At 70.6% G+C, this 57069-nt stretch carries 51 protein-coding genes (2 of these 51 only partly in view); 27 read left to right on the forward strand and 24 right to left on the reverse strand.

What is annotated here, in order from left to right; all coding sequences use genetic code 11:
- Together ACFY5A_RS01740 and ACFY5A_RS01745 are read left to right on the forward strand one after the other, a co-directional pair.
- Window positions 1-126, forward strand: partial view of a DUF6421 family protein gene (locus tag ACFY5A_RS01740; RefSeq protein WP_387231421.1) — the 3' end only. Its footprint begins 1314 nt before the window's first position; only the last 126 of its 1440 coding nucleotides appear in the window; its start codon lies off the left edge, out of view; it ends in the stop codon at window positions 124-126.
- 167 nt (window positions 127-293) lie between these two features.
- The gene (locus ACFY5A_RS01745; protein ID WP_387231423.1) at window positions 294-935 is read left to right on the forward strand and encodes an SDR family NAD(P)-dependent oxidoreductase; all 642 of its coding nucleotides are present in this window, start codon (window positions 294-296) and stop codon (window positions 933-935) included.
- A gap of 44 nt (window positions 936-979) precedes the next feature.
- Here ACFY5A_RS01745 and ACFY5A_RS01750 read toward each other — a convergent pair whose 3' ends face one another.
- Window positions 980-1591: a GNAT family N-acetyltransferase gene (locus ACFY5A_RS01750; protein ID WP_387231425.1), complete on the reverse strand. Its 612-nt coding sequence runs from the start codon at window positions 1589-1591 to the stop codon at window positions 980-982.
- Entirely contained in the window at window positions 1588-3105 is a 1518-nt protein-coding gene (locus tag ACFY5A_RS01755; RefSeq protein WP_387231427.1) for an MFS transporter, read from the reverse strand. Before ACFY5A_RS01755 ends, ACFY5A_RS01750 begins: the two co-directional genes overlap by 4 nt.
- Window positions 3106-3177: 72 nt before the next feature.
- On the opposite strand from ACFY5A_RS01755, the gene ACFY5A_RS01760 reads away from it, so the two are divergent.
- Entirely contained in the window at window positions 3178-4245 is a 1068-nt protein-coding gene (locus tag ACFY5A_RS01760; RefSeq protein ID WP_387231429.1) for a threonine aldolase family protein, read from the forward strand.
- A gap of 177 nt (window positions 4246-4422) precedes the next feature.
- Here ACFY5A_RS01760 and ACFY5A_RS01765 read toward each other — a convergent pair whose 3' ends face one another.
- Window positions 4423-5025: an NUDIX hydrolase family protein gene (locus tag ACFY5A_RS01765; protein WP_105672819.1), complete on the reverse strand. Its 603-nt coding sequence runs from the start codon at window positions 5023-5025 to the stop codon at window positions 4423-4425.
- 29 nt (window positions 5026-5054) lie between these two features.
- Between ACFY5A_RS01765 and ACFY5A_RS01770 the strand changes: the two genes are divergently transcribed.
- Window positions 5055-5699 (forward strand): alpha/beta hydrolase, encoded by a 645-nt coding sequence (locus ACFY5A_RS01770; RefSeq protein ID WP_387231431.1) that lies wholly within the window; start codon window positions 5055-5057, stop codon window positions 5697-5699.
- A 7-nt stretch (window positions 5700-5706) separates the two neighbouring features.
- On the opposite strand, the gene ACFY5A_RS01775 is transcribed toward ACFY5A_RS01770, so the two are convergent.
- Entirely contained in the window at window positions 5707-6072 is a 366-nt protein-coding gene (locus ACFY5A_RS01775; RefSeq protein WP_387231433.1) for a hypothetical protein, read from the reverse strand.
- 287 nt (window positions 6073-6359) lie between these two features.
- Here ACFY5A_RS01775 and ACFY5A_RS01780 point away from each other — a divergent pair, with 287 nt between their 5' ends.
- The gene (locus ACFY5A_RS01780; protein WP_387231435.1) at window positions 6360-8045 is read left to right on the forward strand and encodes an ABC-F family ATP-binding cassette domain-containing protein; all 1686 of its coding nucleotides are present in this window, start codon (window positions 6360-6362) and stop codon (window positions 8043-8045) included.
- 182 nt (window positions 8046-8227) lie between these two features.
- Here ACFY5A_RS01780 and ACFY5A_RS01785 read toward each other — a convergent pair whose 3' ends face one another.
- From ACFY5A_RS01785 to ACFY5A_RS01800, 4 genes are all read right to left on the reverse strand, one after another.
- Window positions 8228-8887, reverse strand: a complete 660-nt coding sequence (locus ACFY5A_RS01785; RefSeq protein WP_223585922.1) for a response regulator transcription factor — start codon at window positions 8885-8887, stop codon at window positions 8228-8230.
- Window positions 8884-10155, reverse strand: a complete 1272-nt coding sequence (locus ACFY5A_RS01790; protein WP_341941354.1) for a sensor histidine kinase — start codon at window positions 10153-10155, stop codon at window positions 8884-8886. The genes ACFY5A_RS01785 and ACFY5A_RS01790 overlap by 4 nt, the downstream gene beginning before the upstream one ends.
- A 25-nt stretch (window positions 10156-10180) precedes the next feature.
- The gene (locus ACFY5A_RS01795) at window positions 10181-10930 is read right to left on the reverse strand and encodes a DUF998 domain-containing protein (RefSeq protein WP_387231438.1); all 750 of its coding nucleotides are present in this window, start codon (window positions 10928-10930) and stop codon (window positions 10181-10183) included.
- 100 nt (window positions 10931-11030) lie between these two features.
- A complete protein-coding gene (locus tag ACFY5A_RS01800) occupies window positions 11031-12326 on the reverse strand; it encodes a PA2928 family protein (RefSeq protein ID WP_387231440.1) in 1296 nt (431 codons plus the stop codon).
- Window positions 12327-12407: 81 nt separating this feature from the next.
- Between ACFY5A_RS01800 and ACFY5A_RS01805 the strand changes: the two genes are divergently transcribed.
- Genes ACFY5A_RS01805 through ACFY5A_RS01820 form a run of 4 tightly spaced genes read left to right on the forward strand, consistent with a single transcriptional unit; the run spans window position 12408 to window position 17783 of the window.
- On the forward strand, window positions 12408-13739 hold the full coding sequence (locus ACFY5A_RS01805) for a hypothetical protein (protein ID WP_387231441.1): 1332 nt from the start codon (window positions 12408-12410) through the stop codon (window positions 13737-13739).
- Window positions 13736-14824, forward strand: coding sequence for a hypothetical protein (locus ACFY5A_RS01810; RefSeq protein ID WP_387231443.1), 1089 nt, complete (start codon window positions 13736-13738; stop codon window positions 14822-14824). Before ACFY5A_RS01805 ends, ACFY5A_RS01810 begins: the two co-directional genes overlap by 4 nt.
- Window positions 14821-16452 carry a hypothetical protein gene (locus ACFY5A_RS01815; protein WP_387231445.1) on the forward strand — a complete coding sequence of 544 codons (1632 nt, stop codon included), beginning with the start codon at window positions 14821-14823 and terminating at the stop codon, window positions 16450-16452. Before ACFY5A_RS01810 ends, ACFY5A_RS01815 begins: the two co-directional genes overlap by 4 nt.
- Window positions 16449-17783, forward strand: a complete 1335-nt coding sequence (locus ACFY5A_RS01820) for a CHAT domain-containing protein (RefSeq protein ID WP_387231447.1) — start codon at window positions 16449-16451, stop codon at window positions 17781-17783. Before ACFY5A_RS01815 ends, ACFY5A_RS01820 begins: the two co-directional genes overlap by 4 nt.
- 27 nt (window positions 17784-17810) lie before the next feature.
- On the opposite strand, the gene ACFY5A_RS01825 is transcribed toward ACFY5A_RS01820, so the two are convergent.
- Complete coding sequence (locus ACFY5A_RS01825) at window positions 17811-18221, reverse strand: DUF6157 family protein (RefSeq protein WP_341941347.1); 411 nt, start codon at window positions 18219-18221, stop codon at window positions 17811-17813.
- Window positions 18222-18299: 78 nt separating this feature from the next.
- Here ACFY5A_RS01825 and ACFY5A_RS01830 point away from each other — a divergent pair, with 78 nt between their 5' ends.
- The 5 genes from ACFY5A_RS01830 (at window position 18300) to ACFY5A_RS01850 (ending at window position 25396) form a co-directional block, all read left to right on the forward strand.
- Window positions 18300-18479, forward strand: coding sequence for a PspC domain-containing protein (locus ACFY5A_RS01830; RefSeq protein WP_223585913.1), 180 nt, complete (start codon window positions 18300-18302; stop codon window positions 18477-18479).
- A gap of 38 nt (window positions 18480-18517) precedes the next feature.
- A complete protein-coding gene (locus ACFY5A_RS01835; RefSeq protein WP_387231450.1) occupies window positions 18518-23116 on the forward strand; it encodes an ATP-dependent helicase in 4599 nt (1532 codons plus the stop codon).
- A 248-nt stretch (window positions 23117-23364) separates the two neighbouring features.
- Window positions 23365-24135, forward strand: a complete 771-nt coding sequence (locus ACFY5A_RS01840; RefSeq protein WP_387231452.1) for an EI24 domain-containing protein — start codon at window positions 23365-23367, stop codon at window positions 24133-24135.
- Window positions 24135-24908, forward strand: coding sequence for a DNA-formamidopyrimidine glycosylase family protein (locus ACFY5A_RS01845; protein ID WP_341941344.1), 774 nt, complete (start codon window positions 24135-24137; stop codon window positions 24906-24908). Before ACFY5A_RS01840 ends, ACFY5A_RS01845 begins: the two co-directional genes overlap by 1 nt.
- 80 nt (window positions 24909-24988) lie before the next feature.
- Complete coding sequence (locus ACFY5A_RS01850) at window positions 24989-25396, forward strand: DapH/DapD/GlmU-related protein (protein ID WP_105672833.1); 408 nt, start codon at window positions 24989-24991, stop codon at window positions 25394-25396.
- A gap of 83 nt (window positions 25397-25479) precedes the next feature.
- Here the strand turns inward: ACFY5A_RS01850 and ACFY5A_RS01855 are convergent, their stop codons facing one another.
- Window positions 25480-26139, reverse strand: a complete 660-nt coding sequence (locus tag ACFY5A_RS01855; protein ID WP_341941343.1) for a response regulator transcription factor — start codon at window positions 26137-26139, stop codon at window positions 25480-25482.
- Window positions 26132-27331 carry a PspC domain-containing protein gene (locus ACFY5A_RS01860; RefSeq protein WP_341941342.1) on the reverse strand — a complete coding sequence of 400 codons (1200 nt, stop codon included), beginning with the start codon at window positions 27329-27331 and terminating at the stop codon, window positions 26132-26134. Before ACFY5A_RS01860 ends, ACFY5A_RS01855 begins: the two co-directional genes overlap by 8 nt.
- 113 nt (window positions 27332-27444) lie before the next feature.
- On the opposite strand from ACFY5A_RS01860, the gene ACFY5A_RS01865 reads away from it, so the two are divergent.
- From ACFY5A_RS01865 to ACFY5A_RS01880, 4 genes are read left to right on the forward strand one after another with little or no spacing between them, the layout of a single operon-like run.
- Window positions 27445-29067, forward strand: coding sequence for a PspC domain-containing protein (locus ACFY5A_RS01865; RefSeq protein WP_387231455.1), 1623 nt, complete (start codon window positions 27445-27447; stop codon window positions 29065-29067).
- Window positions 29064-29429, forward strand: a complete 366-nt coding sequence (locus ACFY5A_RS01870; protein ID WP_387231457.1) for a hypothetical protein — start codon at window positions 29064-29066, stop codon at window positions 29427-29429. Before ACFY5A_RS01865 ends, ACFY5A_RS01870 begins: the two co-directional genes overlap by 4 nt.
- A 20-nt stretch (window positions 29430-29449) precedes the next feature.
- A complete protein-coding gene (locus ACFY5A_RS01875) occupies window positions 29450-30190 on the forward strand; it encodes a LysR substrate-binding domain-containing protein (protein WP_387231459.1) in 741 nt (246 codons plus the stop codon).
- A 24-nt stretch (window positions 30191-30214) separates the two neighbouring features.
- Window positions 30215-30931, forward strand: a complete 717-nt coding sequence (locus ACFY5A_RS01880) for a GMP synthase (protein WP_341941338.1) — start codon at window positions 30215-30217, stop codon at window positions 30929-30931.
- A 62-nt stretch (window positions 30932-30993) separates the two neighbouring features.
- On the opposite strand, the gene ACFY5A_RS01885 is transcribed toward ACFY5A_RS01880, so the two are convergent.
- Entirely contained in the window at window positions 30994-31461 is a 468-nt protein-coding gene (locus tag ACFY5A_RS01885; protein ID WP_105672839.1) for a glutaminase, read from the reverse strand.
- 75 nt (window positions 31462-31536) lie between these two features.
- Here ACFY5A_RS01885 and purU point away from each other — a divergent pair, with 75 nt between their 5' ends.
- Window positions 31537-32388 (forward strand): formyltetrahydrofolate deformylase, encoded by an 852-nt coding sequence (purU, locus tag ACFY5A_RS01890; protein ID WP_105672840.1) that lies wholly within the window; start codon window positions 31537-31539, stop codon window positions 32386-32388.
- A 188-nt stretch (window positions 32389-32576) separates the two neighbouring features.
- On the opposite strand, the gene ACFY5A_RS01895 is transcribed toward purU, so the two are convergent.
- Entirely contained in the window at window positions 32577-33608 is a 1032-nt protein-coding gene (locus ACFY5A_RS01895; protein ID WP_387231462.1) for an NAD(P)H-dependent flavin oxidoreductase, read from the reverse strand.
- Window positions 33609-33698: 90 nt separating this feature from the next.
- On the opposite strand from ACFY5A_RS01895, the gene ACFY5A_RS01900 reads away from it, so the two are divergent.
- Together ACFY5A_RS01900 and ACFY5A_RS01905 are read left to right on the forward strand one after the other, a co-directional pair.
- Complete coding sequence (locus ACFY5A_RS01900) at window positions 33699-33971, forward strand: DUF6412 domain-containing protein (RefSeq protein WP_341941335.1); 273 nt, start codon at window positions 33699-33701, stop codon at window positions 33969-33971.
- Between the two features lie 63 nt (window positions 33972-34034).
- Window positions 34035-34793 carry a membrane protein insertase YidC gene (locus tag ACFY5A_RS01905; RefSeq protein ID WP_341941334.1) on the forward strand — a complete coding sequence of 253 codons (759 nt, stop codon included), beginning with the start codon at window positions 34035-34037 and terminating at the stop codon, window positions 34791-34793.
- Window position 34794: 1 nt separating this feature from the next.
- Here ACFY5A_RS01905 and ACFY5A_RS01910 read toward each other — a convergent pair whose 3' ends face one another.
- The 7 genes from ACFY5A_RS01910 to ACFY5A_RS01940 all read right to left on the reverse strand — a co-directional run bounded on the left by ACFY5A_RS01910 (window position 34795) and on the right by ACFY5A_RS01940 (window position 42346).
- The gene (locus ACFY5A_RS01910; protein WP_387231464.1) at window positions 34795-35703 is read right to left on the reverse strand and encodes a DMT family transporter; all 909 of its coding nucleotides are present in this window, start codon (window positions 35701-35703) and stop codon (window positions 34795-34797) included.
- Between the two features lie 156 nt (window positions 35704-35859).
- Entirely contained in the window at window positions 35860-36939 is a 1080-nt protein-coding gene (locus ACFY5A_RS01915; protein ID WP_387231466.1) for an alcohol dehydrogenase catalytic domain-containing protein, read from the reverse strand.
- Window positions 36940-36946: 7 nt separating this feature from the next.
- Complete coding sequence (locus ACFY5A_RS01920; RefSeq protein WP_105672846.1) at window positions 36947-37654, reverse strand: HAD family hydrolase; 708 nt, start codon at window positions 37652-37654, stop codon at window positions 36947-36949.
- Entirely contained in the window at window positions 37651-38775 is a 1125-nt protein-coding gene (locus ACFY5A_RS01925) for a TIGR03364 family FAD-dependent oxidoreductase (protein WP_341941330.1), read from the reverse strand. The genes ACFY5A_RS01920 and ACFY5A_RS01925 overlap by 4 nt, the downstream gene beginning before the upstream one ends.
- A complete protein-coding gene (locus ACFY5A_RS01930; protein WP_387231468.1) occupies window positions 38772-40511 on the reverse strand; it encodes a PhnE/PtxC family ABC transporter permease in 1740 nt (579 codons plus the stop codon). The genes ACFY5A_RS01925 and ACFY5A_RS01930 overlap by 4 nt, the downstream gene beginning before the upstream one ends.
- Entirely contained in the window at window positions 40508-41335 is an 828-nt protein-coding gene (gene phnC / locus ACFY5A_RS01935) for a phosphonate ABC transporter ATP-binding protein (protein ID WP_105672848.1), read from the reverse strand. Before phnC ends, ACFY5A_RS01930 begins: the two co-directional genes overlap by 4 nt.
- Window positions 41336-41416: 81 nt before the next feature.
- Complete coding sequence (locus ACFY5A_RS01940) at window positions 41417-42346, reverse strand: phosphate/phosphite/phosphonate ABC transporter substrate-binding protein (protein ID WP_105672849.1); 930 nt, start codon at window positions 42344-42346, stop codon at window positions 41417-41419.
- Window positions 42347-42516: 170 nt separating this feature from the next.
- Between ACFY5A_RS01940 and ACFY5A_RS01945 the strand changes: the two genes are divergently transcribed.
- Window positions 42517-43260 carry a GntR family transcriptional regulator gene (locus ACFY5A_RS01945; protein WP_341941327.1) on the forward strand — a complete coding sequence of 248 codons (744 nt, stop codon included), beginning with the start codon at window positions 42517-42519 and terminating at the stop codon, window positions 43258-43260.
- 205 nt (window positions 43261-43465) lie between these two features.
- On the opposite strand, the gene ACFY5A_RS01950 is transcribed toward ACFY5A_RS01945, so the two are convergent.
- Window positions 43466-44608, reverse strand: coding sequence for a sensor histidine kinase (locus tag ACFY5A_RS01950; protein WP_387231471.1), 1143 nt, complete (start codon window positions 44606-44608; stop codon window positions 43466-43468).
- 231 nt (window positions 44609-44839) lie between these two features.
- Here ACFY5A_RS01950 and ACFY5A_RS01955 point away from each other — a divergent pair, with 231 nt between their 5' ends.
- Window positions 44840-45493: a response regulator transcription factor gene (locus tag ACFY5A_RS01955; protein WP_105672852.1), complete on the forward strand. Its 654-nt coding sequence runs from the start codon at window positions 44840-44842 to the stop codon at window positions 45491-45493.
- 21 nt (window positions 45494-45514) lie between these two features.
- Here the strand turns inward: ACFY5A_RS01955 and ACFY5A_RS01960 are convergent, their stop codons facing one another.
- Both ACFY5A_RS01960 and ACFY5A_RS01965 read right to left on the reverse strand, forming a co-directional pair.
- A complete protein-coding gene (locus tag ACFY5A_RS01960) occupies window positions 45515-46369 on the reverse strand; it encodes an EamA family transporter (RefSeq protein ID WP_387231473.1) in 855 nt (284 codons plus the stop codon).
- Between the two features lie 226 nt (window positions 46370-46595).
- Window positions 46596-52130 (reverse strand): hypothetical protein, encoded by a 5535-nt coding sequence (locus ACFY5A_RS01965; protein WP_387231475.1) that lies wholly within the window; start codon window positions 52128-52130, stop codon window positions 46596-46598.
- 171 nt (window positions 52131-52301) lie between these two features.
- Between ACFY5A_RS01965 and ACFY5A_RS01970 the strand changes: the two genes are divergently transcribed.
- Window positions 52302-53582 (forward strand): M18 family aminopeptidase, encoded by a 1281-nt coding sequence (locus ACFY5A_RS01970; RefSeq protein WP_387231477.1) that lies wholly within the window; start codon window positions 52302-52304, stop codon window positions 53580-53582.
- A 39-nt stretch (window positions 53583-53621) separates the two neighbouring features.
- Here ACFY5A_RS01970 and ACFY5A_RS01975 read toward each other — a convergent pair whose 3' ends face one another.
- Window positions 53622-54701, reverse strand: a complete 1080-nt coding sequence (locus ACFY5A_RS01975; RefSeq protein ID WP_387231479.1) for a hypothetical protein — start codon at window positions 54699-54701, stop codon at window positions 53622-53624.
- 249 nt (window positions 54702-54950) lie between these two features.
- Here ACFY5A_RS01975 and ACFY5A_RS01980 point away from each other — a divergent pair, with 249 nt between their 5' ends.
- The 3 genes in view from ACFY5A_RS01980 to ACFY5A_RS01990 are tightly spaced (at most 57 nt apart) and all read left to right on the forward strand, a layout consistent with a single transcriptional unit that may run on beyond the window.
- Entirely contained in the window at window positions 54951-56399 is a 1449-nt protein-coding gene (locus ACFY5A_RS01980) for a purine-cytosine permease family protein (RefSeq protein ID WP_387231481.1), read from the forward strand.
- On the forward strand, window positions 56396-56962 hold the full coding sequence (locus ACFY5A_RS01985) for a cysteine hydrolase family protein (protein WP_387231483.1): 567 nt from the start codon (window positions 56396-56398) through the stop codon (window positions 56960-56962). Before ACFY5A_RS01980 ends, ACFY5A_RS01985 begins: the two co-directional genes overlap by 4 nt.
- A 57-nt stretch (window positions 56963-57019) precedes the next feature.
- On the forward strand, window positions 57020-57069 hold the beginning of the coding sequence (locus ACFY5A_RS01990) for an alpha/beta hydrolase (protein ID WP_387231485.1). The gene runs 1006 nt beyond the window's last position; 50 of the gene's 1056 nt are visible here — the first part of the coding sequence; its start codon is at window positions 57020-57022; the stop codon falls past the right edge of the window.

Raw genomic sequence — 57069 nt, forward strand, 5'->3', positions numbered from 1 at the left:
CCCAAGGGCTACACGGACGCCGTGATGGACGACGAGTTCCCGCTGTCGATGTTCTTCGAGACTCTCGACAAGAAGATGAAGCCGGTCATCGAGTCGACCGTCGGCATCCGCGGCACCGACGACTGATCACACGCGCCCTTCTCGGACGCCCTCCCGTTTCTCGGAGACCCTCCCGTTTCTCGGAGACCCTCCCGCTTTCGGAGGATCTCCCGTTTATCGGATGATTCGGGGAGGATCGTCCGAGAAGGGCGCGTTCGTCCGAGAATCGGATGCCACAGGAAGGGGAACCCGTCATGAGCGTCAGCGGTCGCACCATCGTCCTCGCCGGAGCCACCAGCGATGCGGGGCTCGTCGTCGCGCGCGCACTCCTGACGGCGGGAGCTCGGGTCGTCGCCACCGGGCGCTCGGCGTCGCGGTTGGCGCCGCTCGCCGATGCCGGCGCCGAGGTCGAGGTCGCCGATGCGACCTCCGTGGAGGAGATGACCTCGCTGGTCGCACGCCTCGACGTCGTCGACGGGGTGCTCCCGCTGGTCGGCGGATGGCGCGGCGGCGGCGGGCTCGCAGGACAGTCCGACGAGGACTTCGACGCCCTTCTCCCCGCCCTGCTCGCGGTACGGGCCACGAGCCGCGCCTTCGATGCCGCGCTGCGCACCTCGGATGCCGGACGCTTCGCCGTCGTCTCGTCGACGGCCGTCGCCAGGCCGCTCGCCGGAGGGGCGAACTACGCGGCCGTGAAGGCGGCGAGTGAAGCGTGGGCGCGGGCGGTCGGGCAGGGCTTCGCGAAGGCGGCTCGCGACGCCGAAGAGCCGCTGCGTGCGGCATCCGTCGTGTTCCGCGCCAAGGCGCTCGACCCTGCCGCTCTCGCAACCGCCGTCCTCGCACTGTGGGATGCGGATGCCGCAGAGCTCAACGACCGCGTGATCGACATCGCCTGACGGCGGCTGCGGACGCGGGCGCTCGGCGGGTGGAATCCGGCCGCTCAGAGATCGAGCCGCATCACGACGCGTCGGGTCGTCGGGTGGCTGACCTCGGTGAATCCGGCCGCGGCGAATGGGCCGACCGCGCCGACGTTCATCTCGCCCCACGAGACCGTGGAGCCTCCTGTGAGCAGGGGGTATCCCTCGATCGCCGTGGCGCCCTGCGCGCGGGCGTGGTCGACCGCCGCGACCACCATGGGGTACGTGAGACCCCGGCGGCGGAAGCCCGGTCGCACGATGAGGCACGCGATCGCCCAGACGCCGTCGTCGTTCTTGTCCTCGTCGCGGCCCTTCCACGGCACCGACGATCCACGGAGTCGCCCGTAGACGCTGCGCCGATCGACCGCGCACCAGCCGACCGCCTCGTCGCCGAGGTAGGCGACGAGGCCGATCGTCTCCGTCGCACGCGGATCCCCGCAGTGCGTCTCGCTCCTCAGCAGATCGCGCCGCTCCTCCACGGGCATGTTCCACCAGTCGCCGTCACCGAGGCGTTGCCGTTCGCACTGGCACCGCGCCGCCGACCCCGTGAGGATCGACTGCAGGTCATCCCACCCGGCCTGATTCGCCGGGACGATCCTGATCTCCCCCGGCTCCGCGGCGTGCTGCGGGCTCACCGATCGCGCCCCTCGTCGGCCGCCTCCCTGCCGTCCGCCCCTGCTCGTCCACCGCGAGCTGATACCGGATCGATCAGTACAGGCCCGGACGAACGGGGAACCCCGCCCGATTCGGCACGCTCCGTCACGTCCGCAGCTGCCGACGAAGCGCCGTCGTCGGCATCCGCCGCACTGTCACCCTCTCCGCCGGGGATCTCCTGCGCCGGCGCGTTGGCGTACAGCTCGGTCAGCTGCCGGTAGGACTTCGTGAGGAAGGCCAGACCGCCCACGACGACCATGATGAGCCCAGCGAAGAGGCAGATCAGGGCGATGCCGCGGGCCTCGCCCTGCCCGAGCAGCCAGCCCCACTGCGCGTCGCCGGCCGGGGTCTTCATGTACGGGATGATCAGGAACTCGGCGATCGGCGCGATGAGGAAGGCCGTGATCGGGGCGGCGGCCGCCTCCATCGCCGCCGCGACGCCGAACACCCGCCCCTGCCGCTCGAACGGCACGACCTTCTGGATCACGGTCTGCTCCGCGGCCTCGGCCGGCGGCACCATAGCCATGTAGACCCACATGCCCACGACGTACAGCGGCCACCACTCCCGCAGCATGAACACGGCCCCGAGCAGACCCATCGCGATGACGATGAGCAGGAGGGTGCGCATCGGTTTCGGGCCGAGTCCGAACTTCGCGACGAGACCTCCGCCGACCAGGAAGCCCGTCGAGGCGAACGCCAGCGCGAAGCCCCACGTCTGCGCGTCGAACAGGGTGAGTCCGTAGGGGTCCATGAGCGCCATGTAGACGCCGCCGATGAGGTTGTTGAACGTCGAGAAGATGATCAGCGCGAACAGGCCGGGTGCGAGCCTGATCGCCTGCACGCTGCCGCGGAAGTCGAGCGCGCTCGATGCGTTCGGGTCGGGCTCCGGTGTGCCCTCGGGGATGCGGATGAACATCAGGTGCACGAAGGTCAGCGCCATCGCGGCGATCGCGATCACCAGGGTCCAGCCCATGCCGAGGAAGCCGATAGAGAGCCCGGAGAAGACGCTGGTGACGAGGAAGGCCAGGCCCTGCACGGTGCCGACGAGGCCGTTCGCGTTGGCGCGCTTGTCTTCGTCGACCAGCAGGGTGACGGTCGTCGACAGGGCGATGTTGCGGAGCTGCTCGATGACCCCGCCGAAGAGGATCACCAGCGAGAACGCCCAGAACCACGGACCGCCGAGGTCGAGCAGCGCCGCTTCTCCCTGCCAGACGTAGAGGATGCCGGCGACCAGGAAGGCCGCGGCCGAGACGACGCTCGACAGCAGCATCACGGTGTGCTTGCGGTGACGATCGACGATCGTGCCGAAGATCATCGCGAAGAAGGCGATGAAGAGCATGTAGGCGCCGCCGATGATGCCGGTGGCGAGCACGGACTGCGTCTCGATGTACACCCAGAACGTCAGCGCGAACCAGAGGAAGCTCGTCGTCACGTTGGCGATCAGCGTGTTGACGAGGACGTTCGCGAAGGCCGTCTTCGCCGCGGTTCTCTGCATGCTAAGAGGGTAGGCGGGGGTACGGACATCCGGTAGGCCTGTCGCGCTCCGCCGCGCAAATAGACTGGGTCGGTGAGCATTCAGCATGACCCCGCGATCCGGGGATTCGCCAGCGACAACTACTCCGGCATCCACCCCGATGTCCTCGCCGCCATCGCCGCGGCCAACGGCGGCCACCAGGTGGCCTACGGCGAAGACGCCTACACGGCGCGCCTGCAGGAGGTCTTCCGGTCGCACTTCGGCGAAGGCGTGCAGGCGTTCCCGGTGTTCAACGGCACCGGCGCCAACGTCACCGGCCTGCAGTCGATGCTGCCGCGCTGGGGCGCCGTGATCGCGGCATCCACCGCCCACATCAACGTCGACGAGGGCGGGGCCCCCGAGAAGATCGGCGGCTTCAAGCTGCTCACCGTCCCGACCGACGACGGCAAGCTCACCCCCGAGCTCGTGGACCGCGAGGCCTGGGGCTGGGGCGACGAGCATCGCGCGCAGCCGCTCGTGGTCTCGATCACGCAGTCGACCGAGCTCGGCACGCTCTACACGGCCGAGGAGATCAAGGCCCTCGCCGATCACGCGCATGAGCGCGGCATGAAGCTGCACGTCGACGGCGCGCGCATCTCGAACGCGGCCGCGGCGCTCGACCTGCCGCTGCGGGCCTTCACGCGCGACGTCGGCGTCGACGTGCTCAGCTTCGGCGGCACGAAGAACGGCGCGATGCTGGGCGAGGCGATCGTGGTGCTGAGCCCCGAGGCGTCCGACGGTCTGAGCTACTCCCGCAAGTTCAACATGCAGCTCTCCTCGAAGATGCGCTTCGTCTCGGCTCAGCTGATCGCATTGCTCGAGGGCGACCTGTGGCTACGCAACGCGCAGCACGCGAACGCCATGGCCCAGCGCCTCCGCGGAGCGATCGACGCCGGCATCGCCGACGGCTCGATCACGGGTGTCTCGTTCACGCAGCCGACCCAGTCGAACGGCGTCTTCGCGACGCTGCCCGACGGCGTCGCCGACGCACTGCGCGAGTCGTTCCGCTTCTACGACTGGGACGCCGCACGCAACGAGGTCCGCTGGATGTGCGGCTTCGACACGCACGAAGACGACGTCGACGCCTTCGTCGCGGAGCTCGCGCGCCTGACGCAGGCCTGACGCACCGCCACCCGCTCACTCGCCGCGGCGCATCCTGCCGCCGAGCGCACACGAATTCGCCGACTGCACGGCTTGTTCACGCCTACTTCCCGTGCACTCGGCGACTTCCCGTGCACTCGACGCTCGACGCCCTCAACGGACTCGACGCACTCGACGGAGCCGGAGCGCGGGCGCGCGCTACCGGAGCAGGCCGAGGTTCGCGAGGGCCTGCCGGATGAGCGTGCCACGGCCGCCCTCCATCTCGGCGGCGACGGCGTCTGAGCCCGCCTCCTCGGGAGTGAACCAGGTCACCTCCAGCGCGTCCTGACGGGGCTCGCAGGTGCCGGTCACCGGCACCACGAACGCGAGCGACACCGCGTGCTGACGGTCGTCGTGATAGGCGCTCACGCCCGGGATCGGGAAGTACTCGGCCACCGTGAACGGCAGCGGCTGCGGCGGCAGCAGCGGGAAGGCCATCGGCCCGAGGTCGTTCTCGACGTGCCGGAACAGCGCGTCGCGGATCGTCTCACCGAAGCGCACCCGGCCCGACACGATCGTGCGGGTCATCTCACCCAGAGGCGTGGATCGCAGCAGGATGCCGATCTCGGTCACCACCCCCGAGCCGTCGGTTCGCACGGGGATCGCCTCCACGTAGAGCATCGGCATGCGACGACGAGCCTCTTCGAGCTCGACGTCGGTCAGCCAGCCGGGATTCGCCCCCGACGCCGGCGCGGCGCCGTCGAAGGAGCCGAGCCCCGAGTCTTCGGGTTCCGGATCGGGATCAGGTGTGCGAACCGCCATGTGTCCTTTCTACCAGGCAGGATAGGAGCGTGACCGAGAACCTGACGATCGACGACGCCGCGACCCGGTGGTCCGCCGCCGACCGGGAGGGGATGCCGCTGCTGGTGCTGCTCCACGGCTACGGCGCCGACGAGCACGACCTGTTCGGTCTGGTGCCGTATCTGCCCGAGGGCATCGCCGTGGCATCCGTCGCCGCTCCCCTGACCCCGCCGTGGCCGATGCCCGGCCGGTCCTGGTACCCGATCGACGGCCTCGACGGACGCGATGCCTCCCACGTCACAGCTGCGGCGGAGGCGTTCCTCCGCTGGCTCGACGCCGCGGCATCCGATGCTCCGAAGGTCGCGCTGCTCGGGTTCTCGCAGGGCGCGGCGGTCTCTCTGCAGGCCATGCGGCTCGCGCCGGAGCGCTTCGGCGCCGTCGTGGCGTTGAGCGGATACGCGACCCCCGGGGACGTCGCAGGCGACGAGGAGCTCGCCGAGCTGCGCCCGCCGGTGTTCTGGGGGCGCGGGACGCACGACGACGTCATCCCGGCGCATCTCGTCGCGCACACCGCCGAGTGGCTGCCCGGCCACTCCGACCTCTCCGGCCGCGTCTACACGGGACTCACCCACAGCATCTCCGAGGAGGAGCTCGGCGACGTGCGTCACTTCATCGCGAAGTGGCTCGACGGCTGACCGCCGACTAGGAGCGCGGGCCCGGTCGATCCGCGTCAGGCTCGCCGTCGGCCACGGCACCAGCGCCGGCTCCACTCTCGGCGCCGGCCCCACTCCCCGCTCCGGCCCCGCTCTCGGGGTCATCCTCGGCATCCGTGTCGGAGGACTCACGCGCCGCCTGCGCCGCCTCCCACTCCTGCTTCCGGAGTTTCGATCCGGCGCTGATGAAGCACATCATGACGAGGGTTCCGATCCCGACGCCGATCCCCATGCCGAGCGCCAGGTTCTGGAAACCCGTGCCGAGAGAGACGCCGACGCCGATGCCGATCGCGAGTCCGGCCCCCATGCCGACGCGCTGCATCATCTCGCCGGGACTCATGCTCTCGTCTGCCATGCCTCCACGCTACGAGTCCGGAGGCTCCGCGGCATCCCCCGCGCGGCGGACATCCCGGCGCGACACGCCCGGGTTGCGCGCACCGCGGAGGCGGGGGTATCGTCGTGGAGTCCTGTCCGCCGTGTCTGGAAGTCCTTTGATCTGATCCGTCGCCTCCGCGCTCTTCTTTCCGCGCGCTGACCCGACGACGGCTGATCCACGGCCCATCTCCCTCCTTGCGAGGTCGTCTTCCGACGACTCCCCGAGGGCTCGGTGTCAGTGCACCCTCGCACTCGACAGGAGACACCATGTCAACCCCCACCCTTCATGCATCGGTCACCCTCGACCGCCTCACCTTCACCTGGCCCGACGGGCAGACGGCGCTCGACGCCGTGTCCGGCGCCTTCGGATCGGCCCGCACCGGACTGGTCGGACGCAACGGCGCCGGCAAGTCCACGCTGCTGCGCCTGATGGCCGGAGAGCTGGCGCCCACCTCGGGTGTCGTCTCAGCCTCCGGCGAGGTCGCCTACCTCCCTCAGCAGCTGACCCTCGACGTCGACCGGCGCGTCGCCGAACTGCTCGGCGTGGCCGAGGCGCTCGACGCCGTCCGCGCGATCGGCGCCGGCGACGTCGACCCGGCGCACTTCGACGCGGTCGGCGACGACTGGGACATCGAGGCCAGGGCGGAGGCGTCCCTCGCCGAGGCCGGCCTCTCGCCCGACTTCCTCGACCGCCGCGTCGGAGAGCTGTCGGGCGGCGAGGCCGTGCTGGTCGCGATCGCCGGCATCCGCCTGCGGCGAGCGCCGATCACGCTCCTCGACGAGCCCACGAACAACCTCGACCGCGACGCCCGCGCGAAGCTGGCGGCGATGGTGAGGTCGTGGAAGGGCACGCTCATCGTGGTCAGCCACGACATCTCGCTGCTGGAGCTGATGGACGACACCGCCGAGCTGTACGCGCAGACGCTGAGCGTGTTCGGCGGACCGTACTCCGCGTGGCGCGCCTGGCTGGACGCCGAGCAGGATGCCGCGAAGCAGGCCGAGGTCACCGCCAAGCAGGTGCTCCGCAAGGAGAAGCGTCAGCGGATCGAGGCCGAGTCCAAGCTCGCGACGCGCGCGAAGATGGCGAACAAGGCCGAGGTCGAGAAGCGCGTGCCGAAGATCGTCGCGCACGGCCGGAAGATGGCCGCGGAGGTCTCGGCGGGAAAGCTGCGCACCGAGGTCGGAGCGAAGGAGGATGCCGCGCGCGCCTCCCTCGACGAGGCGGGGCGCCGCGTGCGTTCGGACTCGTCGATGAAGATCGAGCTGCCCGACCCCGAGGTCTCGCGGGCGCGCCGGATCGCCGAGATCGGCGACGGCGAGCGCTCGTGGATCCTGCAGGGTCCGGAGCGCGTCGCGCTGATCGGGCGCAACGGAGCGGGCAAGACCACGCTGCTGGAGCGGCTGGTGGCGAGCGCCGCCGATGTTCATAACTCCTCAAAAACTGATCAGTCGGAGACAGAATCGGCGAACTCGGACGATTCCGGCGAAATCTTGAGGAGTTGTGAACGCCCGGAGCTCGAGGCCACGGCCCGCACCGACCGGATCGGCTACCTGCCGCAGCGCGTGGACGGACTCGACGAGACCCGATCGGTCTTCGAGAACATCGCGGATGCCGCACCCCAGGTGCCCGAGAAGGAGCTGCGCAACCGGCTCGCACGGTTCCTCATCCGCGGAGCCACAGCGGAGCGCCCTGTCGCCGCGCTGTCGGGAGGCGAGCGCTTCCGCGTGGCGCTGGCCGCGCTGCTGCTCACCGACCCCGCACCTCAACTCGTGGTGCTGGACGAGCCGACGAACAACCTCGACCTCGACACGGTCGACCAGCTCGTCGAGGCGCTGCGCGCGTACCGCGGCGCCGTGCTCATCGTCAGCCACGACGACGCGTTCCTCGCCCGGCTCGATCTCGATCTCACGCTCGAGATCGATGCGGAGGGGATGCTGCGCGAGGTCGGCTGACCCGAGCGACGCGGCCGGTCCGGGGGCATCGCCTCCCTGGCCGGCCGCGCCGTCGAACCAGCCCGATACTCCGCCACGCCTACCCGGTCACGCCGCCGCACCAGCCGGGACCTCAGTCGCACCAACCCGCTCACGCCGCCGCACCAGACCCGCCGCGTCGTCAGACCAGACCCGCCGCGTCGTCAGACCAGACCGGCCTCATAGGCCATGATCACGGCCTGCACGCGGTCGCGGAGGTCGAGCTTCTGCAGGACCCTGCCGACGTGCGTCTTGACCGTCGACTCCGTGACGAACAGCCGCTCGCCGATCTCCGCGTTGTTGAGCCCCTTCGCGATGGCGAGGAACACCTCCCGCTCGCGCTCCGTGAGAGCGCCGACGCGCTGATCGATGTCGCCGGCCTGCCGCGGCAGCCGTGTCGCGAACAGGTCCAGCATCGCTCTCGTCACGCGGGGGGAGACGAGGGCATCGCCGGCGGCGATCGAGCGGATCGCCGCGGTCAGCGTCGCCGGTGGCGTGTTCTTCAGCAGGAATCCGCTGGCCCCCGCGCGCAGACTGCCGAACGCGTACTCGTCGAGGTCGAAGGTCGTGAGCACGAGGACCCTGGTCGACGGCGCGCTCCTGACGATGCGCCTGGTCGCCTCGATGCCGTCCATCTCCGGCATCCTGATGTCCATGAGGACCACATCGGGGGCGAGCTGCTCCGCCTGATGCACCGCGTCCGTCCCCGACACGGCCTCGCCGACGACATCCAGATCGTCCTCGGCGTCGAGGACCATCCTCATGCCGCGCCTGATCAGCTCGTGGTCGTCGACGATCAGCACCCGTATCCGTTCGCCGCTCATCGCTGCGCCTCCTGTTCCGGCATCTCCACGTGCACGCGCCATCCTCCGCCCTCGATCGGACCGGCATCCGCCGTTCCCCCGTACAGGCGGACCCGCTCTCGGATGCCGACGAGCCCGCGCCCGGAGCCGACCGACTCCGCCGGGGGACCCGCCCGCCCGTCGTCCATGACGTCGACGACGACCGCACCCTCCCTGAAGTCGAGGGTCACAGAGACCGTACGGGGCTCGGCGGCATAGCGGAGGACGTTCGTGAGCGCCTCCTGGACGATCCGGAACACCGCGTTCTGGAGCGCAGGGGATGCCGGCGGCTCGCCGTGCGTGCGCGTCACGACGGGCAGTCCGGCGGTGCGGAAGGTCTCGATCAGCGCGGCGAGGTCGCCGACGCCAGGGTTGGGCTGCAGCGGCGACCGCTCCTCGCCGTCGGTGCCCTCATCGCCCAGCGCGCCGAGCAGCTGTCGCATCTCGAGGAGGGACTGCCGCCCCACCGCGCCGATCTCCTGCACGGCGCTCCGCGCGCGGGTCGGGTCCTTCTCCGCCAGCGCGGCGGCGCCGTCGGCGAGCGAGACCATGACCGACACGCTGTGGGCCACGACGTCGTGGATCTCCCTCGTGATCCTCGCGCGCTCGGCCAGGGTCGCCAGCCGCGCCTGCTGATCCCGCTCCCGCGCCAGCTGGTTGGCACGGTCGAGGATCGCCCCGATGTAGCGGCGCCGGTCGCCCACCGTCACCCCGAGCAGCGCGGAGACGAGCAGCACGACGAGGAGCAGCAGCCCGGTCGGCGCCGAGGAGAGCGGGCTCTCCTGACGCCCCCGGAGCGCGGCATCGATCGCGGGGAAGAGGATGCAGCCGGCGATCGCCGCGATGCCGAAGCCGATCCATCCGCTGCGGTTGGACCGGTAGACGAACACCGCGTACAGGGCGATGGCGATGCCGAACGGCTCGGCGGGCGCATCCACGACGAGGCACAGGGCCGCGACCGCTCCGAAGACCGCGAACGTGACCCACGGGCGGCGTCTCCGCACGAAGAGGGATGCCGTCGCCACGATGCCGCCGACCAGGGGCACGAGGATCGGGCCGAGCGGCGACCACACTCCAGAGGAGAGCGGGGTGACGGTCGCCCAGAGCGTGGCGAAGAGGAGGTAGACGCCGGCGAGCACGGCATCGACGAGGAGCGGGTGTCCGCTCCAGAACCGGCGGACGGCGCCGGGCGGCCGTGGCAGCTCGTCCTCGCGGACCGGCGCCTGCGGGGAGACGGGAGACTCGGCCATGGGACGACTCTACGCACCGCGCCCCTCACGCGGATGCCGCGAACGCCTCGGCGCGCGCCGTCCCGAGATGTGCTCCGCCGTGGGCGCCTTTCCCCTCCCGACTCGCGGAGGCCGAGCGGAGGCTCCGCTGCGTGTGCGCCGTCGAGACCCCGAGGATCATGAGCCACCCCATCCCGACCGTGGTCGCGACGAGCTCCAGCATGCTGCCGATGTCGGTGCGGTACTGCAGGAGGGAGAGGATCCCACCCGCCGCAGCGATGAGAGCGGTGGCGATCCCCGAGCCCAGCGAGAGCGCACGCAGCACCGGTCGGCCCTGCACGAAAGACGCCTGGAGCATCGCCACCGCAGCCAGGGCGAAGGCGAGCACCGCGACGCTGGTGTGGATCAGATCCTGCCAGGTGAACGTGGGCCCGACGGGCAGCGGGCATCCCGAGGTGCAGGGCACCTGAGAGGCCACGAGGAACAGCGACGAGGATAGTGCGACGGAGAGCGACGGCGTGCCGATGCTCAGGATCGGAACAGCCGCGCGGAGGCCGCGGGCCGCCCACGCGACGGAGAATCCTCCCGCGACGAGCAGCAGCAGCGCCATCTCGAACCACCCCGCCGTCGGCTCGCCGTCGGCCCCCAGACCGCTCACGTACAGCGTGCGGTCGGTGCTCAGTCGCGCGATCCAGATGATCGTCAGGGCGATGCCGACCAGGACGCTTCCCGCGAGTGCGGCGACGACTCTGAGGGGGACTCCTGGTGCGGTGGGGCGGTGGGGATTCGTGGGCATGAATCGACCGTAGATTTCGGGGTCGACCCGTCGCGTCGCCCCGGAGTGCCCCTTCGTGGGCGGTGTCGTACCTGGGTACGACACCGTCCACGAAGCCGCGTCATCCGAACGAGATCACCCACCACGGCACCGACCCGACCTCGATGCGGCGCAGGGATCCGTCGGCGTCGAGCACGCGGAGGGTGTCGGGCTGCCAGGCGTCCGGATCAGCCGCGATGACCGCCGTCGTCCCCGACGGACCGGCGATCGCCCTCATCGCGTCGGCCCCCATCTCGACCGTGTCGACGAGCTCCCCTGTGGCGACGGACACGCTGCTCAGCAGCATCCGCTCGGCGTTGACCGATTCGCGGTGCTGCACGAGCACGTATCCCGAGGCGAACCCCGCGGGCGATGAGAGCGCGCCGCCCGCTGATGCCTGCGCGCTCGCGGCCTCGAGCAGAGCCTCGATGTCGTCCTGGTCGATGTCGCTGAAGTCGCCCTCCAGGAACTGCCCGGTCGGGAGCATGACCCCGAGTCGGGTCTGCGCCCCGGTGAGCGGGATGATCTCGGCGTCGACGAGTTCCGTGCGGCGGATGAGTGCACCGTCCGGCGACGTGATCACCAGGGCGTCCCGACTCACGGCCTCGGCCACCGTCTCGATCCCCACGGTCGTGCCGTCCGTCGCCGTCGCCGTGTCGACGAGCCTGGTGAGGGCGGCGGTGTCCAGGAAGGCCGAGGCGCTGAGCGTGCCCTGCCAGCGCCTCGCGACGGATGCCTCCGCCGGGGATGCCGCGAGGGCGCCGACGGGGATCTGCACGACCGCGCCGGTTCCGGTGAGCGCCACGACCGCGTTCGTCTCGACGTCGTAGCCGTACGCGGACGCCGAGAACACCGCATCCGCCCCGATGCCGTCGATGCCGTGCCCCTCGGCGCGGATCGCACCGGTCGTGGCATCCAGGATCGCGAGTCCCTCATCGGTGGCGACGTAGACGAGCGACGAGTCGCCGGCGAGCGCCGCGGCCTCGCTGCCGAGTTCCTCGTTCAGGCGCCGGTCCCAGAGCGTCGCGCCGTCGGACAGCCGGATCACCGCCGCGCGGGTCTGGAACATCGGCTCGCCGATACCGGGACGGGAGTCGTCGGCGTAGACGACGAGCGCCACGTCCTGCTCGTCGATGCTGATCGCCGCGGCACCGGGGAGGATCTCCACGTCGCGCGACGACGGGCTGAACAGCGCCGTCGCGATGAAGATCAGCCCGCCGATGAGCACGGGCGCGAGGAGGAAGCCGAGGAAGCGGAGCCGGAGGCGGCGGCGCACCCGCTTCGGATCGTGGGACCTCGGCGGCGGCACCGCCGAGGAACCCAGCGGGACGACCGTGCTGCCGTTGAGCACATACCCTCGCGACTCGTTCGTGTTCATGCCGTCAGGATGCCCGTCGCCCTCGGTCTCCCGATCACGGGTTTCGACGCGCCGTCGTGTCGGCTCTATAGGCTGGCGGTCATGAGCGCGCCCCTGAAGCTCTCCCCCTCGGCCCCCGCTGCGGAGTCCGCAGAGGGACGGCGCCCGCGCGCGCTCGTGATCGCCGAGGCGTGGCGGGAGCTCGGTCCGGGTGTCGCTGCGCTGAGCAACGGCTCGGGTCGTCCGCTCGCCCGCACGCTGAAGCTGATCCTCGATCCGCTGGTGATCCGCCCGGTGCAGAATCCCGGACTCGCCGGGGGGACTCTGACGTCGGATGCCGCGGCCGAGCTGCACGACCGCATCCGGGCCGCCGGCGGCGATCTGACCGCTGCGGCAGCCTGGTTCCTGGAGCTGAAGGCCGCTCGGCGACGACTGCGGATCACCGACGGCAACCCGCAGGAGAAGTACTTCCAGCGCTGCTTCGAGCTGGCCCGCACCTCGGGGCCGCCGGCGGCCGATGCGGATGCCGTCGCCGCAGAGGTCGTGACGGAGATCGCCGAGGCCTCGGGCGACTCGCTGCTCGCTCAGGTGCGGGAGCTGCTCAGAGACGAGACGGCCGCGACGCGTCTCGGCCAGGAGCTCGGCGACGCATGGGCACGGCGCCCCGGCTCCGGGCCCGCGCCAGCGGCGGCGTCCGCGTCCACGGAGACGGTCACCGCGGCCCTCGACGCCTGCCCGACCGGGGACGGGTCGGGCCCCCTCTCCCTTCTCGTGGACGGCTCCGCGGGTTCCGCAGCGGGAGCTCGGCTCGCCGACGACGGAGCCGCGCAGCAGCTCGGGCTGACCCGGCATCCGCTCCCTCCCGCACCCCGGCTCGGTGAGACGGCGTCGAAGCGCGACCTGCCGCTGCCCTTCGACCGCTCGATCTTCGAGCGCCTCTTCGCCGCGCTCTCGGGCGGCGCGCGCGTGGATCTCGGCATCGACGCGGAGGAGCTGATCGCCGCGGAGATCGTCCGCTCGACGAGCGCCTGGCAGCTCGGGGAGGAGGACAGCAGGGTCGCCATGCTGCTCGGCGCCGAGGCGAGCACCGCCCTCGACGCGGGACGCGCTGCGCAGCCGACCGCGGCCCACCGTCTGCTCGCGGCGCGCTGGCACCGCGAGGCCTACGTGCGCCGGGCGCTGCGGCTTCCCGAGGGGACGAGCGGAGTGCCGGCATCCGTCGTCGACGACATCCGCACCGTGCGGCGCGGATACCTGCGGCGGCTGTGGGTGCGTCTGCACGGCAGGGAGCTGCGCGAGCAGCCCCTCGATCCGCGGGACGTGTGGGATCTCCTCGACGGCGTGCTGCGCTCGGTCGTGATGGATCAGCGCCAGCGGTTGAAGACGATGATGGTCCGCGGCGCGGACGAGCGGGAAGCGACGGAGGCGGCATGACCCTGCGGATCAGGGTGCAGGGCGATCTCGCGCACCTCGCCTCGGTCGACGGAGCGTTCGATCGGGTGCCCTGTCTCACCGCGGTGGTCGAGGTCAGGGGCGGGCTGCTGCACGGGGACCCGACCGGGCCTGCCGCGCTTCCGGATGCCGACATCGACGACGTCGACGCGGCGAGCGCCTGGCTCGCAGACGTGTACGGGCCGGAGACAGCGGATGCCGTCATCCGCGGCGTCCACGGTGCGACCCGCATCGAACCGGGCGATCAGACGGTCATCGACGCCGTGCTCCGTCTCGCTCGCCTCACCTGGACGAGGGCGTGGTGGCCGGCCGGAGCTCGGGTGCCCGCCGTCGACCCGGTGCTGCTCGCCGCCGAGATCGCGCTCGCCGCGCACGCCGTGGAGCACCTCCTCGACGACGACCTGGCGACCGAGAGGGCCCTCGCCGACGCCGCCGGCATCGCATCCGCCCTGGCCGCGCTCCCTCCGGCGCTCGCCGCGGAGGGAGAACGGCTCCTCTCCGCGCTGACGGCGCTGTCCGAGGACTACGGCGTGGCCCTCGATCCGGCAGAGACCGCTGCGGCGGACGCCGCGCAGGTCCGTCAGGAGTGGGCGCTCGCCGCGGGTGGAGCGCGGGATGCGTCCGACGGCATCGAGGTCGCCTCCGGTTCGGCGGCGGTGCGGTGGGGCGACGTACCGGCGCAGACGGTCGACGCGGAGGCCGAGGCGCGGTGGACGCTGCGGCAGAGCGCCGGTGTCGCGACGCTGCGGGTGGAGGTGCCCGCCGTCGACGCCCCGTCCTCCGGGCGCACGCTGGCCGCGCGCTTCGGACCGGCGGAGCTCGGCGTCGACGTCGCCCTCCGCCGCGACGGGGCGCTCTTCCGCGGAGAGGCGGAGGTTCCGGCATTCGCGCTCTTCCTCCCCGCAGGCGAACGGCTGCTCTGGGTGCGGGACCCTCTGCTGAGTCCCGCTGATGCCGATGCGCCCGACTCGGCGGCGGACCGCGAACGGGTGCTCTCCGTCGCGGCCGCGCGGATACTCTCCCCCGACGCCTCCCTCGCCGAACGGGCCGCGGGGTCGAGCCGATGATCTCCCCCGAGGAGCGCCCGCCGAGCGCCGTGCTCGGCCGCATCCCGGCGACTCCTCGGTGGAAGCCGGGACGCGACAGGAACAACGAGGCGGCGATGATGCTGCACGAGGGGCGCGTGGACGAGGCCGCGGTCGCGCTGCGCGAGGTGGTGGCCCTCACCCGCGTGGCCGATGTCGACGGTGAGGGCCTGGACATGCGCGCCAGGGCGCTGCTGAACCTCGCGGCCGCGCACGAGTTCCGCGGCGACCTGGCCGAGGCGCTGCGCACGGCCGACGAGGGCCTGGCCGCGGCATCCGACGCGCTCGGCCTGATCGGAGACGAACGCGCGACGCGCACCGTGCTGATCAACGGCTTGCTGTCGAGGGCGCAGACCCTCACGCAGCTGGACCGTCTCGACGACGCCCTCTCCGGCATCGCGGAGGCCGAGGCCCAGCTGGACGCGGATGACCTCGATCAGCGCGAGCTCCTCGCGTTCTCCGTGCACAACGCGCGCACCGTGGTGCTGATCACCACCGGCCGGCTGCAGGAGGCGCAGGACGAGGCGCAGCGCGCCCTGTCCGTCGCTCTGGGCGTCGGCCCCGAGCTCTCCGGACACGCGTACGCGAACCTCGGCGTGATCGCTCAGCGCACCGGCGACGACACCGCCGCACGGGAGTATCTGCAGCTCGCGCATCAGGCCCAGGAGCTCTCCGGCGACGCGACGAGCCGCCAGCATGCCGTCGAGAACCTCGCCCGCGTGGCGATGCAGGAGGGACGGCTCCGTGAGGCGGAGGAGGGCTTCCGTCAGGCCGCCGAGCTCGCCAGACGGATCGGCCTCACGACACGGCTGGCTGCCAGCAGGACGGGACTCGCCGCTGTGCTGCTGCAGTCGGGGCGGACGGGGGCGGCCGCCAAGGCGCTGCGCGTGCTGCTCGATGAGCTCGACCAGGATGCCGCCGTGCACGAGCGGCTGGAGGCCTACTCGTTCCTCGGCGACGCGGAGTCGGCACGCAATCGGTATCCGGCGGCCGACGACGCCTACCGCGCCGCACGGGAGCTCGCGCGATCACCCCACGATCGCGGCAGGATCGACCTGCGACGCGCCGAGATGCACGCCGAGTGGGCGGCGATGTCGATCACCCCGCGCTCTCGCCTCGCCCGGCTGGAGAAGGCGCGCGACCTCGCGATCCCCGTCCTTCTGCTCACCGAGGCGCTGCGCGACGGGTTCGCACCCGGTGGCACCAGGGAGCGCTGGAGCCTGCAGGTCGCCGCACCCGCACGCGAGCTGGCGTTTCGCCTGGCCCGCACGCTCGGCGACTCCGCGCTGCTGTTCGAGCTCGTCGAGAACGCGGCCGCGTCCGTGACGCTGCAGGCGGATGCCGCGGTCAAGATCACCGCGCCCGTCCCCTTCGAGCGGCCGCGGGCCTCCGCCGTCGAGTGGGAGCGCGACGAGCGGGAACGCGACGAGCTCCCTGCGGCCGCCGCGGGCCTGCTCGGCGGAGAGGGCACGGCATCCTTCCGCTTCGCGCCGCCGCCGCGGGTCATCGCCGTACCCGGCGCCGCGCCGGTGCTCGACGCGTGGATCCGGAAGGCGGAGGCCGAGTACGGCGTCCCGCTGCGCTCGGAGGCTGTGGTGCCGGCGTGGTGAGCAACTGGAGACAGCTCCCCGACCTCGGCGCCCCACTGCCCCTCGCCCGCACCGAGGGCGCCGCCGTGCTCCTCGATCTGCCAGACGGCGAGCGGCCGACGGCCCGTCTGCGCTTCGTCGACGGCGACGATCTGTTCGTGAGCTGGGTGTGGGAGCACCAGCGCAGCTCGCCCCGGATGACCCTCATAGCCCGGGATCTCGTCGCGCCGGTGCTCGACCGCCTCGCGAGGGCCCTGCCCTCGCCCCTGCCGGGAGAGAGCGGGGTCGATGCGCTGACCAGGGCACTCGCCCACGGCGACCTCCTGGACCCGGAGCGCGAGCAGGAGCTCGCCGGGATGCTCACCGCCGCGCTGATCCCGCAGTGGCTGGGCGCCGAGCTCGACGCCCTCGAAGAGGCCGGGCTGCGCCCCCACCTGCGGATCCAGCTGTCTCCCTCCACCGCGCAGCTGCCGTGGGAGCTGCTGAGCACCTCCGGTCGCGAACGCGGCGTCGACATGGCCGATGCGTCCGTCCTGCTGCCCGCCACTCTGCGCAACGATCCGTCCAGGTCGGTGTCACCCTGGTCGCCCTCCTCCTCCGTCGCGGCGGTGCTGGATCCGGTGGTCCCCGGGTTCTCCGACACGAGCGAGCTGGGGAGCGTGCTCGGCCCGGTCTCGCCCGACTCCCCGCTGGCGCTGGCCATCGACGCGCTCGGACGGCGACGGATGCCGCAGGGAGACGCGTTCCGCCGTGCGGACATCGACCGAACCGCGTTGGCGAATGCCCTCGACGGGGCAGGACGGCTCCTCTACGTCGGGCACGTCACCTCATCGACGCACGCGCTCGACGCCCGCCTCCACCTGTCCGACGGCGCAGACGCCCCCGGTGACACCCCGCCGATCGGGGCGCATCGGCCCTACTCCGCCGCCGAGATCGCCCTGGGCGGCGGAGTAGGGCTCCCGCCGTTGACCGCGCCGAACCGCGTGGCACTCATCGCGTGCGACTCCGGCACCGACCTGCGCTTCGCCGAGCCGACCGGTCTCGTGGCCGCGTTCTTGCACCGCGGCGCGGAGTACGTGACCGCGACCCGGTGGACCCTGCCCACCGAGGCGGGTCTGCGCCGTCTCGTCCCCGCGCTCGGCGACCGTGCGGAGGGGATGCTGACCGACGCGGTCATCGCCGTGAACGCCGCGCACGAGTCGCACGACCCGGTCGGCGCCCTGGGTGCCTGGCAGCGGGAGCAGCGCCGACTGTGGACCTCCACCGGGGATCCTCGTCACTCCCCGATCATGTGGGGCGCCTTCGCGACCGCTTGGGCCCCGGAGCCGGTGCAGGCGCCGTCGCGAGTCTGACGGATCGGCGCAGAGGGCGTCCCTCACTCATGCGCGACGGCTCCGCATCGCCCGCGTGTGCGCGAGCGAGGGATCCGCGGCGAGGGCTGCGTACTCCTCGGACTCCCGGGGCACGAGGGCGACCCTGCCGTCGGCGTCGTGGAGGATGCCCCAGCCGTAGCGCTTGCCCAGCGGCGACGATCTCAAGCAGGGCTGGCCCTTCGAGAAGAACGCCGCCCTGGCGTCGTCGTCGTCCGATGCGATGCCGGCGCGGAGCGCGAACGTCTCGAAGACCACGTCGTCCGAGGTGCGTGCGTAGGGCTGTTCGGTGATCAGCCGGTAGTGGAGCGCGGCGATCGTCGGCTTCTCGGTCGTCGGCGGCTCGGTGGCGCCGTCTGCAGGGCAGTCGTCGGCGACCTCGATGAACGTCGAGACGTAGTTCGTCGTGTGGAGACCCATGCGCCCATCCTCGCGCGTCCCGCCGACATCAGCACGAGCATCCGTCATGAACGACGACGCAAGGGCAGTATGGGACCCATGAACCCTCTCGTGCGCCCCCGGGACGACCGCATGCTCGCCGGCGTCTGCGCCGCCCTCGCCCTGCGCTTCGGGGTGAAGGCGTCCACCGTCCGCGTGCTCAGTGTGCTGCTGGTGCTGTTCGCAGGTCTGTCGCTGTGGGCGTACGTGCTGCTCTGGATCGTCATCCCGAACGAGTGACCGGAGCCCATGTCGGTCCCCTCGGCGATGATGGAGGGATGAGCGACGCTTCGACAGGCTCAGAGCATCGCGTGCTCGACCGGTTCACCCCCGCGACGCAGGACTGGTTCCGTGGGGCCTTCACCGCGCCCACTCCGGCGCAGGCGGGTGCGTGGGACGCGATCTCGGCGGGCAAGCACGCCCTGGTCGTCGCACCGACGGGCTCGGGCAAGACGCTCTCGGCGTTCCTCTGGGCGATCGACAGCGTGTTCCGCGAGCGCATGGCGGCGGGCGGAGCGGAGCCGAAGAAGGATGCCGCCCGCACCCGCATCCTCTACATCTCGCCGCTGAAGGCGCTGGGCGTCGATGTCGAGCGCAATCTGCGCTCCCCCCTCATCGGCATCGGGCAGTCGGCCCGGCGCCTCGGAACGACCTCGCCGTCGGTCACGGTCGGGGTGCGGTCGGGCGACACGACGTCGAGCGACCGGCGCAAGCTCGTCTCCGATCCTCCGGACATCCTCATCACCACCCCGGAGTCGCTGTATCTGATGCTGACCAGTCGCGCCGGGGAGACCCTGCGCGACGTGCACACCGTGATCATCGACGAGGTGCACGCGGTGGCGGCGACCAAGCGCGGCGCGCATCTCGCGGTGAGCCTCGAGCGGCTCGACGCCCTGCGCACCGCCCACGGCGCCGAGCGCCCGGCGCAGCGCATCGGTCTGTCGGCCACGGTGCGGCCGATCGACGAGGTGGCGCGCTTCCTCGGCGGAGCGGCGCCGGTGGAGATCGTCGCGCCTCCCGCGTCCAAGACCTTCGAACTCGCCGTCGTCGTTCCGATGGATGACATGACGAACCCGCCGCCACCCCCGGGGGTCGCCGCCCCCGTCGACGGAGAGCCCGCCGAGTACACGGAGGTCACCGGCTCGATCTGGCCCCATGTCGAGGAGGCGATCGTCGATCGCATCCTCGAGAACAACTCCACGATCGTGTTCGCGAACTCGCGGAGGCTCGCCGAACGGCTCACGGGCCGCCTCAACGAGATCTACTCGGAGCGCAACGGCATCCCGCTGCCCGAGGCGACGATCCCCGCCGCGATGATGGCGCAGGCGGGGGCGACAGCGGGCGCCGACCCCGTGCTCGCGAAGGCCCACCACGGCTCGGTGTCGAAAGAGCAGCGGGCGCAGGTCGAGGAGGAGCTGAAGTCCGGCATCCTCCGCTGCGTCGTGGCGACCAGCAGCCTCGAGCTCGGCATCGACATGGGCGCGGTCGACCTCGTGATCCAGGTCGAGGCGCCGCCCTCCGCCGCCTCCGGCCTCCAGCGCGTCGGACGCGCGGGGCACCAGGTCGGCGAGATCAGCCGCGCCGCTCTCTTCCCCAAGCACCGAGGCGACGTGCTGCACACTGCCATCGTCACCGAGCGGATGCTGGCGGGGCAGATCGAGGCCATCCAGGTGCCGCGCAATCCGCTCGACATCCTGGCCCAGCAGACGGTCGCCGCCAGCGCGCTCGGCGAGATCAGCGTCGAGGAGTGGTTCGAGACGGTCCGCCGCTCGGCCCCCTTCCAGTCGCTCCCCCGCTCGGCGTACGAGGCGACGCTCGACCTGCTGGCGGGGCGCTTCCCGTCCGACGAGTTCGCCGAACTGCGGCCGCGTCTGGTGTGGGACAGGGATGCCGGCACACTGACCGGCCGTCCCGGTGCGCAGCGCATCGCCGTGACGAGCGGCGGCACGATCCCCGATCGCGGTCTGTTCGGGGTGTTCGTGGCCGGCGAGACCACGGGCGCGAGGGTCGGCGAGCTCGACGAGGAGATGGTCTACGAGTCGCGCGTCGGCGACGTGTTCACGCTCGGCACCACCAGCTGGCGCATCGCCGAGATCACGCACGACCGCGTCAACGTGATCCCCGCGTACGGCCAGCCGGGCAAGGTCCCGTTCTGGCACGGCGACGGCATCGGCCGCCCGTACGAGCTCGGAGAGGCCCTGGGCCGCTTCTCGCGCGAGGTGTCTGCGGCGACGCCCGAGAAGGCGGCGCAGCGCCTGATCGAGGCGGGTCTCGACGAGCAGGCGAGGGCGAACCTCATGGCGCACCTCACCGAGCAGCGAGAGGCCACCGGCACTCTTCCCACCGACAGGACTCTCACCGTCGAGCGCGGACGCGACGAGGTCGGCGACTGGCGCGTCATCCTGCATTCCCCGTACGGCATGAAGGTGCACGCCCCGTGGGCGCTCGCGATCAACGCGCGGGTCCGCGAGCGACTCGGCGTCGAGGGATCGGCGGTCGCGAGCGACGACGGCATCATCGTGCGCATCCCCGATGCCGAGGCCGAGCCTCCGGGGGCCGACCTCTTCGTGTTCGACCCCGACGAGCTGGAGCATCTGGTCACGGAGGAGGTCGGCGGCTCTGCCCTGTTCGCCTCCCGGTTCCGCGAGTGCGCGGCCCGGGCGCTGCTCATGCCGCGCATGAACCCGAACAAGCGGACGCCGCTGTGGCAGCAGCGTCAGCGCTCGGCGCAGCTGCTCGAGGTGGCGAGGCGGCATCCGACCTTCCCGGTGATCCTGGAGACCCTGCGCGAGGTGCTGCAGGACGTCTACGACCTGCCGTCGCTGCGAAAGCTCGCGACCGCGATCGCCGACCGACGCGTCCGGCTCGTCGAGACGCAGCCAGCGCAGCCGTCGCCCTACGCGCGCGATCTGCTGTTCGGGTACGTCGGCGCCTTCATGTACGAGGGCGATTCGCCGCTCGCCGAGCGCAGGGCCGCCGCGCTCTCGGTCGACCCCGCCCTGCTCGGCGAGTTGCTGGGGACGGTCGAGCTGCGTGAACTGCTCGATCCCGCGGTGATCGCGCAGTTCGAGCGAGAGGCCCAGCGCCTCGACCCCGAGCGCCGAGCTCGGGGTCTCGAGGGCGTCGCCGACCTGCTCAGGATGCTGGGACCGCTGGATGCCGCGGAGGTCGCAGAGCGGCTCGAGGAACCCTCGGATGCCGCCTCTCACCTCGACGCCCTCGTCGCCGCTCGCCGGGCGATCCCCGTGACCGTCGCCGGGGTGTCGCGGGTGGCGGCGATCGAAGACGCGGGTCGACTGCGCGACGCCCTCGGGGTCGCTCTCCCGACCGGCATCCCCGTGGCCTTCCTCGAACCGGTGGCCGATCCTCTCGGCGACCTCGTCGCCCGGCACGCCCGCACGCACGGTCCGTTCACGACGGATGCCGTCGCCTCTCGCTTCGGACTCGGCGCGGCCGTCGCACGCCACACCCTGCAGCGGCTGGAGACCGCCGGGCGCATCACCAGCGGATACTTCCTGCCGGAGGCCGCAGGCAGCGCCTCCGATCTGGAGTGGTGCGACACCGAGGTGCTGCGGCGTCTGCGGATGCGCTCGCTCGCCGCCATCCGCGGCAGCGTCGAGCCGGTGTCCCCCGAGGCGTACGCGCGGTTCCTCCCCGACTGGCAGCATCTGAGGCGCCCCCTCGACGGCCTCGACGGGGTGCTCAGCGTGATCGAGCAGTTCGCCGGAGTGCCGATCCCCGCGAGCGCGTGGGAGTCGCTGGTGCTCCCCTCGCGCGTGCACGACTACGTTCCCGCGATGCTCGATGAGCTGACGGCCGCCGGCGAGGTCGTCTGGGCCGGCAACGGCACGCTCCCCGGTCGCGACGGCTGGGTGTCGCTGCACCCTGCCGACCTCGCTCCCTTCACGCTCCCCGAGCCCGAGACGGAGCTGGCGACCGGATCCCTGGAGGCGCAGGTGCTGTCGGCCCTGCACGCCGGGGGCGCCTACTTCGCCGCACAGCTGAAGGAGATGGCCGGCGCCGAGAACGAGCAGTCCGTGCTCGACGCACTGTGGTCGCTGACCTGGGCGGGGCGGGTCACCAACGACACCTTCTCGCCGTTGCGATCGCTGCTCGCCGGCGGCTCGCAGGCGCACAAGGTCACCCGCCGGGCGCCGCGAGCACGCACCTACCGCGGGGTGTCCCTCACCCGCACCGCCCCGAGGCCGACGTCCATCGGAGGCCGCTGGTCGCTCCTGCCCGCAGTGGAGACGGATGCCGCGCGCCGCGCGACCGTCACGGCGGGGCTCCTTCTCGACAGGTACGGCGTCGTCACCCGCGGTGCCGTGCATGCCGAGGGCGTGCCCGGCGGCTTCGCTCAGGCGTATCGGGTGCTGGCGGGCTTCGAAGAGGCCGGGCACTGCCGTCGCGGCTACGTCATCGAGAAGCTGGGGGCCGCGCAGTTCGCGGCGTCCGCGACCGTCGACCGGCTCCGCACCTTCGCCGGTCTCGCCGACCCTCCGCCGCGTACGGCGGTCACGCTCGCGGCGACCGATCCGGCGAACCCGTACGGCGCCGCACTCGGCTGGCCGCGTCGTGAGGGCGTCTCCCACCGTCCTGGGCGTAAGGCGGGCGGGCTGGTCGTGCTGGTCGACGGAGCGCTCGTGCTGTACCTCGAACGGGGTGGTCGCACGGTGCTGTCGTTCAGCGACGACCTCGATGTGCTGCGGGCGGCCTCGTCCGACCTGGCGGCGACGGCGCGAGCCAGGCGCCTCGACACCCTCACAGTCGAGAAGGTGAACGGCGACGGCGTCTACGGCACCGACTTCGCGCTCGCCCTGCAGGAGGCCGGGTTCGTCGTCACCCCGCGCGGGTACACGCTCCGCAGAGCGATCTGAGCTCCTGCTCCTGACCGGCCGTTCCTGCACGACTTCGGAGCCGACCTTCCGGGCACAGTTTCGGAGCCGGCCTGCCGGGCACAGTTTCGGAGCCGACGCCCGACACGCCGGAGACGAAGCAACACACTCGGCGCGTCCTCCGTGCGCTCCGAAGGTGTGCCCGTCCGAACGACGCTCGTCGCTTCTCCGAGCATCCGATCTGATCGGGCCGTCATCGCGATGTCGTCCTCGACGCATACCCTGGTCACATGATCCAGGAGTTCGGCATCGGTGTGCGGACGCTGCTGCGCGGGTTCATGCTGTGGCGCACGCGTCCAGGGCTGATGAACCTCGGTCTCGTCCCCGCGCTCATCTCGCTCGCGATCCTCGCGGCGGTGCTGCTGCCGCTGGTCTTCGGGATGACGTCGATCTCGGCGTGGCTGACCCCGTTCGCGGAGGAGTGGCCCGCGCCGTGGAAGGGACTGGTCCGTGGCGCCGTCGGGTTCGTCGTCGTCGCGGCCGCCATCGCGCTGTCCACCGTGGTGTTCAGCGCACTGACGCTGACGATCGGCGACCCCTTCTACCAGCGCATCTGGCATGCCGTCGAGGTCGACCTCGGCGACCCTCCGCCTTCCGATGGAGGCGGGTTCTGGTCGGCCCTCGCCGAAGGCCTGCGCCTGGTCGTTCTCGGCATCCTGATCGCCTTCGTCGTGCTCCTGATCGGCTTCGTCCCGCTGATCGGCGGCTTCCTGGCGGCCGTGCTCGGAGTGATCCTCTCCGGTCGGCTTCTCGCTCGGGAGCTCACGGGCCGCGCGTTCGACGCTCGCGACTTCAGCCCGCTCGACAGGGCGGCGCTCTTCTCGGGCAGCAGGGCGCGGGTGCTGGGTTTCGGTGTGGCGACGCAGCTGTGCTTCCTGATCCCCGGAGGCGCCGTCGTCGTCATGCCGGTCGCCGTCGCCGCGTCGACGATGCTCGCGCGCGACATGATGGCGCGCACCCCGCTGACACCGCTGACACCCCCGGGAACTCGGCCCATCTGATGCCCGAAGGCGACACCGTCTTCCGCACTGCGAAGCGACTCGACGACGCTCTGGCCGGCGCCGAGGTCACCCGCTTCGACCTCAGGGTGCCGCGGGCCGCGACCGTGGATCTGACCGGTCAGCTGGTTCACGGCGCGGTGGCCAGGGGCAAGCACCTGCTGCTGCGGATCGGGGACAGCACGGTGCATTCGCATCTGCGCATGGACGGCGCCTGGTTCGTGTACGCCCCCGGGGAGAAGTGGCGGCATCCGGCGTATAAGGTCCGCGCGATCGTCGGCACGGCGAAGCGCGAGGCGGTCGGCGTCGACCTGGCTGAGATCGAGGTGGTGCCGACTCGCGACGAGGCTCAACTCATCGGCTACCTCGGCCCCGATCCCCTCTCGGAGGATTGGGATGCCGAGGAGGCGATCCGCAGACTCGAGGCGGATCCGAGGAGCGTTCACGTCGCCCTCCTGGATCAGCGCAATGTCGCCGGGTTCGGCAATGAGTACGCGGCGGAACTCCTGTTCCTGCGCGGAATCCTCCCCGAGAGACCCGTGCAGGACGTGGACGTCGCCGCCCTGGTGGATCTCGGTGTCAGGACGATCCGAGCGAATCGCGACCGGGCCGACCGCACCTTCACCGGAGTCAATCGTCCGGGGCAGACGACGTGGGTCTACGGACGGGCCGGACGCCCTTGTCGACGCTGCGGGACCCCGATCCGGAAGGGATCTCAGGGCGCGGATCCGACCCGTGAACGGGTGACGTTCTGGTGTCCGAGCTGCCAACGATGAGCAGCATCCCGGTTCGGGAATGAAATCGGCTGTCCCGTCGTTGTTGCTATATCCGGAGAACTCCGGACACGGGAGGAATCGTGGGCAAGAACTACGTCGACATCGAGAACGACCAGGGCGGGACGCTGCGCTACCGTAAGCACGCGAATGGCCGAGGTCTCGTCGCGCATGGCGCGAAGGTGCATCCCAAGGCGCACATCGAGGCCGGCGCCTATATCGAACCCGGCGCGCGCGTCGGCGCCGGGGCGACGATCGCGCGCGGAGCGTGGGTCGACGCGGATGCCGTGATCGGCGACAACGCGCACATCGATGCGCACGCGCACATCGGTCAGGGCGCTGCGATCGGGGATGGGGCGCATGTGGGCGTCCGCACCGAGATCGGCGCTGGTGCACGCATCGTGCGTGGAGCGCGTATCGGTGACGACGAGACCGTCGCCGCCGGTCTCACCGTTGCGACGGACCCGAAGGGCCTCTGGCTCGCGGCCTGAGCGGGCTCAGCCACCGCCGCGGGTTGCATGACGGTGTGCGTGCGTCAGAGCAATCTCCGCTCCGGAGTGCGTGACGGCACGCGTCAGAGCAATCTTCGCTCCGACGCCCAGACCGTCAGTTCATGTCGTGATGACAGTTGGAGTTTGCGAAGCACCGCGGACACATGCGTCTCGACTGTCTTGATCGAGATGAACAGCTCGGACGCGACCTCCTTGTAGGCATAGCCTCGCGCGATCAGTCGCATGACCTCCTGCTCGCGCGACGACAGCCTGTCGAGTTCATCCTGCGCGGTGGCGGTCTCCCCTGCGACGGCGCCGAACGCGTCGAGCACGAAACCCGCGAGCCGAGGAGAGAACACCGCGTCCCCGTCCGCCACTGCGCGCACGGCGCTGCTCACCTCAACGCCCGACGAGCCCTTGGTGATGTACCCCCGGGCTCCGGCTCGGATCACGCGAACCACGTCTTCCGCGGCATCCGACACGCTCAGCGCGAGGAAGCGGGCGGTCGTCGACGTGGAGCTTCGGATCACCTCCTCACCGCCGGTCGCATCCGTACCCCCACCCCCGGGGAGATGAACGTCGAGCAGCACGACGTCGGGGCCGGTCTCGCGGATGACGGCGATCGCCGACGGGACGTCGGCTGCTTCTCCGACCACGTCGACCGTCGCATCGAGATCTGCGCGAAGACCGGATCGGAAGATCGAGTGGTCGTCGACGATCACGACGCGGATGGCCTCAGCCACGGTTCTCTCCTGGGGTCGGGAGGTGCAGATGGATCTCGGTGCCCTTGTCGTCGCTGCGTACGGTTCCGGTACCGCCGTACCGGCGCATGCGTCCGACGATCGACTCGCGCACCCCGAGGCGATCGCTCGGCACCTCGTCGAGAGCGAACCCTGCGCCACGGTCTCTGATGAACACATCCACCCCCGCCGCGCTGCCCTCGATGTAGACGGAGATCTCCCCGCCGGCGTGCCTGGCCGCATTCAGCATCGCCTCCCGCGCCGCGGCGGCGAGCCCTCCGCTCGCTCGTTCGGCTGAGAGGCCCGCCGACACGACGTCGATCCGCACCGGGAAGTCGAGTTCGAGAGCACCCGCATAGTCCCTCAGATCGGTGGGCAGATCGCTGTCCGCCGGGGCATCGCCGTCGTACAACCACGCTCGAAGCTCCCGCTCCTGCGCTCGAGCGAGCCGCGCCGCCTCACTCGACGCTCCTGCCCTGTTCTGGATCAACGCGAGCGTCTGCAGCACCGAGTCGTGCAAGTGCGCAGCCATCTCGCTGCGCTGCTCCTCGCGGATGCGGCGCACGCGTTCGCCGGTCAGCTCCTTCCACCGATGGATGAGCGTCGACGACAGCACGGCGAGCAGACCGGCGAGCGGCAGCAGCACGAGGGCGACGCTGGCCTCGCCTGCGGGCCGCATGAGCAGAAGGGCGAAGAGGAGCGCGAGGAGCAGGACCGCCAGCGCTCTGACGATCAGAGTATGCCGCGGTCCGCGGTCCGCGTCGGTGCGGTCGAACAGCGTCGCCCACAGCCCTGCCCCCGCAGCGAGCGAGGTCGTCGCGGTGACCACCACCGCGGCCTCACCGGCGGACACCCCGCCGAGCCAGCTGCCGCCGATGCTCCACGAGAGCACGACGATCACGCCGACAGCCGCCGGGGCGAGGAGCATCCAGGCCACAGGCGCTCGCCTGGTCGGAGTCTGCTCACCCTCGGCCCACGGCATGAACGCCCAGAACCAGAGGTAGAGGAGCAGGCCGGCCCCGCCGGACAGCAGCAGGACGACGAACAACGCGCGCACCGTCCACAACGGCGCACTGAGATGCCTGGCCACTCCGGTGCTCACACCGGCGACGACGCACTCGCGATCGCGCACCAGCGGAGGGCGCGCGGGCGCGGAGACCTGGGGAGGTCGTGCAGACGCGGCCGAAGAGGACATGACGACATCCAATCATCCGCGACGACGATCCGAGCCTCCAGTCGACGACAATCAGGGTCCGCTCAGGGGTTCACCCCATGGAACCCGGCATCCGATGTCGAGAAGATCGATGCATGACGATTCCCACAGAGCCGCCACCTGCGGCAGCGGAGACCGACGACGAGGCTGCAGAGGCTCTTCCCTCTGACGCCGCCCCCGATCCCTCTCCCGCCGCGACTCCCCCGGCCTCGGACTCCTGGACGGGAACGGCCGCCGGTGCGCACACCGCCCCTCCTCACAGCACCGATCGATTCTTCCTCTGGGTATCCGGCCTCGGCATCGCCAGGACCGATGGGTGGCTCGGCGGCGTCGCCGCGGGCATCGCCGTCCGCCTGCGCATCGATCCGCTGATCGTGCGCGGCGTGCTCGTCGTCGCCGCCCTCTTCGGATTGCCGGTGATCTTCCTCTACGCACTGGCGTGGGCGCTCCTGCCTGACTCGGACGGACGCATCCACACCCGCGATCTGCTGCGGGGCGACTACCAGCCCGTCCAGATCGGCATCCTCGCGATGGCCGTCATCGGGCTCATCCCCACCGCCCCCATCACCGGAACCGTCTTCGGTCTCGGCTACGCCGGATGGTCTGCGCTCTCGCTGATCAGCTGGCTCGTCGGACTCGTGATCGTCGCCGGACTGCTCTTCCTCATCGTGCGTGCCGCAAGCCGCACCCCGGGTGCCGCTGCGCCGGATCTGCTGATGGCTTCCGCAGATCCCGCCGCCCCGGGCGCGCCCGTCACCCTCAACGACTCGGGTACCGCTGAGGGGACGGGCGCCACTCCCACGAACCTCGCGCCGCCCGCCGCCGCCCCGGTGCGCCCGGAGCCTCCGGGCGCACCGGTGGCGAACGACCCCGAATCCCTCGCGGCGTGGCGAGCTCAGCATGCTGCGTGGAAGGAACAGGACCAGGCCTGGAGACGCCAGCAGCAGGATGCCGAGCGTGCCGTGCGCGACCAGCTGCGCAGAGAACGTCAGGCTGAGGCGGCGGTCTTCGCCACAGAGGCCGCTGAGCGCCGACGCGTACGCAGGGCATCGAATCCTCGAGCGAGCTTCGCCTACGTCGCCGCTGTCATCGGGCTGGCGATCGTCGCCGGTTCCGGCGTCACGCTGTTCACCCTGCAGAGCGGGCTCGGCGAGGCGGCAGGAGCGATCGGTCTCCTCTCGGCAGCTCTGATGCTCGCCCTCGGGATGATCGTCGCCGGCGCCTGGCGCCGACGCAGTGGCTTCCTCGCCTTCGTGACAGCGCTCACACTCGCCGCGGGCCTGATCACCGGGAGCGTCGCGTCGTTCTCAGACCTCGCTTTCGGATCGCGGGGAATCTCGAATGTCGCCGCTCAGACGATCAATCAGCCCTTCGGCGACCTCTACATGACGCTCATGCCCCATGACGACGGCCCCCGACCGCTCGTGGTGAACAAGGGCTCGGGCTCGACGCAGATCGACCTCGAAGCCGGGGTCCGGCTTGATCTGAAGGCCACGGTCGGCGCGCTCCCCGTCGAGTGGGTGCGCATCGACGACGAGACCGGCACGGTGGTCGACAGCGGCATCTGGACGTCCGCCGACCGGCACGGTTCACAGACGCTGAACACCAGCGTCGTCGCGGACCGAGGTTCGATCACCACCATCCAGCCTGTGACCATCACCCAGCGATCGGGCAGCATCACCGTCACGATCCATGAACCCGCAGAGGAAGAACGATGAGCACCGACGACTACACGGCACCGCCCGCGCCGACCGTGGCGCTGGAGCCTCCCGCGGCCGCGACCGCCACCGTGGTTCCCTCCCCCGCCGCCGCGATGGCAGCGGCGTCCGCCCCGGCCCCTCCGCGTACACGCTGGGCGGCCATCATCTGGGGAACGCTGTTCGCCGTGATCGCGGGCAACGCGATCTTCCTCCTCGCCGACGATGCACGGCGTGAAGGGATCGCGGGATGGATGCTCGATCTCACACCGATGACCGTGACATCCTTCGCTCTGCTGGTCGCGGGTGGGCTTGTCCTCCTCCTCGGCGCGATCGGTCTGATCCGCCGCGTTCAACGACGTGCGGCATCCCGAACCCCCTAGTCCGGGGATACCCTGGTCTGATGGCGAAACAACCGCGGCGCCCCTCGCGTCCCCGCGGCCCGGCCGGGCCCGTACGCAAGAACAAGGCGGCTCCGGCTGAACGCTATCCTCCGCGCAAGCCCCCGAAGAAGACGTCTCCGGTGGTGTTCGACGCGCAGGACCTCACGACCGAGGAGGCACGCACGTTCCGCCTCGGCGCCGTCGTCGGCGCGACCCCGGGCAAATGGATCGATGCGTGGAAAGACCGGATGCCCAAGGTTCCGCTCGAGCTCGTCCCGATCACGGTGTCCACCCAGAAGTCCGCGATCGACGAGGTCGACGCGGCGCTGGTGCGATTGCCGCTCACCGATGATGCTCTTCACGTCATCACGCTGTACGACGAGCTGCCCGTCGTGGTCGCCGCAATCGACTCGCATCTCCTCGCCGCTGACGAGCTGACCTCGTCCGACCTCGACGGCGAGGTCGTGATCCCCCTGCTCGACGACGCCCTCAGCCAGCTCGACCTGCCCGGTACGACTCTCGCCTCGTTCGCGCCGCTCTCCGCCGAGAACGCGATCGAGACCGCGGCCTCCGGAGTTGGCATCGTGGTGGTGCCGATGTCCATCGCCCGACTGCACCACCGCAAGGACGTCGACTACCGCATCCTCACCGACGGCCCGATCTCGACGGTCGCTCTCGCCTGGCCCCGCGATCGCACAACCGCCGACGTCGACACCTTCGTCGGCATCGTTCGAGGCCGCACCGCCAACTCGTCCCGCTGAGCCCGCGCTCAGTAGAATCTCCGAATGGCCTCGCTTCTCTACGTCTGCGTGCGCCCGGAGACCGGGGCGGCGGATGCCGAACACGCATCCTTCCGGCGCGCCCTCGGGGTCGACGTAGTCGACCGCCTCAACCTCCTCGACGAGCCGCTCGACCTCACGCGCCTCGCCCGCTACCGCGGCGTCGTCATCGGAGGGTCCCCTTTCAACGTGAGCGACGCCGCGAAGTCGCCGCTGCAACGTCGGGTCGAAGCCGATCTCGAACGCCTCGCCCAGCACTCCATCGACGGCGGGATCGCGGCGTTCTTCACCTGCTTCAGCATCGGCGTGGTCACACGGATGCTCGGCGGAGAAGTGGCGAACGACACCCCCGAGTCGGCGAGCGCCACCGTCATCGAGACCACACCCGAGGGCGACGTCGACCCGATCTTCGGTCCGAGCGCGCCGGCGCTCACGGTGTTCACCGCGCACAAGGAGAGCGCCGTCGCCGTCCCCGAGGGCGCCGTGCTGCTCGCCACGAACGCGACCTGCCCCGTGCAGGCGTACCGCGTGGGCGCCCACCTGTACACGGCGCAGTTCCACCCGGAACCCACCCCGCGCGACTTCGCCGACCGGATGACGTTCTACCGCACCACCGGCTACTTCGACCCGGACGAGTTCGATCTCGTGCAGGGCCAGGTGCTCGCGGCATCCGTCACCGAGGGCGCGGCACTGCTTCGACGATTCGCCGAGCACTTCGCCTGAGCAACCGGCACTGGGCCCTGCTCCGATGCCACGATCGCCTCAGACAGAACCACGGACTCCGCTCAGCGACCCGCCTCGCGCAGCAGCTCCACGCGCTCGCGAAGGTACGCCTCCAGAGGCATGAACCCGCCCGCCGCGCTCCACCGCACGGACGGCACACCGTCGATCGACGCCAGCGGACCGGACGCACCGCCGGCATCCACGGCATCCACGTCGATCACGGTCCAGCCGACGTGCGCGACGTCGCCCTCGCCGAATCCGCCGCGCAGGGCCAGCGCCCGCCGCTCCGCCCGATCGCGCGCCGACTCGGCGGTGAACCCCCGACGTCCGAGCTCCGCAGCCCGCAGCACCTCGGCCGTCGCGAGCGCGTGCGACTCGGTGAGCAGCAGCACGCCAAGGTGCCAGGCCTCGCCGACCCTCACGATGCGGTGCCCTCGCCAGCGCGACTCGCGCTCCTCGCCGAGCCCCTCCTTCGGCGCGCCGGAGAGGGCGCTTCGAGCGTCATCGAGCAGCTGTGCGGCAGTGTCCACGCCTCCAGGTTAGGAGCCGATTCGCCCGGTCGTCGCATCCACGGCAGAATCGTTGCACACCCTCGAGGAGCCCCCATGTCTCAGCCAGATACCGCCCGCCTGCTCATCGCCTGCGACGATCAGCCCGGCATCGTCGCCGCCGTCGCCGGCGTGCTCGCGGAGCACGGGGCCAACATCATCTCCCTCGACCAGCACTCCACGGACTCCGAAGGCGGACGATTCTTCCAGCGCACCGTCATCCACCTGCCCGGTCTCTCCGCCGCCAGGACCGCCCTTGAAGCGGACCTCGAGAAGGTCGCCGAACGGTTCGGCATGGAGTGGTCGCTGCACGACACCGCTCGCCGCAAGCGCGTCGCGATCTTCGTCTCGAAGTACGACCACTGCCTCATGGAACTCCTGTGGCGCACGCAGCGCGGCCAGCTCGACATCGACATCACGATGGTCGTGTCGAACCACCCCGACCTCGCGGAGTCGGTCCGCTCCTTCGGCGTGCCGTTCGTGCACATCCCCTCGGGTGACAAGCAGCTCATGGAAGAGCGGCAGCTGGAGCTGCTGCGCGGCAACGTCGACCTCGTCGTCCTGGCCCGCTACATGCAGATCCTCACCGACGACTTCATCGAGCGCCTCGGCGCCCCGGTGATCAACATCCACCACTCGTTCCTGCCGGCGTTCATCGGCGCGAACCCCTATGCCAGGGCCAAGGACCGGGGCGTCAAGCTCATCGGCGCGACCGCGCACTACGCGACGGCCGACCTCGACGAGGGGCCGATCATCGAGCAGGACGTGACCCGGGTGACGCACTCCGAGTCGGCCTCCGAGCTGCAGAGCCGCGGCGCCGACGTCGAGCGCCTCGTCCTCGCCCGCGCTGTGCAGTGGCACGCCGAGGACCGCGTCATCGTGCACGGCCGCTCGACCGTCATCCTCTAGCCCGCCCGCCTCCGCGCGCACGCGTCGTCAAGGCGCGAGGGTCAGAGACCGCCGCCTTCGAGGGCCCCCACCCGACCGTTCTCGACCCCTCACCTCGTGCCAAATGTGAGGGGTCGGAAAACGTCGCCTCACGGCGTCCACACCCGACCGTTCCTGACTCCTCGCTCGCACGCGCCGCACGCGCGCCCTCAGCGCACCGGGACTCCCGCCACGAGTTCGGCGAACGCCTCGGATGCCGTGGCGTAGCGCGCGAGCGGGGCGGACTGCCCCATCCAGAGCGACTGGAGCTCCCCGAGGTTCTGCTCCCCCGCGGCGGCGCGGAACCGCCCGGTGAGCCAGTTCTGCATCGGGAACGGCGCGATCGTGCCGCTTGCCTCGATCGCCCTCATCGCCCTGTTGCGCGCCCCGCGAGCGAGACGACCGCTCATCGCCCTGGTCAGCACGGTCTCGTCGGCCGCCGTCGCGCGGATCGCATCGCGATGGGCATCGGTCACCGCCGATTCCTCCGTCGCCAGGAACGCCGTGCCGACCTGCACCCCGGAGGCGCCCAGCGCGAAGGCGGCGGCGACGCCGCGACGGTCGGCGATGCCGCCTGCCGCGATCACGGGCACGTCGACGGCATCCACCACCTGCGGGAGCAGGGAGAAGAGTCCGACGAGCGATTCCTCGGCAGGCCGCAGGAACGACACTCGGTGCCCCGCGGCCTCCGCCCCGGTCGCGACGATCGCATCCACCCCTGACCCGGCGAGCGCCACCGCTTCGCCGACGGTGGTCGCCGTGCCCACCACACGGATGCCGCGGCGATGCGCGTCGTCGACCAGCTCGGCTGACGGCACCCCGAAGACGACGCTGAGCACCGCGGGGGCGGCCTCGAGGATCGCATCCGTCTGCTCCTCCAGCGACGGCAGGTACTGCGCGGGGCGCGGAGGCACGTCGACGCCGACGGCCTCGTAGAAGGGCGCGAGGGCCTGCGCGAAGATCGCGTGCTGCGCGTTCGGCTCGACCTCGTCGCCCGTCGGCAGCCAGATGTTCACGGCGAACGGCTGGGCCGTCGCGTTCCGCAGCGCCGCGATCGTGGCACGGATCCTGTCGGCGTCGTAGCCGTACAGCCCGTACGATCCGAGTCCTCCCGCCTCGCTGACGGCGGCCGTGAGCGGCACGGACGACAGCCCGCCGAACGGGCCGAGGACGATCGGATGCGCGACGTCGAAGAGGCTCATGCTTCGACGTTACGCCCGCAGCGCACAGCCGCGGCGGAGTATGACCGTTCCCCGCACGCGGTGATACCCTCGGCTCGGAGAGGGGTGCGCATGAGCGAGTGGATCAGCCAGATGCTGGGCTTCGTCGCGACCGCCCTCGGCCTCGTGTCTATGCCCGATGCCGCAGCGCTCGGTCTCGCGATCGCCCTGGTCGCGCTGGCCGCCCTCACCATCGCCCTCGCCCTGGCCGTCGGGCCCGCTCCGGATGCCGATGCTCCACACCCGCTGCGCGCCATCGACATCGGCGCGCTGCTGAGTCAGAGCGATCCGGATGCCGCAGGCCACCCGCGCCCTCGTGCGCCGGGAGTCGCCGTCGCCGCGTAGTCCGTCTCTCGTACGGGACTGCGCGGTCTTCGCCGACCCTTCCCGCACACGAACGGACCCATCTTGGACATCTTCGCCTTCCCTCCCCTGACCTGGCTGCTCGACGCGGCCTACGGCGGCCTCGCCGGACTCTCGACCATCCTCACCCCGCTCGCCGGAGCATCCGCGGCCGCCCTCGCGGTCGTGCTCGTCACCCTGCTGGTGCGCGCCCTGCTGATCCCTGTCGGGATCTCCCAGGCGAAGGCCGAGCAGACCAGAGCGCGCCTCGCACCGCGGCTGCGCGCCCTGCAGCAGAAGCACAAGAAGAACCCGGAGCGGCTGCAGAAGGAGATGCTGGAGCTGTACCGCTCCGAGAACACCTCCCCCTTCGCGGGCATGCTCCCCGTGCTCGCTCAGGCGCCCGTCGTCGGCATCCTCTACACGCTGTTCCTGCGGCCGGAGATCGCCGGGCACCCCAACGCCCTGCTCGAGCACGACCTGTTCGGCGCACCGCTGGGCACGAGCCTGCTGCACATGCTCACCGCGGGGCCGTTCCAGCTCCCCACCCTGCTGGTCTACGGCGTGCTCATCGCCATCATGATCGTGATCGCCGACATCACCCGGAGGGTGTTCCGTCCCACGCCGGTCGACGACTCTCCGCTGTCCTCCCCCGGGATGCTGCGCATCATGAGCGCGATGCACTACCTCACCGCGGTGTTCGCGGTGTTCGTCCCGCTCGCGGCGGCGCTGTACCTGACGGTCACGGTGGCGTGGACCCTCGTGCAGCGCGTCGTGCTGCGCCGGCGGTACCCGCTTCCGGAGGCGGCTCCCGCGCGGGTCTGACTCAGTCGGGAAGAGGGATCGGCGCCGTGAACGGCCCGTCGGGGCGCCGATCCCTGCGCACGCCGAGGGTGGTGCCGACGCTGGCCGCGATCACGAGGCCCACCGCGAGCATCCGCAGCACGGTCGCGTCCTGTCCGAGCACCAGCCAGCCGGCGAGGGTCGCGAAGGCGGGCTCGAGGCTGAGCAGGATGCCGAACACGCGCTGAGGCAGCCGCCGCAGCGCCGCCAGCTCGAACGTGTACGGGATCACCGACGACAGCACGGCGGTGATCGCGGCGAGCACGAGCAGATCCGGCTCCCCCGCCACCACGAGGGACGTGGGGACTCCGACCGGGAGCAACAGCACGGCCGCGACGACGAGACCGATCGACAGTCCGCTGGTCCCGGGGATCAACGCGCCGACACGGGCGCTCATGCGGATGTACATGGCCCAGAAACCGGCGGCGATGAGGATGAACACGACCCCGAGCGGGTCGAGAGGTTCGGCGCCGACCATGCCGTCGACCCCGAGCAGCGCCATGCCGACGAGGGCGATGCCGACCCACACGGCATCGGCGAGCCGTCGGGTGAGCACCGCCGCCAGCACGAGCGGTCCGAGGAACTCGATCGCGACGGCGGGGCCCAGGGGGATGCGGTCGATCGCGGCGTAGAAGAATCCGTTCATCGCCGCCAGCGACACACCGAACAGGACGGCGGCGATCCACTGCTGTCGGCTCCAGCTGCGCGGGCGCGGACGCACGATGACGAGCAGCAGGAGCGCGGCGATCGCGACCCGGAGAGACGTCACGCCCCAGGGCCCGAGCTTCGGGAACAGCTGCGCCGCGACGGCCGCCCCGAAGGGCAGTGAGGCGCAGGAGCCGACGACGAGGGCGACGCCGATGAGAGGGCGGGACGACGCTGGCTGCTGCACCCCTCCAGCCTAGGGGCGGGGCCCGGAGCCGCGCGCCCCGGGAACCGTTTCGACTCGCTCCGCTCGCTCAACGACCGGGTGAGGCGTGCCCCGCGGCCGTGCGCCCCGGGAGCCCGTCCGGGCGCGCTCCGCTCGCTCGACGACCGGGTACCGGCGTCAGCCCGGCACGAGTCCGATCCGCAGCGGGGCTCCGGGAGCGGATGCCGCGGCCAGCGCCTCGTCGAGCTCGCCCAGCGGACGGATCTCGCCCACCGCGTCCGCGAACGGATAGGCGCGGCCCCGGCCGGAGAGGAAGGCGACCGTCTCGGCGAGCTCCGCGCCCGTGTAGTTGTGCACCCCGGCGATCGTGACGAGCCTGCGGACGATGCTCTCGGCGTCGAGGGGAACAGGCTCTGCGGGGAACACACTGCCCACGAGCACGACGACGCCGCCGACGGCGACCCCGTCGATCGCCTCGGCGACCGCATGCCCTGAGGCTTCGATCACGACCTCCGGGTCACGGTCGAGGGTCGTCGCACCGAAGGCCGTGGCCAGCGCCTGGCGCTGCGGGTTCGGGTCGCGCACCTCGACGAGCGCTCCCTGCTCCGCGGCGATGGCCGCGGCGGAGAGTCCGACGAGTCCCGCGCCGTGGATCCGCACGGTCGCCCCATCGAGGCTGCGGCGAGCGCGGGCGACCGCGGCCCAGGCGGTGGCGGTCGCGCACGCTGCCGGCGCCAGCACCGACGCCGGCAGCGTCTCCGGCACGCGCGCGATGGCCGTGCCCTCGCGGAGCTGCACGTGGCTGCCGAACGCGCCCGTGAGGTCTCCGTGCACCCCGATCCGGTCGTGGCCGTACTTGCCCAGCGACCGGCACTTCTGCGTGAGGCCGGCGAGGCAGCGGTCGCACGTTCCGCACGACACCGTGACCGACCAGACGACCCGGTCGCCGATGCGCAGCGGTGTGCCGTCGACGGCGAGCGCCCCGGCATCCCCGAGCGCGATCACACGGCCGACGCTCTCGTGCCCGAGCACGAGAGGGGTGGGCGCCGAGCGGCGCCCCTGCACGGTGTGCACGTCGGACCCGCAGATCGTCGACATCTCGACCGCGACCAGCGCGTCGCAGTCGCCGAGGGCCACGCCCGGCACCGCGATCATCTCGTGCGGGTGCCCCTCGCCGATCCAGACCATGGCCGTGGCCGCCGGGCGAAGCGCGACGTCTCTGCGGTGGCCGGGCGGGCGAATCAGCAGCGTGCCCATGTCCGGCTCAGACGCGGGAGACGAGAGGGAGCAGCCCGCGCTCGGCGAGCACGCCGCGCAGACCCGTGACGTCGGCGAGAACCGCGTCGGCGCCCGCGGCGGACAGCGCCCGGTGATCGTGCGCTCCGCTGAGCACGCCGGCGACGAAGCCCGCGCCCGCGCGACGACCCGACTCGACGTCGCTCGTGGTGTCACCCGCGACGGCGACGGCCGACACCCTGGTGGCGCCCGTGCGCAGCAGCGCCGTGAGCACGAGGTCGGGGGCGGGGCGTCCGCGCCCGGCGTCCACGGGAGACAGCGCGAGATCGACGAGGTCACCCCAGCCCAGTCCGTTCAGCAGCACATCGCGCGTGACGGGCGCGAAGCCGGTGGTGAGCACGACCGCGAGACCGGCATCCTTCAGGTCCTGGATCGCGTCGGCGGCGCCGGGGATCTCGGAGACCCCCTGCTCCGCGACGATCTCGGCGTAGGCCCCCTCGAACTCGGCGGTGGCGCGGGCTGCGGCCAGCGCGTCGCCGCCCGACAGGTGGGTGAAGACGTCGATCTTCGACTGCCCCATGGTGACGCGCACGTAGTCGAGGGCCTCGGCCCACGGCATCCGATCGGCGACGCCCGTGCGCTCGGCTGCGCGCTGGAACGCCTGCTCGACGACGCCGTCGTCGAGCACCGTGGTTCCTGCCATGTCGAGGACGGCGAGTTCGAGAGGAGTGGTCATGATGTTCCTTCCATTGCGGGTGCCCACCCGAAGGCGGCGGTGAGATTCTCTTCAGCGAGCCCCAGACCCGTTGTCATTCCGATGCCGGTGGTCGCGGCGAGCACCAGCACCCCCTCCTCAGGACGTTCGACGAGGAACTCCTGCGGCCCCTTGGCGTAGACGCCCTGCCAGCGCTCGATCACGCGGGGCTCCGGCATGTCGAACAGCGCCCGCGCCTCCGTCAGGAACGCGTCGAACGCGGACTCCGGCTGGAAGGGCGGAGGCGCCGCCGACGTGGCGTGCGAGTCGCCGATGATGAGCGTGCCGTCCGGCAGCTGCGTGTACATCTGGTTGAGGTCGATCGCCGCGAGATCGGGCCGCTCGGCGTGCAGGCGCTCGCGCAGTGCCGCGGCCTCGGCGGATCCGGCGAAGCGCCCGTAGCGCACGAGCGACCACCCGGTCAGCAGCGGGGCGGCGAGCGGATGCCGCAGCGTCACCGCCGCGCGCATCATGTCCAGCGCGCAGCGCTCTACGCCGACGCGCTCGGCGATCTCGGGCAGCAGCTGATCGAGATCGTGATTGACCGCGACGACGATCTGCCCGGCCTCGATCGCGCCACGGGTGGTGCCCACCCGCCCCGCGGCGATCGACGTCACCGCCGTGCGGAAGAGGAACGAGACGCCGAGGTCGGCGAGATGACGGACGATCGCGGATGCCGCGGTGCGGGGATCCGTCTGCAGATCCGTTGCGATGTGCGCTCCGCCGAGAAGACCCTCGGGCCGCAGCGGTGCGAGGCGCAGCAGCTCGTCGGCATCCAGCATCCGGATGTCGTCTCCGTCTGCAGCCTCCAGCACGGCCAGCTCGTCGCGGTGCCGGGCGGCGACGAGCGTCCCCGACTCGCGCAGCCAGAACCCCGCGTCGCGCGACAGCATCATCCACAGTTCTCGCGAGAGGTCGGCGTAGCGGCGGGCTTCGCCGGTCTGCGCGCCGATGCAGAGGTGCCCGAAGTTGCGGATCGTCGCTCCGACCGGTGCATCCGCCCGGTCCACGACGGTGACGCGCAGCCCGCGGCGCACGGCGGCGTACGCGGCTCCGAGTCCGACGATGCCGGAGCCCACGACGACCACGTCGGCGCGGCTCACCGGAACACCTTCCGCATCCACATCGCGAGCCCCTCGACGACGAGCACCGTGGCGAGGATCATCAGCACGATCGCGGTCACCGTCTCGTACCGGGAGCCCTGGCTGGCGTTGAGCAGGTAGTAGCCGACGCCTCCACCGCCGACGATGCCGAGGATCGTCGCCGCGCGGATGTTCGTGTCGAGCATGTAGAAGCTGTGTCCGATCAGCGCACGGGTGCCCTGCGGCACGGTCGCCGAGGTGTAGGTCTGCAGGCGGGTCGCCCCGACGGCGCGCAGCGCGCGCTCCGGGCCACGGTCGACCTCTTCGAAGGAGTCCGCGATGAGCTTGCCGAGCAGCCCGATGCCGCCGATGGCGAGGGCGATCACTCCCGCCTGCGGTCCGAGACCGGTGATCACGACGAGCACGATCGCGAGGATCAGCTCGGGGATGCCGCGGATGCCGACGAGCAGGAAGCGCGCGACGCCTCGCGCACCCCTGCTCGGCGCCACATTGCTGGCGGCGAGCGAGCCGAGCACCAGGGACGGGAGCAGGGTGAGCACGGTGGCCGCGAGGGCGATCGCGACCGTGTCGCGCATGGCGACGATCATGACGGTGGCGTCGTAGTTGCCGAAGGACGGCGGCCAGAACTTCGCGGCGACCTCGGGGACGCGCCCCCAGAACGTGACGAAGTCGAGCCAGTTGATGTCGCTGACGACGACCCCGCCGATCACGACGAGCACGGCGACGGCTCCGGCGATCGTGTGCCGCACGCGCTGGCCGGTCCACGGCCGGCGCACGGCCGTCTGCGGGCTCGCAGCCCATGCTGCTCGCACCTCCGGCGCCGCGGGGGTGCGGCCGCCCAGGCGGGGGTGCACGATGCGGTCGATCCACGAGCGCTTCTGCTGCTGCTGTCCGAGCATCGCGCCGCGCACCAGGCTGGATACGATCTCCATCACGATGCAGAGCACGAAGATGACCAGGGCGATGCCGAGGCCCTTGCCGTAGTTGAGGGCCTTGAACGCGTAGGACATCTCGAGGCCGAGTCCGGCGACGCCGACGTAGCCGAGCACCACACTGCCGCGCAGGTTGATGTCGTTGCGGTGCAGCACGGTCGCGACCCAGCTGGGCAGCACCTGCGGCAGGACGCCGGAGGTGAACTCCTGCATCTTCGACCCGCCCGCGGCCCGGATCGCGAGACGGGGCCCCTCGTCGATCTGCTCGATCGCGTCGGCGAACATCTTCGAGATCATGCCGATCGAGTGGATGCCGATGGCGAGGATGCCGGGGAGCGTTCCGAGCGAGAACATGAGCACGAACGCCATCGCGAGCACGACGTCGGGGATGGCACGGGTGAGGACGCCGATGAAGCGCGCGGCGAGACGCCATCCGTTGCCGGGGGTCGTGTTCGATGCGGCGAGGTATGCGATGGGCACGGAGAGGACGGCCGCGAGCAGCGTCCCCGTGAGCACGAGGCCCACGGTCAGCGCGATCAGCCAGATCAGGTCTCCGGCCTCGGGGAAGGAGAGACCGCGCACACGGGCGAAGAAGTTCTCCGCGTTGCCCCAGCTCTCCACCATCGCCGGGATCGAGATGCCCACCTCGTTGACCGCGAGGATGCCGAGCACGACCAGTGCGACGAGCGTGAGGGATGCCGCGATGCGCTCCGGAGAGATGCGGGGCCGCGGGGCGCGTTCGGAGACGGAGCCACGAGGCCCCTGGGTCGCGGCCCCGGTCGGGGCGCCGGTGAGGGTGGTCACTGCGCAGCCACCTCGGCGACGGCATCCGCGAGTTCGACCTGCACGGCCTGGATCTCGGCGGTGGTCGTCGCGACCCGCCCGTAGATCTCCATGACCGCGGCCTTGCTCAGACCGTCGGTCACGGTGTCGAGCACGATCTCGCCGTGCCGCAGGCCGACGATGCGGTCGGCCCAGGAGATCGCGAGGTCGACCTGGTGCAGGCTGCACACGACGGTGAGACCGGCATCCGCCGCGATCTCGCGGATCAGCGCCATGACCTGGTCGCTGGACTCGGGGTCGAGGGACGCGACGGGCTCGTCCGCCAGCAGGATGTCGGGCTTCTGCATGAGGGCGCGGGCGATGGCCACGCGCTGCTGCTGTCCGCCCGAGAGGGTGTCGCTGCGCTGGTAGGCGCGGTCGAGGAGACCCACGCGGTCGAGGTGTTCGAGCGCCTGCAGCTTGGCGGCCCTCGAGTAGCCCCACAGGCCAAGCCGCGGGCCGCGCACCGTGGAGAGCGATCCGGTGAGCACGTTCTCGAGCACGGTCAACGACGGCACCAGCTCGAACTGCTGGAAGATGAACCCGACACGGCTGCGCAGCCGGCGCAGCGCGCCGCCCTTCAGCGCGGGGACCTGCTGGCCGAGCACCTCGACCGAGCCGGAGGTGGGGACCTCGAGCCCGTCGAGGTGGCGGAGCAGTGTGGACTTGCCGGAGCCGGAGAGCCCCAGCAGCACGACGATCTCGCCCCGGGAGACCTGGAGCGACGCGTCCTTCAGCGCCGTGGTCGACCCGAAGGTCTTCGTGACGCCGTCGAGGCGGATGAGGGCATCGGATGCCGCGTTCATGTCAGATCTCCTGTATGAGTCGGTCCCGGCCGTCGAGCGGGTCGTGACCTCGCTCGACGGCCGGGTGCGTGGCTCAGGGCGTCAGCCCTGGCACTGCTCCGCTTCGGTCTTCTTGCAGATGTCGCGGATGAGGTCGTAGTACTTGTCGTCGACCGGCTTCGTGGCGTAGAACACGCTGCGGAACGAGTCCGTGTCGGCGCTCTTGATGCCCGCGGCGATGATGTCGTCGATCGTGACCTCGGCGAGGCCGTCGCTGAGCTTCTTCGTGACGTCGTCGGGGAGGGTCGAGGAGTAGACCAGCGGAGCTCCGGGCACCATGGTCTCGTCGATGACCTTCACGGCGTCGGACTTCTCGACCTCGGAGTCCTCGGCGAAGCCCGCCTCGCACTCGACGCCCTCGCCGACCTTCTGCACGCTCACGTCGTGCTTGCCCGCGAAGACGGGGGTGATGTCGGTCTTCGGGTCGATGCCGGCCTGGAGCAGGTTGTACGACGGGAAGAGGTAGCCGGAGGTCGAGGACGGGTCGACGAAGCAGACCTTCTTGCCCTTGAAGTCCGCGATGCTCGAGATGCTGCTGCCCTTGGGGACGATCGCCTGCGAGTAGTAGCCGGGCTCCTGACCCTCTTCGGTGACGATGGAGGAGATGGGGGTGAGCTTGGCGCCGTTGGCGGTGGCCGTGACGTAGGTGAAGCCCGAGAACGAGGCGACGTCGATCTTGCCCGCGACCGCGGCCTCGATGAGAGCGGCGTAGTCGGTGGACTCGTGGTACTCGACCGTCTTGCCGGTGATCTTCGCGATGTAGTCCATCAGCGGCTGGTAGTTGGTCTCGGTGTCGACCGAGTCGGGGACGACGCCGAAGACGAGGGTGTTCTCGTCGACCGCGTAGCTGGAGGTCGCGGCTGCCTCGTCGGTGCCGCCGTTGCTGGTGGCGTCGGCCGAACCGGAACAGGCGGCGAGGCCGAGGGCGAGGACCGCGGCGCCGGCGAGGGCGGGGAGAGCACGGAGCTTCATGAGGACCTTTCGGGTGTGTGGGGGTTGATCCACGGATGACTCTCTCAGGTCACGAGCCGAGAAAGGTACCTAACTTGCAAGAGTTCAGAGGTCGTTTACCGAGGGTTCTCCCGGGTGAACACCGGAGAAACCTCTCGCCCCTCAACGACCTGACCAAGTAGTATGCCTATGTGGCAGAAGCTGTGTACACCCAGATCGCCGACGAGCTGCGCACCCAGATCGCCTCCGGCATCCTGCGTCCGGGCGATGACGTTCCCACCGAGGCCGAACTGGCCGAGCGCTGGAGCACCTCGCGCGGCCCGATACGCAACGCCCTCGCCGCTCTGCGCGGCGAGGGGCTGATCGAGACCAGCCGAGGTCGACCCGCGCGCGTCGTCGCGCGGAAGGCGAGTCAGGCCGTCGACATGTCCGTGCCGTTCACCCGCTGGGCGCGCGACCTCGGAGTCACTCCCGGCGCGCAGACGCAGGAGCTGAGCCTGCGGCGCGCGGGCTCCAAGGCCGAGCTCCTCGGGGTCGCTCCGGACGACACCATCGTCAGCGTCGTACGGCTGCGGTCGCTGGACGGACGCCCGACCATGCTCGAGCGGCTCTTCTACACGGAGGTCGCCGGGCGGCGGCTCTTCGAGGTCGACCTCGACAGCGTGTCGATCACCGAGTACCTCGCATCCGTCGGGCATCCGATCGTCGGCCTGCAGCACGTGATCGACGCGGTGGCAGCGGACGAGCAGGATGCCGCGTTGCTGCGCGTTCCGCAGGGGACTCCGATCCTGCGCCTGAGTCGCATCTCGAGGGATGCAGACGGGCGCATCTTCGAGGCGTCGGAGGACCGCTACCTCAGCGAGGTGGTGCGCTTCACGGTCGCCGCATCCGGGATCTCGACGGACGGGCACTACATGCGCGCGGTGGGCGGATAGCCGCCTGATCGGGACGTGTCCCGTACACAGAACGCGATCGCGAGCGCAGTGGTTTCAGAAGCCTTAGAAGATCGCGCTCGCGATCGCAGCGCTGGGGACGCTTATTCTGGGGAGATTCCAGGATAGGTCGCGTGAGGGTGCCCTTGATAGGGACGTTCGTTCAGACTTGCCTAGACTTTCGTCTAGGTCTTGATTGAGGCGCTGATCAGGCCATTGGCAGTCTAGCGGCAACCTGCCATGCGCCGTCGACCTCACCCGCCGTGAACTCGCCGCTCGCTCCGAGCACGCGCTCGGCCATGCGGTTGAGACCGGTACCACTGGAGGGGAGATCCCTCCGTGGGGTCGTCGGCATCGGACTGCTGATCGTCAGCGCGGCCGAGTCGTCGTCGATGTCCAGACTGATCGCGACCTCACCCGGGCCGGCGTGCTTGAGGATGTTGGTCGCCGACTCTCGGACGATGCGCGCGAACGCGATCTCCGCGACACGGGGGATGCGCTCATCCCGGGGGTCGCCGGTCGCGACGACGGGGTGGCCTGCGGCCTCGATCTCCGCCTTCGCTTCGTCGACCGCCGAATCGAGGTCGCCCGTCTGCATTCCGGCAGAGCGGGGTCCGTCGTCGGCGAGTTCGATCACGAAGCGCAGATCGGCCATGGCCTTGCGTGCGGCGACCCGGATGGCCTCCTGGGATTCGGAGGTCATGGTCGGGTCGTCGAGCATCTGCACGTGCAGGGCGACCACGGTGAGGTGGTGCGCGATGCTGTCGTGGAGTTCTCCTGCGATCCAGCGCCTCTCGGCGAGGACGGCCTCGTGCTCCTTCTCGACCTGCACGACGAGCTCGCGCTCGAGTCGGCTTCCTCTCTCGGCGCCGAGCCGCAGCGCATAGCCGATGGCGCCCGACACGGCGGCCAGGATCATCTGGACGCCGACGTTCACGGGCACCCCCGTATCCCCGAACGCGATGAGCGCCGAGGACAGGAGGAAGACTCCGATGTAGGAGAAGATCAGGGACCCCCTGCCCAGTCGCATCACCATTCCGGCCGCGACTGCGGCGGCGGTGAGGACCTGGGTCTCGGTTCCGCTGAGAAAAGAGAGGCCGAAGATGACGGCCATTGCCACGGTCGCCCAGACCGGGGACCACAGATAGAGAGCGAATACTGAGGTGGAAGCGATACTGATCAGCACTGCTCCCAGTTGCGCAGGAGGAGGTAGGAAGAGTCCGATGACGTCGATCGAGACGACGATGCCGATGGCCGTGAGGATGACGATCCTCTCAACGGCTCCCAGCCTCTCGCCGCGACCAACCCGAAGCACTCCGGGTTCTTCGCGAACCGACTGGTCAAACGCCATGGTTCACTATCTCCTTTTAGCCAGGTACGCTTAGCGATAGACACCAAAGATCATTCCAACACGCTGCCAAAAAGTCATAGTAGTTCACCTCCGCAGATTGTTCTTTCGTCTAGGTACCTATTGATCTTCTCGGCTCCGCTCGGCGCGCACATCTGCCTTGAGTCCAGACCTCACTAGACAAAGGTCTAGATCTGCCCCTGACCTCCCGGCCAGCGCCGATAGGCTTCCCTCATGCCGGACATCCGCGTGCTCATCGTCGACGACGACCCTCTCGTGCGCTCCGCGCTCTCCCATTTCGTCGCGAGAGATCCGGCGATCGATGTCATCGGGCAGGCGGAGAACGGCCTCGAGGCGATCGCGTTCATCGAGAAGGACCAGCCGGATGTCGTGATGATGGACGTCCAGATGCCCGAGATGAACGGCATCGAGGCCACCGCGGCTATCGCCGATCGGTGGCCGGGGGTGCGGGTGCTCGCCGTCACCACCCTCGACGGCAGCGACACCGTGCTGCCGATGCTGAGCGCCGGCGCCTCCGGCTACCTCCTCAAGGATTCGAGCGCGGAGAGCATCGTCACCGGCGTGCGCGAGGTGCACAGCGGCGCGAGCTCGCTGTCGCCGCGCATCGCGTCCCTCCTCGTCAAGCACGTGCGCAGCACGGAACCGCTCCCCGGCGACACGGAGCTCGAAGAGCTCACCGAGCGCGAGGCGGAGGTGCTCGAACGCCTCGCCCAGGGCATGTCGAACTCCGAGATCGCGCAGTCGCTGATCGTGTCCGAGGGCACGGTCAAGGCTCACCTCGGCCGCATCATGGCGAAGTGGCAGGTGCGCGACCGCGTGCAGATCCTCGTCACCGCAGCGCACGCGGGGCTCGTCGACTTCCGCTGAGCCCTCACGCCGCGACCTCGCCTACAGCGCGAGCAACACGATGCCCGCGACCACGACGACCGATGCGCCGAGTCTCCAGCCAGGGCGGTCCTCCTTCAGCACGAGCACCCCGAACAGGCTCACGAGCACCACGCTCACCTCGCGCAGCGGAGCCACCAGCGCGACGGGAGCGATCTGGATCGCCGTCAGGACGAGGATGTACGACAGCGGAGACAGGACGCTGAACGCCACGATCCGCCTCCACTGCGTGCGCCACAGGGCCGCGACGGCATCCCACCGCCTGCGCACGCCGAGCGTGTAGAACGGGATCTCCAGCACCATCGTGCCGACCATGAACGCGACCGGCGACAGCGACCAGGTGCGCACGGCGTTCGCATCCCAGATCGTGTACGCCGCGATCGCGACGCCGGTGAGCAGCCCGAACACGAGCCCGAGGTCGAAGACCCGATCCCTGCCACGGTCGACCAGCCCGATCGCGACGACCCCGACGATCACCGCCGCGACGCCGATCAGCGCGACGACGGACGGGCGCTCCCCGAGCAGCAGCACCGCGACGATCACCGACAGGAACGGCCCTGTGCCCCTCGCTGTGGCGTAGACGGTCGAGAGGTTGCCCTCCTGGTACCCGCGCTGCAGCACGGCCATGTAGACGACGTGCAGTGCCGCGGAGACGCCCACGCCGAGGAGGAACCCGCCGAGGTCGTCGGTGCCGAGCCCGCCCGTGAACGGGATGGCTCCGATCCAGAAGGCTGTTCCACCGACGGCTCCCCACCACAGGAACGGCACCCCGGCACGACTCACCCCGTGTGCGATCACGTTCCAGGCGGCGTGGGACACGGCCGCGGCGAAGACGAGGACGAAGGCGAGAGAGGACATGACAGACCCTTCCATCCGCCGCGGGCGCGACGAACAGGGTCCTCCGGGCTTTTGTCCTGTCAGATGACGGCTCTCCTGCGGAGAAGAGCCGTGGCGCCGCTCGGACCAGACGGGACGGACCCCGGAACCCTAGGCGCTATCGCGGTACACCCTAGCCCATCGACGTGAACGCGAAGGCGCCCGGCGCGACCTTCCGCACCGGGCGCCTCTCATCCGACCGCGAGGGTCAGACCTCGATCTCGTCGCGACGGAGCCGTGCGATCAGGAGCACGAACGCGCCGATCGCGAGCAGGGCGAGCGCCCAGCCCACGCCGTTGATGACGCCGCCGGTCGTGGCGAGCACGTTCAGGTCGACGGATGCCGTCGCCGCCGCCGTGACCGTGACGGCGCCAGCCGTGCCGGTCGCCGTCGCGACGTTGACGACCTTGCCCGCCGCGACGTCGGCCGCCGTGAGGACGTAGACGACCGGACCGCAGTCGGCCTTCGCCCCGGGCGCGAGATCGGGGATCTCGCAGGCGATCGTACCGCCCAGCATCGGGTCGCTGATCGCCACGGCCGTCAGCGTCCTCGCACCGGTGTTCGTCACGGTGAAGCGGAACCTCACCGTGTCGCCCGCGCTGATCTTGCCGTTGCCGTCGGCATCCGCGTACTCCCCGCCGGTCTTCGCGAGGGCGATGGCCGGCTGCGCCTCGATGGGCGTGACCACCGTGTCCTCCGCCGTCGGCGGGATCTCGCTCGTACCTGTGCCGGTGGTGGTGGCGGTGTTCACGATCTGGCCTGCGTCGACCTCGGCCTGCGTGATCACGGCGGGCTCGCCGTGGCAGACCGTCGCCTCGCCGGGAGCCAGCTCCGTCGTGTCGCAGACGATGTCGCCGCTCAGACGCGGGTCGGAGACCGAGACGCCGGTGAGCGTCGTCGTGCCCGTGTTCGTGACGGTGAACGTGTACGCGATGGTGTCGCCGGCATCCGTGCGTCCGTTGCCGTTCGCGTCGACGATCGCCGCCGCCGACTTGAGCAGCGAGAGGGCGTCGGTCCCTGCCACGCGCACATCGGCCTCGTCCGTGGCGTCGGCCGGACCCGCGACGCTGTCGCCCTCGACCGTCGCGACGTTGTGCACGGTGCCGCGGTCGACATCTGCCTGGGTCAGCTCATACGCGACCGGCCCGCAGGAGACCTCGGCGCCGGGCAGCAGCTCGAGGCCGTCGAGCGCCGCGCAGTCGACGGCTCCGCCGAGCAGCGGGTCGTCGAGGACGAGGTCGGTCAGCGTGACCGTGCCCGTGTTGTGGATCGTGAACGTGTACGGCACGGTGTCGCCCGCGCCGACCATGCCGTCTTCGCCGGGCTCGATCGCGCCGGGCGTCTTCGTGAGCTCGACCGACGGCGTGCCGGTGAAGGTCACGTCGGCGGCGGATTCGTCGTCGACCGGGCCGAGCGGGCTGGTGCCCTCTGCGGTCGCGGTGTTCGGACGGTGTCCCGCCTCGATGTCGGCCTGCGTCAGCACGTAGGCGAACGGACCGCAGTTCGCACTGGCTCCGGGGGCGAGCGCGCCGATCGTGCACAGCGCGCCGGCGCCGAGAAGCGGGTCGGAGACCGTCACGCCCGTAAGGGTCGTGTTGCCCGGGTTGCGCACGATGAAGTCGTACAGGACGGTGTCTCCCGCGCCGATGAATCCGTCACCGGTGGTGTCCTGCACCTGCCCCACGTTCTTGGTCAGCTCGATGCCGGCGGTCTGGTCGATGTCAGCGGACGCGGATGCCGTGTCGTCGACGTCTCCCGTCGGGGACTCGGCGGTGACGGAGGCCGTGTTGCGCACCACGCCATTGTCGATATCGCTCTGCGTGAGGGTGTAGTCGATCGGGGCGCACGTGACCGACTGGCCGGGCTGGAGCGAGACCCCGTCGAGCGCGGAGCAGGTGACGTCTCCCCCGAGCATCGGGTCGGTGATCGCGGCGTTCGTCAGCGTCGTCGTGCCGGTGTTCGTCACGGTGAACGTGTAGGAGATCGTGTCGCCGGCGTTCACCTGGTTGTCGCCGTTGACGTCGATCACGGGGTTCGGCGACTTCGTCAGCACGATGCTGCTCACGCTCGGGACGATCACGTTCGCCTCGGCGTCGTCGGTCGCGGTTCCCTGTGCCGACTGGCCGGTGACGGTGGCCTCGTTGTGCACGGTGCCGTTGTCGAGGTCGGCCTGCGTCAGCGTGTAGGTCACCGGCGCGCAGACGGCCTCCGCTCCCGGAGCGAGCGGGGTCGCGAGGGCGGCACAGGTCACGGCCCCACCCAGCAGCGGGTCGGTGATCTGCGTGCTCGTGAACGTCACGTTGCCCGTGTTCCGCACCGTGAAGCTGTAGGCCACCGTGTCGCCGGCGTCGATGCGGCCGTTGCCGTTCGCGTCGACCGGGGCGGCCGCCTGCTTCACGAGCTCGATCCGCGGAGTGCCGGCGATCGGCACGATGCTCGTCGAGGTGTTGTCCGACGGGTCGGGGTCGGGCGTGGTCGAGGTGACGGTGGCCGTGTTCGACAGCTGCGTGTCGGCCGTGGCCGGGTCGACCGTTCCCGTCACGGTGGCCGTGAACGTGGCGCCGACTGCGAGCGTGCCGACGGCGCAGCTCAGCTGGCCTGCGGTGATCGAGCATCCGGCGGTGGGCGTGGTCGGCGTCAGCAGTGCCGCGGGCAGCGGGTCGGAGATCGCGACGGCGGATGCCGGACTCGGACCGTTGTTCGTCACGACGATCGTGTAGGTGATCGGCGCGTTGAGGTTCGCGGGGTTGGCGGACGCCGTCTTCACGACCGAGAGATCGGCGGAAGGCGTGCCGACGACCGTCGCCGTGTCGGTGTTGTTCGACGGGTCGGGGTCGGGCGTCTGCGAGGTGCCGGTGGCGGTGTTGGTCATCGAGCCGGTCGCGACGACCTGCGCCGTGACGGTGAGGGTCGCCGACTCGCCGGGCAGCAGTGTGCCGACGGTCCAGCGGGAGTCGGCCGCCGACCAGGTGCCGACCGACGGGGTGGCCCCGGTGGTCGCGAGGCCCACGGGCACCGCGTCGTCGACGACGACGCCCGCAGCGGTGGACGGTCCGTCGTTGCGCACGGTGATGACGAAGCTCGCCTCGCCCTGGAGCGGGACGCTCGGCGTGCTCGTCGTCTTCTCGACGACCACGTCGGCGCTCGGGGTGAGCGGCTTGTCGACCGTGGACGTGTTGTCCGACGGATCGGGGTCGGGCGTCGGTGAGGTCACCGTCGCCGTGTTGGTCAGCGTTCCGGTCGCGCTCTCGGCGATCGTCCCGTCGAGACGGACGGTCACGATCTGACCCACGGTGAGGTCACCGAGCGGGCACGTGAGGGTGCTGCCGGTGAGCGTGCACCCGGCAGGGGTCGCTCCGAGGATGAAGCCGGCCGGGAGCGTGTCGGTGAGCACCACGCCGCGGGCGACGGACGGACCGCCGTTGGTCACGGTCAGGGTGTAGCCGAAGGCGCCTCCGGGCACGGCCTGAGCGTCGGCGGTCTTGACGACGCTGATGTCGGCGCTCTGCACGACCTCGACGTCGGCCGAGTCGGAGTTGTTCGACGGGTTCGAGTCCTCGGCGGGCGAGGCCACGGATGCCGTGTTCGTCAGGGTTCCCGTGGGGGCGTCGGCCGCGACGAGCGCCTGCAGGGTGACGGTGCTGGAGGCGCCGTCGGCGAGCATCGGCCAGGTGCACTGGATGCGCGACGGCGACGGCGTCGCGCAGCTGCCGGAGGTCGTGGCGACGCTGGCGACGGTGAGACCAGCGGGCAGCGTGTCATCGAGCACCGCGTTCACGGCATCCGAGGCGCCGTTGTTCGTGACGACGAGCGTGTACGTGACCGTGCCGCCCGCGGAGACCTGCGCCGCGGATGCCGTCTTGGTGACGGCGAGATCGGCGATGATCGTCGGGTCGAAGCTCGTCGAGTCGACGTTGTTCGACGGGTCGGGGTCGGGTGTGCTGCTCGTTACGCTCGCCGAGTTCTGCACGGCGGCGACGGCGTCGGGATCGAGGTGCGCGACCACGGTCACCGTCACGGTGGCGTTCGGTGCGAGAGTGCCGAGGAGGCACCCGATCACGTCGCCGCTCAGCGAGCAGGTGCCCTGCTGCGGAGTCGCGCTGACGAAGGCGGTCGCGGGGTCGAGCGGATCGGTGATCCTGACGTCGCGCGCCTCGGAGGGGCCGGCGTTGTGGACCGTGAGCGTGTACGTGACGTCGTCGCCGGCGACCGGAGCGGTCGGCAGGAAGGTCTTGACGATCGAGAGGTCGGCCTCGGCGTTCAGCGTGCCCGACGCGGTGGCGGTGTTGTTCGCCTGGTTCGGGTCGAACCGCGAGCCGGCGACGGATGCCGTGTTGGTCAGCGCCGCACCCGGGTTCAGCGTCGGGGACACGGTTCCGGTCAGCGTGATCGTCGCGCTGGCGCCGACGGCGAGGTCGGGGAGGGAACAGGTGACCGTGCCGCCGACCGTGCAGGATCCACCGCTCGGAGTGGCCTGGACGTTCGTGAGCCCTGCGGGGATCGCGTCCGTGACCGTCACCCCGGTTCCCGTCTGCGGCCCGTTGTTCGTCACGGTGATCGTGAAGGTCGCGGGGCGTCCAGCCACCAGTGCGGCCGTGTCGAGCGTCTTCGTGATGGCGAGATCGGCCGCCGGGTTCACCGGGGTCTGGGTCTCGTTGGTGATCGACGTGCGGTCGATGTTGGTGACGGGCTCGCGGAAGGCGACGCTGGCTTCGTTGACGATGGTGGTGGTCGCGGCATCCGCTCGCACCTTCGCGTCGAAGGTGTACGACGTCACGGCGCCGACGCCGATGGAACCGCCGGCCGATGCCGTCCCGTTCTCACCGAGGCGTACCCTGACGGTGCGCGAACCGGGGACGTACTCGCCGCGGTCGTCGCCGGTGGCATCGGTCAGCGCTCCGGTTCCTGGCCCGCTCACGAGCTTCAGGGAACCGGGGACGTAGTCGACGCCCGCGGGGACGATGTCGGTGGAGACCGACTGGAGCGCCGGGTTGCCGCCACCGTTGGTGGTGGTCACGGTGTAGCGGAGCGTGTCGCCGATGTTGGCGGTCGTGCCGCCGCCCGTGAGGTTCTGCACCGATTTGGTGGAGACGAGACAGGGGCCGGTGCCGAAGGAGATGTCGTCGAGGAGGTTGCCGACCGAGTTGTTGCCGGTCGACGTGCTGACGGCCTGGAAGCCGAAGCGGGTGAGGGTCTGACCCGCGGGCACCGTGTACGAGCCGGTGTGCGTGGCCCACGCCGCGGTGCCGTCGGAGAGCGAGCCGCTGACGTTGGTGAGTGTGCCGCCGGGGACGCCGATCATCACGCGCATGGTGTCGACGCCGACGCGCCCGCGGTGCTTGAGCGACCAGTACAGGGTCTGCCCGGGGGTGGTCGCGACGTCCTGGTAGAGCATGCTGGCCTGGTTCGCATTGAGCTCGGCGAACTGCGTGCCCTGCCCGGCCTGCCAGCCGTTCGGGTTGCCGGGGTAGCGCCAGATCTCGATCTGGTTGTCCGTGGCTGTCGTCAGCCAGCCGGGAATGTTGTTCTCGTTGGTGATCGTGACGCCTGACGTCATCACCGGCTGCTCGAAGCTGCCGTTGGTGAGCGACAGCGATCCGGCGCACTGCGTCGGATTCTGCGCTGCGGATGCCGTCGTCGGCGCGACCGTCTCGGTGACCACCGTGAGCCCGGCTGCCAACAGCAGGGCCGACGTGACGGCGGCGACGGCGCGGCGGACGCGCGAATGAGCGATTGAAGACACCGAAGTCCCCCTGTTTCTCCCCGGAGGCTCCCCGCGCATCGCTCGAACGATGCACCTCTCCGATGTCGAGACTAGCCGAGAGGTCGTCTCGACCTAAGCCCTCCCCCGTGCTCCGTTGCCTGATCGAGACCCGATTACGATCGGAGGTGCACGCACGCAGGAAGGCCACTCATGCCCGTCGCTTCATCCGCCCTCGCCCACGCCGACGACCTCGCGGACTTCGTCTCCGCCTCGCCGTCGAGCTACCACGCGGCCGAGGAGGTGGCGCGCCGGCTCGAATCGGCCGGGTTCTCCCGGCTGCGCGAGGAGGACCCCTGGCCCGCTCAGCAGGGCGGCCGGTTCGTCGTGGTCAGGGACGGTGCGGCCATCGCCTGGACCGTCCCGTCGGATGCCGTCGCCACCACACCATCGCACGTCCTCGGCGCCCACACCGACTCCCCCGGCTTCAAGCTCAAGCCGCAGCCCACGACCGGATCCGCGGGGTGGTTGCAGGCCGCCGTCGAGGTGTACGGCGGCCCCCTGCTGAACTCCTGGCTCGACAGGGAGCTGCGCCTCGCCGGCCGTCTCGCTCTCGCCGACGGCAGCGTCGTGCTCGCCGACACCGGAGCGCTGCTGCGTCTGCCGCAGCTGGCGGTGCACCTCGACCGTGAGGCCAACAGCGGCCTCGCGCTCGACAAGCAGTTCCAGACCCAGCCCGTGTGGGGCCTCGGCGATCCGACGCAGGCCGACATCCTCGCCGAGCTCGCGGCGTCCGCCGGTGTCGCGGCATCCGACATCCGCGGCTACGACGTCGTGATCGCCGACACCGCGCGCGGCGCCGTATTCGGCAAGGACAGCGCGTTCTTCGCATCCGGCCGCCTCGACGACCTCGCCTCCGTGCACGCGGGGGTCGTGGCGCTCGCGACGCACGACGCGGAGTCGGGGCCCATCGCCGTCCTCGCCGCCTTCGACCACGAGGAGCTCGGCTCCGGGTCGCGCTCCGGCGCCGCCGGCCCCTTCCTGGAGGACGTGCTCGAGCGGGTGTACTCCGGTCTCGGCGCCGACGGGTCCGAACGTCGCCGCGCCTACGCCTCGTCGTGGTGCCTGTCGAGCGACGTGGGGCACTCGGTGCACCCCAACTACGCCGCCAAGCACGACCCCGTCGTGCACCCGGTGCTGGGGTCCGGCCCCATCCTCAAGCTCAACGCGAACCAGCGCTACGCGACGGATGCCGTGGGCTCCGCTGCCTGGCGCTCGTGGTGCGAGAGCGCCGGGGTGCGCCCGCAGGAGTTCGTGTCGAACAACAACGTGCCGTGCGGCTCGACGATCGGCCCGATCACGGCGACCCGCCTCGGCATCCGCACCGTCGACGTCGGCATCCCGATCCTGTCGATGCACTCGGCCCGCGAACTCGCCGGGGTCTCCGATCTGCACGACCTGAGCCTGGTGGCCGGAGCCTTCTTCCGCGGCTGACGCTGCCATCCGCGGCTGACGCTGCGCGACGGACTCCGCTCACGCAGGAATGTAACGCTCGAGGTACGCCTCGCGGGTTCCCCTGAAGCGCCGCTTGACCACGAACGCGTCGGTGTCCGCCGGGCCGGCGTACTGCATCTGATCGATTTCGACCGAGGAGCAGATCACTCCGCCAAAGGCTTCTAGCGAGACCCTCATCGCGGACTCGACCTGTTCGTGGGGCAGCCGATCGACGTCACCGAACACGATCCGCACGCGGATCCGCCGTCCATCGTCGATCAACGCCCGTGCCGCACGCATGGAGATGCGGTCCATGCCCCTCAGATGTTCGGGCTCATGGAATTCCGTGACGGCAGCCCATCCTTCCTTCGAGAGTTCGTGACCGTGATCATGCAGGTAGTTCACGGTCTCCTCCAGGCTCGGCGCCGACCCGAGATCCGCTTCGACCTCCGCTCGCCCCTTGCCCGGACGTGACTCGAAAGCCTCTCTTGCTGCTTCTCCCTGCGCCGTCGCAGCGGCGAGCAGGCGCTCGTGCAGAGGAGTGAAGGACGTCGTGACATGAACGTAGCGTCCCAGTTTGCGACCCAGCGCGAAGGACCCGAGGTGCGGCACCGACTGGGAATGATCAGTCATCCATCGCGGATCCCACGGCACCCAGTCGGGGATCATCGACTCGTACACCGCTCTGCCCTTGCCGATGACGGCGCCGAGGAGAGAGAAGCCACCGTGCCCGTACTGCTCGATATCGTCGAGAGTGTCCGCGAGGGCAAGCTGTTTGAGAGCGCAGGTCTCCTGCCAGCGGAGGATGAACACCTCGTCGCGCTTCGCGAGGGCGGCGGAGGCGGCGGCCAGCGTCTTCTCCCACATGCGCCCGCCCAGCAGGTCGATGTAGGGCCAGAAGTCGTCATCGTCCAGCGGATCGAGCCCTGTGGCATCCCGCTCCAGCACGGGCGGCGGTGGCTCCCACGCTCCGATATTCCCGTCGAAGTAGCGCTCCCGAAGCGCCGCGAGATCGCCCCGGTCTCCCAGTTCCTCGTCCCACAGCAGCAACGGCCCGGTCCGCAGGCCCTCGACGGCGAACTCCCCGACGACGTCGAGAGACTTCCAGCGGGGCTCCACGGTGTACGGAGCCCGAATTCCGGAGTCGAACCAGTAGCGCTCGTAGGCCAGTCTCGGGGTCTGCTCGACCGTGCGGATCGTTCGCCCGGAGATCCGTGCCGTGTCGGGAGCGCCCATGCGGGTGAGCATAGGGCAACCGGACGCTCACCTGCACACCTCAGGAGTTCACTCCGGCTGGCGGATGCCGTGGAGCGGCGTGTCCGCGCGAAGACTCCGACTTTTCGCGCGGAGAGCGAGGAGGATGTCGTCATGACGCAGAACACGGGCGCGCTGATCGAGCGTGCGGGCATTGAGATCATCCCGGAGTCGGATCGCACCGCGAAGCCGCGGGACCTCTTCTGGCCCTGGTTCGCCGCGAACGTGTCGGTGTTCGGGATGTCGTACGGATCCTTCATCCTGGGCTTCGGCGTCTCGCTGTGGCAGGCGACGGTCGTGTCGATCGTCGGGATCGTGGTGTCGTTCCTGCTGTGCGGGCTCATCGCGATCGCCGGCAAGCGCGGCTCGGCGCCGACCATGGTGCTCTCGCGCGCCGCCTTCGGTGTGCAGGGGCAGAAGCTCCCCGGCATCGTGTCGTGGCTGACGTCGATCGGCTGGGAGACGTCGCTCGCCATCACGGCCGTGCTGGCGACCGGCACGATTCTGCGCACGCTCGGCTGGGTGAGCGGCGAGGACGACACCGCCGTGAGCATCATCGCGACGGTCGCCGTTGCCGCCCTGATCGTCGGGGCCTCGGTGCTCGGCTATCACACGATCATGCGGCTGCAGTCGGTGCTGACCTGGCTGACCGGCGCCATGACCGTGCTGTTCCTGATCTTCACGTTCGACTCGATCAACTGGGAGACCGCGTTCTCGCGCCCCGACGGGACGTTCGCGCAGACGATCGGCGCCCTCGTGATGGTCATGACCGGGTTCGGACTCGGCTGGATCAACATCGCCGCCGACTGGTCGCGCTACCAGAAGCGCACGGCATCCGATGGGCAGATCGTCGCCTGGAACACGATCGGCGGCTCGGTGGCCCCGATCATCCTGGTCTTCTTCGGGCTCCTGCTCGCCGGCTCGAACGAGGGCCTCTCTGCCGCGGTCGGCTCCGACCCGATCGGCGCACTCGCGGGGCTCCTGCCGACGTGGCTGCTGTTCCCCTTCCTGATCGTCGCGATCCTCACGCTCGTGTCCGGCGCCGTGCTCGGCATCTACTCGTCCGGCCTCACGCTGCTGAGCCTCGGCATCCGCATCCCCCGCCCGGCCGCTGCGGCCGTCGACGGCGTGATCCTCACCGCCGGCACGATCTACGTCGTGTTCTTCGCGACCAGCTTCATCGGCCCTTTCCAGTCCTTCCTCATCACTCTCGGCGTACCGATGGCGTCGTGGGCCGGAATCCTGATCGCCGACATCCTGCGCCGCCGCAAGGACTACGACGACGCTGCGCTCTTCGACAGCCGCGGACGCTACGGAGCCTTCGACTGGCTCTCGATCGGCACGATGCTCGTCGCGACCGTGATCGGCTGGGGGTTCGTCATGAACCAGATCCCCGACACCGGATGGAACGACTGGCAGGGCTACTTCCTCGACCTGTTCGGCTGGCGCGATGACTGGGGCTACGCGAACCTCGGCGTGCTGTTCGCGCTGGTGCTGTCGTTCCTCGTGACCTGGTTCGGGCGGGCCGCGAAGATCCGCCAGCAGGAAGATTCCGGTCGTTGAGCGAGCGCAGCGAGCCGACACGCGCCTGGCTGGTCGTGATCGACCCGCAGGCGATCTTCGCGGCGCCCGACTCGGCGTGGGGCTCGCCGTTCTTCGCCGACGCCATGCCGCGCATCCGCGCCCTGGCGGAGTCCTTCGGCGAGCGCGTGCTCGTCACGAGGTGGATGCCGACGGCCGACCGCTCCACGTCGTGGGGCGAGTACTTCGCCGCCTGGCCGTTCGCCGATCAACCGCCGACGGACCCGCTGTTCGACCTGGTGCCGGATGCCGTGGGCCTGTCCCCGCATCCGACCCTCGACCTGCCGACCTTCGGGAAATGGGGCCCGGAGATCGAGGCGATCGTCGGCCGAGGAGCGCACGTCGTCCTCGCCGGGGTCTCGACCGACTGCTGCGTGCTGTCGACCGCGCTGGCGGCGGCGGATGCCGGGGCGCGCGTCACGGTCGCCGCCGACGCGTGCGCGGGTTCCACGGCCGAGAACCACACCGCCGCACTCCACGTGATGGGGCTGTACCCGCCGCAGATCACGATCAGCGATGCGGCATCGGTGCTCGCCGGGGACTGAGCGCATCCGTAGGAACCCACTCGGAATACTGGCACACTGGTGCGGAGGAGGGGTCCCATGAGCACAGCAGCGCCCGTCGAGGAGTCCGCACGACCGGAGCGACGCCG

The organism is Microbacterium sp. NPDC012755 (assembly GCF_042901325.1).
GTDB lineage: Bacteria > Actinomycetota > Actinomycetes > Actinomycetales > Microbacteriaceae > Microbacterium > Microbacterium natoriense.

Coding starts and splice junctions, on each gene's coding strand:
- ACFY5A_RS01745 (WP_387231423.1), top strand. CDS start 294: ATGAGCGTCAGCGGTCGCACCATCGTCCTCGCCGGAGCCACCAGCGAT.
- ACFY5A_RS01755 (WP_387231427.1), bottom strand. CDS start 3,105: ATGCAGAGAACCGCGGCGAAGACGGCCTTCGCGAACGTCCTCGTCAAC.
- ACFY5A_RS01765 (WP_105672819.1), bottom strand. CDS start 5,025: ATGGCGGTTCGCACACCTGATCCCGATCCGGAACCCGAAGACTCGGGG.
- ACFY5A_RS01775 (WP_387231433.1), bottom strand. CDS start 6,072: ATGGCAGACGAGAGCATGAGTCCCGGCGAGATGATGCAGCGCGTCGGC.
- ACFY5A_RS01780 (WP_387231435.1), top strand. CDS start 6,360: ATGTCAACCCCCACCCTTCATGCATCGGTCACCCTCGACCGCCTCACC.
- ACFY5A_RS01785 (WP_223585922.1), bottom strand. CDS start 8,887: ATGAGCGGCGAACGGATACGGGTGCTGATCGTCGACGACCACGAGCTG.
- ACFY5A_RS01790 (WP_341941354.1), bottom strand. CDS start 10,155: ATGGCCGAGTCTCCCGTCTCCCCGCAGGCGCCGGTCCGCGAGGACGAG.
- ACFY5A_RS01795 (WP_387231438.1), bottom strand. CDS start 10,930: ATGCCCACGAATCCCCACCGCCCCACCGCACCAGGAGTCCCCCTCAGA.
- ACFY5A_RS01800 (WP_387231440.1), bottom strand. CDS start 12,326: ATGAACACGAACGAGTCGCGAGGGTATGTGCTCAACGGCAGCACGGTC.
- ACFY5A_RS01805 (WP_387231441.1), top strand. CDS start 12,408: ATGAGCGCGCCCCTGAAGCTCTCCCCCTCGGCCCCCGCTGCGGAGTCC.
- ACFY5A_RS01810 (WP_387231443.1), top strand. CDS start 13,736: ATGACCCTGCGGATCAGGGTGCAGGGCGATCTCGCGCACCTCGCCTCG.
- ACFY5A_RS01815 (WP_387231445.1), top strand. CDS start 14,821: ATGATCTCCCCCGAGGAGCGCCCGCCGAGCGCCGTGCTCGGCCGCATC.
- ACFY5A_RS01825 (WP_341941347.1), bottom strand. CDS start 18,221: ATGGGTCTCCACACGACGAACTACGTCTCGACGTTCATCGAGGTCGCC.
- ACFY5A_RS01830 (WP_223585913.1), top strand. CDS start 18,300: ATGAACCCTCTCGTGCGCCCCCGGGACGACCGCATGCTCGCCGGCGTC.
- ACFY5A_RS01835 (WP_387231450.1), top strand. CDS start 18,518: ATGAGCGACGCTTCGACAGGCTCAGAGCATCGCGTGCTCGACCGGTTC.
- ACFY5A_RS01840 (WP_387231452.1), top strand. CDS start 23,365: ATGATCCAGGAGTTCGGCATCGGTGTGCGGACGCTGCTGCGCGGGTTC.
- ACFY5A_RS01845 (WP_341941344.1), top strand. CDS start 24,135: ATGCCCGAAGGCGACACCGTCTTCCGCACTGCGAAGCGACTCGACGAC.
- ACFY5A_RS01860 (WP_341941342.1), bottom strand. CDS start 27,331: ATGTCCTCTTCGGCCGCGTCTGCACGACCTCCCCAGGTCTCCGCGCCC.
- ACFY5A_RS01865 (WP_387231455.1), top strand. CDS start 27,445: ATGACGATTCCCACAGAGCCGCCACCTGCGGCAGCGGAGACCGACGAC.
- ACFY5A_RS01870 (WP_387231457.1), top strand. CDS start 29,064: ATGAGCACCGACGACTACACGGCACCGCCCGCGCCGACCGTGGCGCTG.
- ACFY5A_RS01875 (WP_387231459.1), top strand. CDS start 29,450: ATGGCGAAACAACCGCGGCGCCCCTCGCGTCCCCGCGGCCCGGCCGGG.
- ACFY5A_RS01880 (WP_341941338.1), top strand. CDS start 30,215: ATGGCCTCGCTTCTCTACGTCTGCGTGCGCCCGGAGACCGGGGCGGCG.
- purU (WP_105672840.1), top strand. CDS start 31,537: ATGTCTCAGCCAGATACCGCCCGCCTGCTCATCGCCTGCGACGATCAG.
- ACFY5A_RS01895 (WP_387231462.1), bottom strand. CDS start 33,608: ATGAGCCTCTTCGACGTCGCGCATCCGATCGTCCTCGGCCCGTTCGGC.
- ACFY5A_RS01900 (WP_341941335.1), top strand. CDS start 33,699: ATGAGCGAGTGGATCAGCCAGATGCTGGGCTTCGTCGCGACCGCCCTC.
- ACFY5A_RS01915 (WP_387231466.1), bottom strand. CDS start 36,939: ATGGGCACGCTGCTGATTCGCCCGCCCGGCCACCGCAGAGACGTCGCG.
- ACFY5A_RS01920 (WP_105672846.1), bottom strand. CDS start 37,654: ATGACCACTCCTCTCGAACTCGCCGTCCTCGACATGGCAGGAACCACG.
- phnC (WP_105672848.1), bottom strand. CDS start 41,335: ATGAACGCGGCATCCGATGCCCTCATCCGCCTCGACGGCGTCACGAAG.
- ACFY5A_RS01940 (WP_105672849.1), bottom strand. CDS start 42,346: ATGAAGCTCCGTGCTCTCCCCGCCCTCGCCGGCGCCGCGGTCCTCGCC.
- ACFY5A_RS01950 (WP_387231471.1), bottom strand. CDS start 44,608: ATGGCGTTTGACCAGTCGGTTCGCGAAGAACCCGGAGTGCTTCGGGTT.
- ACFY5A_RS01955 (WP_105672852.1), top strand. CDS start 44,840: ATGCCGGACATCCGCGTGCTCATCGTCGACGACGACCCTCTCGTGCGC.
- ACFY5A_RS01960 (WP_387231473.1), bottom strand. CDS start 46,369: ATGTCCTCTCTCGCCTTCGTCCTCGTCTTCGCCGCGGCCGTGTCCCAC.
- ACFY5A_RS01970 (WP_387231477.1), top strand. CDS start 52,302: ATGCCCGTCGCTTCATCCGCCCTCGCCCACGCCGACGACCTCGCGGAC.
- ACFY5A_RS01980 (WP_387231481.1), top strand. CDS start 54,951: ATGACGCAGAACACGGGCGCGCTGATCGAGCGTGCGGGCATTGAGATC.